The sequence below is a fragment of the Pontibacter liquoris genome (assembly GCF_022758235.1).
Classification (GTDB): Bacteria; Bacteroidota; Bacteroidia; order Cytophagales; family Hymenobacteraceae; genus Pontibacter; species Pontibacter liquoris.
Genome location: NZ_JALEBG010000001.1, coordinates 3,110,750 through 3,168,420 on the forward strand (window position 1 = coordinate 3,110,750; position 57,671 = coordinate 3,168,420).

Here is a 57,671-nt window from a genome sequence, read left to right on the forward strand (position 1 = left end):
CCTTCCTGCACTTCGATCTGCTTCACTTCCTGGTTGTAGAAAAACTGCACGCCTTTCTCCTCTGCCAGCTGCACCATTCCTTCCACGATCTTATACATGCCGCCCATCGGGTACCAGGTACCCATCTTGATATCGGCATAGTTCATCAGGCTGTAAAGCGCCGGCGTGTTCTGGGGCAACGCACCCAGAAACAGGATCGGAAACTCCATGAGCTTGATGATCTTCTCGTTCTTAAAAAAACGGCGAATGTGCTTGTGGAACGACTGAAAAACATCCAGCCGCAACACATCCAGCAGCAGGCGCGGGCTCATAAATTCGGTAACAGAGCGCCCGGGCTTGTATACCAGTTGGTTGATGCCCACTTCATACTTGTAGGCGGCCTGCGCCAGAAACTTGTCCAGCTGGCGGGCGCTGCCAGGCTCCATACTTTCAAAAAGAGCGCGCATTTCATCCAGCGATGCGGGCACCGGCATAAAGTCTTCTTCCCCAAAAGCAATGGTATAGGACGGATCCAGGCGCTGCAGGGTATAATAATCCGCGGTGGATTTTCCGAAACGCCGGAAGTAGGATTCAAACACATCGGGCATCCAGTACCAGCTCGGGCCCATATCAAACGTATAGCCAGCCTCGGTAAAGCTCCTGGCCCGTCCGCCCGGGGTGCTGTTCTTTTCCAGCACCGTTACTTCATAGCCGCGGTCGGCCAGGCACGTTGCCGCCGATAAGCCGGAGAAACCGGAGCCGATAACGATTACTTTTGGATGCGCCATAGCAGGTAATACGAGTTTGGGGCTAAAGGGCTAAGCTTCTTGCTGGTAAACCTTGAGCATTTGCTTTAGTTCCTTGCGCGCAATGTGGATGCGGTTCTTTACCGTGCCGATCGGGATCTGCAGCTTTTCGGCAATTTCCAGGTACTTATAACCCACATAATACATCATAAACGGCGTGCGGTGCTCTTCGTTCAGTTTGCTGATGGCCTGGTTAATGTCATTCATCACAAAGGTGGCCGAGCCTTTGTTCTGGGTGATATAGTTTTCGTCGGCGTTGAGGTACTGGAGGTATTCGGCACTATCGATGTTACTGCTGCGCTTGGTGATCTTGTTATAGTTATTGATAAAAGTGTTGCGCATGATCGTGTATAGCCACGCCTTCAGGTTGGTACCTGTCTTAAACTTATCGGGGTTGTTGAGCGCTTTGAGCAATGTTTCCTGTACCAGGTCTTTGGCATCATCGGCATCGCGGGTCAGGTTCATAGCTGCCGGCCGCAACGACTGGGCCACTCCCTGTACCATAGTTGAAAAATCGATTGCAGTCATTCTGTTTATAGTTTATCGTAAAACCATAAACAAATATACGAGGCTTGTATGTAAAAAAATATTTTTGTAGAATATTTTTAACAAATACATTCAACAAAATAGACCAACTACACGCGGTACCCTGTAAACGGTTGATTTAGCTGGGTGTATGGCAGAAAGGAAAAAGCCGGACAGTATCAACAGAAATGATACTGGCCGGCCAGCGGTGGAGTATTACAACTAAGTTTGGCAGTTCAACTGCTGCTATCGGAGCGACTTACTGCTTTCGGGTAAATTCTTTTTGCTTGAAAAGCGCCATAAAATCACGCATACAGTCTAAGCGCCGCACATTGGCCGGGAACGTTAGAAAGTCATACTGCACCTGAAAGCCATACACCATGATCTGGCAATCGGGGAAGCGCTCAGAGAGTTTGTTTAGGTAGCCCTGCACTTGGTCGCGCTCAGGTGCCGAGGTCATGACGGTGCAGATATAATCCGGCTTGCATTGTTCGTAAGTCAGCTCCAGGTCCTTAAAAGGCAGGTTCTGGCTCAAATAGATCACATGCAGGTTGTGCAGCCTGATGATATAATTCATGTAGAGCAGCGCCAGCTCGTGCAGCTCGCCCTCGGCCAGGTATAACAGGTAGGTCGGGGCTCCTTCCTGCCTGCGCACCACCTGTCCGTCTATGGCTACAATTAACTTCTGGCGAATCAGGTTGGAGACAAAATGCTCGTGTGCCGGGCTGATATTGCCCGTTTGCCACAGGATGCCGATCTTATTCAGAAAAGGATAGATCACCTCGTGCATCACTTCCTGAAAGCCCAGCTGCAGCGTTGCCGTCGAGAGCGCTTTGTCGAACTTATCCTCGTCCATGTCCACCATGGCTGCCACCAGCGAACTGATGTGGTGCGAACCCTGGCAAGGCGCTTCGCAGAGCTGCCGCACGGTTTGCAGGATCTGTTCCTGCTCCATCTTGGCGATGCGCGAGATCTTATACCCCCGCTCGTTGAGCAGCGAAATATTAAGCAGGCTTTTAAGATCCTCATCGCTGTAATAGCGGATGTTGGTATCGGTGCGTTGCGGGCAAAGGATATTATACCGCTGCTCCCACACCCGGATGGTATGCGCCTTGATACCCGAAAGATGCTCTAATTCTTTAATTGTGTATTGCGCCACGGTCTTGCTGTTTCTGAACTATTTTATGTGCTGTCCGGAAGTATGCGGGTGCTACCCACAGCATGCCAAACGAGGCAGCCCCATACTTGCCTGCTGTTTTATGATGTACTTTATGCGCCATGTTCAGGGCTTTGAGGTAAACGTTAGACGTTTTACCAAACACCTTTAAGCGCCTGTGAATAAAGACATCGTGTATGACAAAATAGGCAATACCATACAAGCTTATACCCGCGCCGATCCAGAACCTGTAGTCAATGGGGTCGCTGCCAAAAAGAAAGAACAGCATGGCCAGGGTGCCATAGTAGGCAAAAAACAGGTCATTTAACTCGAACGCATGGCGATGGCGTGTATGATGGGATTTATGCAGGAACCATAAAAAACCATGAAGCACGTATTTGTGCATGAACCAGGCTACCCCTTCCATGGCCACAAAAACCGTTAGCATAATCCCGATGCCTAGTAGCATACAGATCAAACAGCAAGTTTAACAAATAGTTTAGAAACTTAAACAAGATTACCAATTGAGGGGCTCTTTATTTAGAAAAGCAGCAATGCCGCGCTGGCAGTCATCGCTTCCGCGGGCCACCGCATTCATCTCTGCCGCATATTGCAGCCCTTCTTCCAGGCTCATGCCCTGTACACGCGCAATCATCTCCTTGGTTACCTCCATCGACTGGCGGGAGTTTTCGGTGCAGAGCTTCTGGGCAAAGTCAAAAACACGGGCTTCCAGTTCTGCAGCGGGCACTACAAAGTTTACCAGGCCATATCGTGCCGCCTCTTCTGCCGAGATCAGATCGCCGGTCAGAAGCAGTTGCTTGGCACGAGCCTCTCCTATTTTGCGCAGCAGAAACACGTTTACAATGGCAGGTATAAAGCCGATCTTCACTTCGGTATAGCCAAACTTTGCCTCCGGCACTGTAAAGCCAAAATCGCAGATGGTGGCCAGCCCGCAGCCGCCCGCAATGGCGTGACCGTGGATCTGAGCGATCACCACTTTTTTCAAAGTATAAATCAACCGGAACAGCTCCATCAGGTGGGTGGAATCTGCCAGGTTCTCGTGGTAATCGTTTTGCTGCAGTTGCTGCAGGTATTCCAGGTCGGCGCCGGCACAGAATACCTGGCCTTCGGCCCGCAACACGATCACTTTACAAACGTCATCGTCTTCGGCTTTGGCAAATGCCCGCTTCAGCTCCAGCACCACTTCGAAGTTCAGCGCATTCCGTTTTTCAGGTCGGGCCAAGGTAATATATCCCACGCGCTCCTGCACATGGTAGGTAACGTAGGCAGTTGCCTGCGTTTGGGTAGAGTTAGATGTAGTAGCCATGAGGTAGAGTTTAGTATAGTTACGCTACATTAGCAGCAGCCGGTTTTCAAATATACGATTCGCAGGCAGATTGCCCCGGTAAACCCGAGCAAATAACGCACCATCTTACCGAACGAGGATGGGCAGAATGGATTATACTTCAGGTACTTCGTGCCACAGGGGCTGGCGCATATCAGCACCAGCAACAGGCTGAAGAAAGTATATTTTTGAAATGAACGCAAGTATAAAGTATGGCTCACCAGGTGCGGCATCATCCTGTTAATTCCTTGATGCTGAAAATCCTGATGCAGCCCAACCCGCAACTCTTCTTTTCCGGCTGCCGTTACAATAACAAATTTGCTAACGAACGTTAGGTTGCTTATATTTGTTTGTATACTATGGGAGAAAGCGTCTTGAGCCGAAAACAGCAGATCGAAACTACTGCCACCAGCCTTTTTAAGTCAAAAGGCTTTTCGGCCACTTCTATGCGCGACCTGGCCAATGCCCTCGGCATTGAAGCAGCCAGTATTTACTCGCATATCAAATCGAAAGAAGAAATCCTGCAACGGGTATGCTTCCGGATGGCAACCGAGTTTTTTGAAGCACTTGATGCAGCCCAGACACCGGATGCCTCTGCGACTGAAAAGCTGCGCCGGGCCATTCAGGCGCACGTGCATGTGTTGACCCGAAACACCGCAGCGTCGGCCGTTTTTCTGCATGAGTGGCGCCACCTGAGCGACCCTTTTCATAGCACCTTCCTGGCGCTGCGCGACAAGTATGAAGCGCGTTTCCGGTTCATCATCCAAGCAGGTATGCAAAGTGGTGAGTTTACGGTTCCGGACGAAAAGTTTGCCGCGCTCACCATCCTTTCGAGCCTCAACTGGATCCATACCTGGTATAAGCCGGAAGGCAAAATGACACCCGATGAAATTGCCGATAACCTGGCAACCATGCTACTGAACGGATTGAAACAAACTTAATACACGCCAACCACAAACTAACTAATCGCCGGGCTGCCACCTAACCAGCCCGGCACTTTACCTGAACCTTAAAACTATAAATATCATGTACGGAGGAGGAAACGTTTTTGAAGCTACCAAATTCGACACTTTGCAGAGCGAAGACCCTGTAAAGCTGGCCGAGTTTGAAGCACGCATCGAGCGCGGCGAAAAGATCGAGCCTAACGACTGGATGCCCGAGCTATACCGCAAGCAACTGACCCGCATGATCGAGCAGCATGCGCACTCCGAGATCATCGGCTCCCTGCCGGAAGGCACCTGGATCACGCGTGCGCCGGGCTTTAGAAGAAAGCTGGCACAAATGGCGAAGGTACAGGACGAAGTAGGCCACGCGCAGCTGCTTTACTCTGCTGCCGAAACGCTGGGCAAACCACGCGAGCAAATGCTCACCGACCTGATCAACGGCAAAAGCAAATATTCCAACGTGTTCAACTACCCGGCCTTTACCTGGGCCGATTCCAACATCATTTCCTGGCTTATCGACGCGGGTGCTATTGTCAACCAGCTGGCCAACGCCAAAGGCAGCTACGGCCCTTACTGCCGTGCCCTGGACAGGATCTGCGCCGAAGAAGCCTTCCACCTCAAGTATGGCCACGATGCCGTGGTGCACATGGCTACCGGTTCTGTGAAGCAACGTGAAATGATTCAAGCCGCGCTCAACCGCTGGTGGGGCCCAATCATGCACTTTTTCGGACCTCCGGACAAGATGAGCACGCACACGGAGATTTTGATGAAGTGGAAAGTAAAAATGGCCACCAACGACGACATGCGCCAGCAGTTCCTGGACATGTACGTGCCCAAGATCTGGGAGCTGGGCCTTACCCTGCCGGACCCGAACCTGAAGAAGAACCCGGAAACCGGCAAGTGGGACTACACCGAGCCGGATTGGGAAGAGTTCAAGCGCGTGATCAACGGCGATGGCCCCTGCAACGCCGAGCGTTTGGCCGTACGCCGCACCGCCGAAGAGCGCGGTGCCTGGGTACGCCGGGCTCTGCTCAACCCAAAAGCAAAGTACGTGAAGCCATTGGCATAGCCAATGGCAGTTTAGAGTTATGAGTTAAGAGTTAAAAGTGCTCTTCCATTCATAACTCATAACTTTTAACTCATAACTTTTAACTATGTCTCTGACATCATTAGACCCAAGAGTAACCCGACTGAACCTGCCGGAAGGCGAGCAGCCGCCTGTGGAAGCGAAGCCCGCGCTGGATCAGTTTGAAACATACGAAGCATTTCATCAGAAAAAAGAAGGCACTGCTTATACGTACGTAGGCCCCGTGCACGCACCAAACGAAGAAGTAGCGTTCCTGTTTTCGAAAGAGCAGTACAGCCGCCGTGCTGCCTGCACCGGCATGTGGGTGGCCCGCACCTCACACATCATGGTAACGCCCTATGTAGGCGACAGTGAAAACGTGTACGAGGTGATGCGCGCAGAAGAGCCTACCGAGCGCAGCGAGCAGCTGGAGCCCTACGAGATCTTCCATCTGAAAAAACGCGGGAAAGCGCATACCCATGTCGGCCGTGTGATGGCCACTTCGTACCAGGAAGCGCTGCAGGAAGCCAGGCAGCAATTCGGCGACAAAGGCCCGATCGTGAACGTGTGGGTGGTAAAGTCCAGGCACGTGCTGCAGTCTGAGGAAGCAGACAAGGACATGTGGCTGACCACCCCGGAAAAGAAATACCGCGAAGCCACAGCCTATAAGGTCATGGACAAGATCACCAAGTATAAAGAGGAGAACAAAACGACACCTGTGCAATAATGAACGAGCTCGCAATAAAAGACCTGTTATACAAACTAGCCGACGACCAGCTCATACTTGGCCACCGCAATTCCGAGTGGACCGGTTTCGGCCCGATACTCGAAGAAGACATTGCCTTTTCGTCGATGGCGCAGGACAAAATCGGCCACAGCCTGGCCTTTTATACTTTGTTGAACGAGTTAGGCGAAGCAGAGCCGGACACGGTTGCGTTTACGCGTAACGCCGGGCAGTTCCATAACTCGCAGTTGGTCGAGCTGCCCAACGGCGAGTATGATTTTAGTTTGATCCGCCATTTCCTGTTTGACAATGCCGAGACCGTGCGCTTCGAGATGCTGAGCCGCTCGAGCTACGAGCCCATTGCCAAGGTAGCCACCAAGCTCAAGGGCGAAGTGAAATACCACGTGCTGCATGCCAACACCTGGATCAAGAACCTAGGCGCCTCTACCGAAGAAGCCATCCTGCGCCTCCAATCGTCACTTACCGAGGCGCTTCCTTACGCCCTGGCCTTGTTTGAGCCATCCAAGTATGAGCAGCAGCTGATCGAAGCCGGCGTGTACGAAGGCGAGGAAGCGGTGAAAGCCGAGTGGCTTAAGCGCATACAGGCCGTACTGGAGAAAACAGAACTCAAACTGCCGGAGCTGGAAAGTATAACCCCCAAGTATGGCGGCCGCTACGGGGAGCACACCGAGCACCTGCAACCGCTCCTCGACGAAATGGCCGAAGTCTTCAAGATTGACCCATCGGCCGAGTGGTAGTTTTTAAAACGTATCACGACACACGTATCACGTAGCACGACTCTTTATAGTGTGGTGCAATTCGCCTGACTATAGAACACTCTTACTAAAGTATGAAAATCGTGATATGTGCTACGTGATACTTGATACCTCAAAATGACACTAACCAAAGAACACATACTGACCCTGCTCGAAGAGGTGAAAGACCCCGAGATACCGGTGCTCTCGCTGGTGGATCTGGGCGTGATCACGGGTGTGGAGATTTCCGGGGAAGGCCACGTGACGGTGAACATGACGCCGACCTTTGCCGGCTGCCCGGCCATGGACTACATGAAAAAGGACGTGGAGCGCACCTTGGAAAAGCATGGCATCACGAGCCACACGGTCACGATGAGCTTTGATAACCCCTGGAACAGCAACAAGGTATCGGAGAAGGGACGGCAATATTTAAAGGAATTCGGCCTGGCCCCGCCGCCCAAGTATGACCTGATCCTGGACCTCGATATCCTGGAGTATGCCAAGTGCCCCTACTGCGATAGCGAGAACACCACTTTACGCACGCCTTTCGGCCCGACGCTTTGCCGGTCCATGCACTACTGCAACGACTGCCGCCAGATGTTTGAGCAGTTCAAACCGCTGTAGACTTAGACGTTAGATATTAGATTTTAGATGTTAGATGCTAGACTTTTAAAAAGCAGCAGCCTTCTCACTTGCGTGAGAAGGCTGCTGCTTTTTATACTTATACATTTTTATACTTATACTTCTTATAATTTCTCCATCTCGGCCTGCACAAAGTCGGCGAGGCTCTTGATGTAGTCGGTGCTGAAGTCGAATTTGATGCCGGCGGCCTGGTATACTTCGCCAATGGAAACGGTATAACCCAGGCTCAGCGCGCGTTTGTAGGCAGCCAGTCCTTCCGCCGGATTTTCTTTGTAGTTCTTCCACACGGCAATGGCCCCGAGCTGCGCCATGGCATATTCGATGTAATAGAACGGCACTTCGTAGATGTGCAGCTGCTTCTGCCATAAGAAAGGCTTATACTTCTCCAGCCCGTTCCAGCTTACTTCTTTCTGGTTAAAGGTCTCGAAAATCTCAACCCAGGCCTTCTGGCGGTCTTCCTGCGTTTGCTGCGGGTGCTCGTAGATCCAGTGTTGAAACTTATCCACCGTTGCTACCCACGGGAAGGTTTCCAGCACGCTTTCCAGGTGCGTTTTCTTGGCGCGGCGCAGCTCATCTTCATTTTCAAAAAAGGTGTCCCAGTAGTCCATCGAGATGAGCTCCATTGACATGGAAGCCAGTTCGGCTACTTCGGAGGGCGGATGCTTAAAGGCGTTCAGGCTCATCTCGCGCGTGAGGAACGAGTGCACGGCGTGGCCGCCTTCATGCAGCATCGTAATCACGTCGCGCAGGCTAGAGGTCGCATTCATAAAGATGAACGGCACACCAATCTCATCGAGTGGATAATTATACCCACCGGGCGCTTTGCCTTTTCGTGATTCCAGGTCCAGGTGCCCCATCTCGCGCATGGTGGCCAGGCAGTCGCCCAGGTAGGTATCGAGTTTGTAGAATACCTGCACCGTTTTTTCCAGCAGTTCCACCCCTGTTGTAAACGGCTCCAGGGGTGCTTTGCCCGATGTATCTACATCCAGGTCCCAGGGGCGCAGTTCGGCAACGCCCAACTGCTGTTTGCGCTCCTTGTCCAGGCTCATTAGCAGCGGCACAATGGTCTGCTGTATGGACTGATGAAAGTTAAAGGTATCTTCCGGAGTATAGTCAAAGCGGCCAAGGGCGGCAAACATGTAATCACGGAAGTTCTCAAAGCCGGCATTCTGCGCTACCTGGTTGCGGAGCTTGAGCAGTTCATCGAACAGATTATCCAGCTTTTCGCGGTCCTGGAAACGGCGCTCCTGGATAGCGCGCCAGGCTTGTTCGCGCACAGCGCGGTCGTTGCGCTTCAGGCGGTCGGCGGCGCGTTGCAGGGTCATCTCCTCGCCGTCCAGCGTTACCGTCATGGCGCCTGTGGTGGCGGCATACTGCTGCTGCTTGGTGCTGATCTCGGTGGTAAGCGGGATATTCTCTTCGCGGAAGATCTCCAACGCCCGGTCCACGCTCCGCAGGTATATTCTATACTTTTCCTGGCTGATGCCGCGCACGTACGTGGACTGCATCAGCTTCATGTTTAGCTCGTGGTCGAACGGAGCGATCTCGGGCTCTATTTCGGAAATAAAATACTGGAAAGCTTTGGTAACTTCCTCGTTCTGGGTGTCGCAGGTCATGCGGATGTAGCGCCAGCCCAGGTCTTCCGACAGCACACTTTCCAGCTCGCTGCGGTCGGCCATCCACTTTTCCAGCTCCTCTACCGAGTTAATCTCCCGGCTCTTTAATTCTTCAAAGTATGGCCGGATGGTTTCCCAGTTATCTACTTTAAAATCTTCTGACAAATACACCCGGGGCTTGCGTCTGGGTATCGTTATTTTAGGTGAGGCTGAAGTCATTAAGTTAATTATATCTAGAAAGTGCAATATAAGTGTTTCTTCTGAAAGTGCAAAAAAAACAAAGCGGAGCCATCTGATAAGCTGGCCCCGCTTTCTACTTACGTAAAAACAGGCTTATCCGATCTCGATTACCACATTATCCGTTAACGGGTGGCCTACACAATTCAGCACATACCCTTCATCCAGCTCGGCATCCGAGAGGCCCTCGCGCTCATCCAGGTGCACTTTTCCGCTCAGGCATTTGCCGCGGCAGGCGGTGCAAAGCCCTGCCTGGCAGGAGTAGGGCATATCCACATCCTGTTCCAGGGCTGCCTCCAGAATGGTTTGGTCAGGCGTGACCACCACACTGTATTCGGCACCTTCGTAGAGAATCGTAACGGTCTGGGTGGTTATTTCATCTTCGTCAGTAGCGCTGACGGCCCCATGGTGTTCCGGCTCCTGCTGCTCTACCAGTTTGGAGCTCACAAAGCTTTCCTTAAAAATACGCTCGGCCGGCACATGCAGCACATTCAGGGCCTTGCGCACTTCGTCCATCATACCTTCAGGGCCACACATATAATAGAGCACATTGGTGGCTTTGGCCAGCTGCAGGCGCTCCAGAATTTTAAGTATAATGCTCTGGTTCATGCGGCCCCGGTGCTCGCAGGCCTGCTTTGGCTGACTGTAAATATACTCTACCAGCAGGCGGCCGGGGTGCGCTTGCTGCAGCTGCTGCAACTGGTCTTTAAAGATCACGGTATCTTCGTCGCGGTTGCCATAGAGCAGCGTTACCTTGCTGTTCGGCTCTTCGCGCAGCACAGCTTTGAGGATAGACATAAGCGGCGTAATGCCGCTGCCAGCTCCGAACAGGATCACATTCCGCTCATTGGTGGGCGCGCAGGTCAGGCAGAAATTGCCGATCGGCTCCATCACCTTCAGCTCATCGCCCACCTTTACCTGGTCCAGTAGATAACCGGACACCAGGCCGCCCGCCACGCGCTTTATGGTTACGGCCAGCTGCGGCCCTTCGTGGGGCGTACTGCTGAGCGAATAGGAACGGCGAACTTCTTTGCCTTCTATGGGCAGGATGAGCGTCAGGAACTGGCCGGGTTTATAAGCAATCTGCTTTTTGTCGGGGTGCTCGAGGTGGAGCGTAACGGCATCCGAAGTTTCGTGGGTGATGGCGACAACCTTCAGATTAAAATAAGGGCTACTCATTATGATTTTTTGCTTTTAAACCGCTTTGTTTAGGTTTTTAACACGTTTCGGAAGTGAAAGTTACAACAATCTGCCTTGTGCTGAGAAAGTTTTACCTAAAAATTGGCTCATGCCTAATTTTTATACGTATTACCCTAAAAACATCATAATATTAGTTGTAATAGATATAGAAAAAAGTGCAACTTTACAGCAAGCTTCAATGGCAATCCCGTTACAATAAGTAAAAAGGACCCTGTTCTGAAGAGTCTGCCGATCTTATTGCAACATCATCACTGAAAACAACATGCTCTACAAACTCACGCTAAAAAACTGTGAAAAAACCGTAGTAGTGGATGACCACACCTACGAGTACATTCAGAAAAACGCATACCTGCAGCAGATCGAATTCCTGAAGCACCTGCGTATCCACTCCAACGGCTATGCCTTTTTTCAGAAAAACTGGCCATTGAAAAACGGTAAGTACCGCAACGAAACCATTTATCTGCATAAGATGATTGGCGAGCAGCTGCTGAAAAAACCGGAAAGCGACATCCGCCTGTACGTCCATTTCAAAAATGGCAACAAACTGGACTGCCGCCGCGAGAACCTGGAATGGGCGCCGCTCTGCAAGATTGTGCGCAACACGGCTAAGACCGAAAACAAGCTGGGCGTGCGCGGGGTGCACAAAGAGGCGCAGAAGTTTCGCGCCATCATTCACCACAACAAGCAGCGCATTAACTTGGGCACTTTCGAAACCCTGCAGGAAGCCGCCCTTGCCTACAGCAAAAAGTCTGAAGAGCTGTTCGGCAAAACCAAAAGCCTGCGTACGCTTTCCAGGTTTGTAGAGGAAGAGGTAAACTAATTCTTCTTATACTTGCAGTACGCGGCCACTATTCCGCGCTTTGCTTTTTATGGAGAACTCACAAAACCTTGGGGCAATACTAAGGCGGAACGCTGCTGCCTTTTCTCCCGTGTTTGCTACCGACCTGAATGCCGATACGGTTTGCCAGCTCGACTTTACAGAGGCCAACCCGCTGCTGCATACCACCGACCTGCGCGACACCAACGCCTTTAACAAGGCCGTACAGGTGCTGCTCCGGCAACAGGGTGCCACGATAGGCGTGGGTGGCTACCTCGAGCACCGCTTTATTTACAGCCGCAGTGCCCATTTTGATGTGCAGGCCAAAAGCCGGAACTTACACCTGGGCATCGATGTATGGGTGGAGGCCGGCACGCCTGTTTATACCCCGCTGGAGGCTACTGTGCACAGCTTTCAGGATAATGCGAATTTCGGCGACTACGGCCCTACCATTATCCTGGAGCACGAACTGGAAGGCGTGCCGTTTTATACGTTGTACGGCCACCTGACCCGCACCTCGCTGCAGGGGCTGCAGGTGGGCAAGTCCTTCGGTAAAGGCCAGAAGATAGCCGACGTGGGGCCTTTCCCAGAAAACGGCGACTGGCCGCCGCACCTGCACTTTCAGGTGATTCAAAGTATGGAGGGCAAGTATGGCGACTTTCCTGGAGTGGCCACGCTGGCTGAGAAAGATAGGTATAACCAGCTTTGCCCCGATCCAAACCTGATCCTGCAGTGCCGCCACCTGGTGGCATAATTGGCAAAAGTATACGTTTTAAGTAACTTGCGCTTTTGAGGCGCTGTTCTAGCAGAGCAGCGCCTTTTATTTTTCATCTCAACTTAACCCTATCCATGTTTAACCTGGACACGTACCGCGACACCCTTTTTAACTTTGCCGTGCTCTATGGCATGCGGCTGTTGGTAGCCGCTTTCATGCTCATCATCGGCATCTGGATCATCCGGCGGCTGAACAATTTTATCCAGCAGGTGATGTTCCGCAAACACGTCGATGAGTCGTTGCGTCCCTTTTTAGAAAGCATCCTGAGTGTTACCCTCTGGATCCTGCTCATTATACTGGTTATTGCCCAACTGGGAGTTGAGATGACCTCCTTTATTGCGGTGCTGGGATCTGCCGGCCTAGCCATTGGCCTGGCGCTACAGGGCAGCCTTTCCAACTTTGCCGGTGGCGTACTGATCCTCACCATCAAACCTTTCCGGGTAGGCGACTTTATCGAGGCACAGGGGCAGGCCGGCACGGTGCACCTGATCAACATCTTTAATACCGTGATCAAAACAGGCAACAACCAGGTGATCTATATGCCCAACGGCCCGCTGGCCTCCAGCGTGGTGGTGAATTATTCGGTGGAGCCCACCAGGCGCATGGAGCTTAACCTGGTCATCAGTCCGCAAAACAACCTGGCCGCAGTAAAACAGCTGCTTCAGAACCTGATCGATGCCGACCCACGCATCCTCCCGGACCCCGCCCCCGTTATTGCTGTAACGGCTTTCACCGAGTATACCCTGACCATCAGCATGCGCCTGTGGGCTAAAAGAGAAGAGTTCTGGCCCCTGAACTGGGAAATGAACGAGCGGGTGAATGAAGCTTTTGAGCAGCATGGCGTGAAAATGCCGGCCCCGGTGCAGAAGCGCGAAGTGGTGCAGGTACAGGAAAACGGGCAGGTGCAGGCCTGATCCTGACCGTTTTTATACTATAAAAGAAAGGCCTCACAACTACATGTGAGGCCTTTCTTTTATAGTATAAGTATGGCTGGCTAATCGAACTTGATCGCTTTTACCGGCTTGATGCGGGCTACAGTAGCGGCCGGGATGAGGATGGCCAGCATGGTGAGCAGCAGGGTGATCAGGTTCAGGACCACGATCATGCTGAAATTCCAGGAGATCGGCACGGTGTCCATATAATAGTTTTCGGGGTCCAGCGGGATCACTTTAAAATAGTACTGGATGGCGCAGAACGAAAGGCCGATGAGGTTGCCCCAGAACATGCCTTTGAGCGTCAGATTCAGGCCCCGGAAATAAAATACCTTCCGGATTTGCGCGTCCGTGGCGCCGACGGCTTTGAGCACCCCGATCATGTTGATGCGCTCGATGATCATGATAAACACGGTAGACACCATGTTGAACGTAGCCACAAAAATAATGAGCACCAGGAAGATGACCACGTTCTTCTGCAGCAGTTTCAGCCAGTCGAAGAGCTGCGCGTGGCGATCTGTAATTTTTTCGAGTTGCAGGTCGTAGTGCATCTGGTCAAACACCTGGTCAGCTACCTGGTCGATCTGGTTATAGTCTTTCAGCACGATCTCCACGCCGCCTACCAGCGTGTCGGGCCAGTTGTTGAGCTGCCGGATCAGCCGGATATCGCCGATCACAAACACTTCATCAAATTCTTCCAGGCCGGTTTTATAAATGCCTTCTATCTGCAGTTTGCGTGCGCGGGGCGGGTTCTGGATAAAGTAAAAGATGGCCTCATCGCCTACTTTGAGCTTCAGTTTATCGGCAATCGTCTGGCTTACCAGCACCTGCTGCGACACGGCCGAATCCTGGAAGTTAAGCAGCTTGCCGGCTACCAGGTTCTGCTTCATGGCTTGCAGGTCGTAATCCTTGTCCACGCCTTTCAGCACCACGCCTAGCACCTCGTCCTGTGTTTTGATGATGGCCGTTTTGCGGGCAAACCCCTGAATTTCTTTGATGCCGGCAATCGAATCAGTGATGCCAATATCTTTGCTGATGGGAGCGCCTTCGTAGGAGTTGTTGGTGTCATACTTGCTTACCTGCAGGTGTGCGCCAAAGCTAAAGATCTTCTCGCGGATCTCGCTTCGGAAGCCTTCCAGAATCGCAAAAGACACAATCATGATGGCAATGCCTGCAGCTATGCTGATAATTGCTATTTTTGTAACCGACGAGGTAAACGAGCCGGCCTGCACTTCGGAAATTTTTTCGGATATGTACTTGGAGATGTTCACGCACCTGGTTTCTAAACAGCCTTAAAGATAGGTATGAATTTTGATTTCTTCCGTATTATGATGACACAGCCCCTGCTTATACTTTACAGCGCCCTGCTTCTTGCCTTCGGCAGCTGCTCACCCAAACAGGCCGCGGCCTTACCAGCCGCCGTTTTGCAAACATCACCTGCGCTTCCTGCCGCGCAAGCACTGCTAACGGGCGCTGCGCAACTGGAACGGTACCTGCCCCTGCTGCAGGGCAAGCGTGTCGGGCTTATTGTCAATCAAACCTCTACCATCGGGCAAACGCACCTGGTGGATACCCTGCTGAGCCGGGGCGTGCAGGTAACCACCATTTTTGCACCGGAGCATGGCTTCCGGGGCGAGGCCGATGCCGGCGCGCATGTAAAGGATGCCCGCGACACCAAAACCGGGCTGCCCATTATCTCGCTCTATGGCGATAATAAAAAGCCTAAGCCTGAGCAAATGAAAGGCCTGGATGTGCTGGTATTTGATATCCAGGATGTGGGCACGCGCTTTTATACGTATATCAGCACGATGCATTACGCCATGGAAGCCTGCGCAGAGAACAACAAACCCCTGCTTATACTTGACCGGCCCAACCCCAACGGCAATTACGTGGATGGCCCAGTGCTGGAGCCGGCACTCAAATCGTTTGTCGGTATGCACCCCATTCCCATCGTACACGGCCTGACGGTAGGTGAGCTGGCCAAAATGATAAACGGCGAGAAGTGGCTGGAAGGCCAGCGCCAGGCTAACCTCACCATCATTCCGGTGGCCAATTATACCCACCAGACGGCTTATACTTTGCCCGTAAAACCATCGCCTAACCTGCCCAACCAGCAGTCCATTATCCTATACCCGTCGCTGTGCCTCTTCGAGGGGACGAACGTGAGCGTAGGTCGCGGCACTCCCACACCATTCCAGGTGATCGGGAGTCCTTTTTATACTTCCAAAGCGTTTTCGTTTACGCCACAGAGCACGCCGGGCGCCACCAACCCGCCATACAAAGGACAGACCTGCTATGGGTTTGACCTGACAAAACCGGCCGATGCACAGCCCTTCACGCTGGCTTTTCTGCTGGACATGTATCAAAACTCGACAAAAAAGGAGCAGTTCTTCAATCCATTTTTCGAAAAACTGGCCGGCACTACTGCCCTGCGGCAGCAAGTTATCGCCGGCAAAACCGAGGCCGAGATCAGGGCCAGCTGGGAACCGGCGCTATCTAAGTATAAACAACTACGCAAGCAGTATTTGCTTTACCCAGACAACCAGAAATAATGAGCAGAGAATTACGCATCGTGTTTATGGGAACGCCCGATTTTGCGGTGCCCACCCTGCAGACACTCGTGGAACATAACTACAAGGTAGTAGCCGTGATCACCGCGCCGGATAAGCCAGCCGGCCGCGGCCAGAAAATCCAGCAGTCGCCGGTAAAGGAATATGCCGTGGCGCAGGGCATCCCAGTGCTGCAGCCGACCAACCTCAAATCGGAAGAATTCCTGCAGGAGCTGCGCAGCTACCAGGCCAATTTGCAGATCATTGTGGCTTTCCGGATGCTGCCCGAGGTAGTATGGGCCATGCCCGAACTGGGCTCGTTTAATATACACGGCTCCTTGCTGCCTCAGTACCGCGGGGCGGCGCCTATTAACTGGGCCATCATCAATGGCGAGAAAGAAACAGGCGTGACCTCCTTTTTCCTCAAGCACGAGATCGATACCGGCGATATGCTTTTCCAGACGCGGGTGCCGATCCAGGAGGAAGATGACTTTGGCTCAATGTATGAGAAACTGAAGCAGGAAGGTGCCCGGCTTGCTTTGCGCACGGTGCAGGCCATCGAGCGCGACGCGGTGCAGCCGCAGCCCCAAAACACTACTGGCGAGATAAAACATGCGCCCAAGATCTACAAGGAAACCTGCCAGATCAACTGGAACCAACCTGCCCGGCAGGTGCGTAATTTTATCCGCGGCCTGAGCCCCTACCCTGCTGCCTGGACCCGCATCGGCGACAAGAACTTTAAAATATTCAGGACCGAGGTGCTGGAGAATACGGCGTACCCGCTCGCACCCGGCCAGATCAGCACCGATAATAAAACCTTCCTGCACGTGCAAACGGCTGCCGGCGCCCTGGCCATACTTGATTTGCAAATGGAAGGCAAAAAGCGCATGCCGCTCCAGGATCTGCTGCGGGGATATACCTTTAACACAGAACAAGTATGATCGCCATTGTTGTAGCGGTTGCCGAAAACAACGTCATCGGCAAGGATAACCAGTTGATCTGGCACCTGCCCGCCGACCTGAAGCATTTCAAGCAGATCACCATGGGCCACCCCATGCTGATGGGCCGCAAAACGTATGAGTCTATTGGCAAGCCGCTGCCCGGCCGCACCACCATCATCATCACCACCCAACCGGATTATACCGCTGCTGGATGCCTGGTAGCGCACTCCATCGAGGAGGCCCTGAAAACAGGCCGGGAGCTGGACCAACAGCTATACCTGATCGGCGGCGCCGAGATCTATAAACAGGCTTTGCCCCACGTAGACACCATTTACCTGACCCGGCTGCATCATACCTTTGAAGGCGACACGTATTTCCCGGAGCTGAAAGCGGAAGACTGGCAGGTGGTTTCGGAGGAAAACCACACGCCGGACGAGAAGAACAAGTATAGCTACAGCTTTGTGGAACTACGCCGCAAATAGCTACAAGTATAAAAAGGGAGGGGCGCTAAAGTATAGCGCCCCTCCCTTTTTATACTTGCTTATTATACTTACAAAAACGCTAGCGCAGGATGTACAACTTGCCGTAACCGTTTTTAAAAGCTTTATCGCCGAAGGTATTTCGGTGCTTCATCTCCTCACCGATCCGGCTCATCACCAGGCGGTACAAATATACGCCGTTGGCTAGTTGGTCGCCATACGTGTCGGTTCCGTCCCAGGCATAGGCCGTTCGGTTGTTGCCAATGCGCAGCGGGCCCATTTCCTCTTTCATGATTTCCTTCACTACTTTGCCTGTCACGGTCAGGATCTGGATCTTCATGTGCTCCGGGATGGTGCCACCGGTGAGGGTAAAGATGAACTGCGTTTTGCTGGAGAACGGATTCGGATACGGGTAGAAGTTGGTTACGCTGGCCTCGCTGATCACCTCGAAACCGATGCGGTACGGCGAAATGCCCGACGCTTTGCCGGCAGCATCGCGGGCCCGCACTTCCATGGTATACTTGCCGTCAGAGAGCTTGGCGGGCTTGTATTCCAGCTTGAAGTCATTTTTCTCATCGGCCGGGTAAAAACGCACTTCCTGCGGGTTGTTTGTCAGGGAGATTTCCTGCTCCTGCCCGTTGGGGTCGATGAGAATGACAGACATCGACGAAGGGTCTTCGAGAAACTGGCGCCGGTTTTCGTCCTTCACCACAATGCTGATCAACGGGCTTGGCGATACGATCTCGCCATCCAGGATATGCACGCCGTCAAAGGCCACATCAAGGATCGGGTGCAACTTGTTCCTGAGCTGGACAGGCACCTGATAAATGTTGTTGAAGAACTCCTGCTCCGGCTGCACCCGCGGGTTTACAAACATGCTCAGCCTGTAGCTGCCCGCCAGAGAGTAGGTGGGCAAGGTATAAGTAAAGTTTACCGTCTCGAAAGCGCCGGCAGGCTTGATCTTGAACCGGGAAACGATGGGCTGCTGGTTTTCACCTGTCAGCGTCACCTCTACTGTCAGCGAATCCGGAAAAGGAATATCGGTGATGTTCTGGAAAGCCATGGGCAGGGCGATGCGGCCCTGCAAGGCCTGCTCGTTCAGGATCTGCTCGCTTACTTTCACCAGATCCGGGCGAATAACGCCTTCTGGAGCCGGCTCATAGTAGGCAAACCACTCCTTTAATTGCGGCGCCGTACGCGCCACCGAGTCCGAAACAAAGGCGCGGAGTTTCAGATTAGGGTATATTTTGGCATCAATGGCGGCAAGGTCAAAAGCCTTGGTTGCGACCTTGTCTACCAGCACCTGCTCGTTTCCAGCAGCATCCAGCCCGATTATACTTAGTTTATACGTATCTTTGCCCTGGCCATTTCGTTCAATGTTATGATACAAGGTCCCCCAGTGCAGGGCCGGCCCCACCACGGTGGAGGTAAGAGTGCCCGCTGGTTGCTTTGACTTGAGAATCACTTTCAGCGCGATTGGCTGCGCTGTGGGCTTTGTCGGATCGTCTGTAGAAGCTGTGAGTTCCTGCACTGCCCCCGGGTCAGCGCCTTTCTGCCCGACAATACCGTAAGGATAGCCATTTTTTAACCCATCGATCAAAGTGGACCCTATACTTTTAAATTGCGTTTTCAGGCTGGCCGAAAAGTTCTGGAACGGGACGCTGTTAACCGTGGCCAGCACCACGTGGTAGCCGGTCGGAATGCTTTTCAAAAAGTTCTCCAGCTTCAGCTGGCTTGCAGCCTGCCCCATGTGGCCAAACTCATACAGGTAAGGGGCCGACGCACAGGCCACCCCGCTGCCCAGTTTTTCGACCATTGTCAGGCCTTTGTCCTCCACTACGATGGCAAAGATACGTGGCGTAGCGCTGCCCCCAGGGTCACTGCACGAGGCCGTATACAGCATTTTGCCATTGAAGAAAATACCATACGGCGGGTTGGTATACCGCAGATCGCCTCCTACCGTTTTGACATCAGTTTCTGCCGCAGCCGGCTCAAACTCCCATCTGATCTGCTGGGTACCTTTCTGCGTTATTTTACTCGTCTGGGTCGTTGAAAACTGCCCGTAATGGCTTTGCGACCATCCTTTGTGGCCGTTTTTTATCAACCTGAAGGAGCTGCTTGCCCATACTGTGTCCTCGCCAGCGGCATAATTATGAAACCGTACCCGCCAGTAATAAACGGTACTGTCTTTACCGGTGCCCGGTAGATTCACCTCCCAAACAGGCAACAGGGCGTGTTCGGAGGTATGCGTCATTTTCAGGTTGCTGTTGAAAGCCTGGGTGGTGTCTACTTCAAAATAATAGCCCTGCTGGTTTTGCTGCGCCTGCGTAGCCTGCGCCACCAGCTTTACCTGGGCAGCAGTTACAATACCAAAGTTTGACGGGCTTAGTGTTACCAAGCCGCTGGAGGCAAAATAATGCTGGAAGTGGCCGATGTTGTTGTCTTCGTTAAACTCATCCACGGCGTTGGGGCTGTCCAGGTACACATCGAACGTGTTCATGCCCAGCGCCGCTACTCCTTTATTGCTTAACGGAACTTTGATCACGCCTTTGTTCAGGATGGGGCCTACCTTTATAGAATCCACTTCCAGGACCGTGTTATCCGAAAGCGTTCTCCTGACTTTTACATAAACAGAATCCGTGATCGCTTTCCCAAGGTTGTTGACGCCCAGCACCAGGTTAAACTTTTCGGTGGCTGCCGTAACAGTAGTGTTATCATCGCTTGTTACCTCAAATGCATTTCCGCTGAACAGGTAATCGGGCTTGGCAGGGGTATAAAGTGTCAGGGCTGGGTCACCCTGCAGCACCATCTCCATTATCATGGCAATGTTGATGGGATTACCTGTAGATTCCAGCACCCGTTTGGCAGTTTCCTGCTGCACCACGCCCCATGGTTTCCCATAAAAATCCGGATCCTGAAAAGCTGTTGTATAAAAGTTACTGGAATAAACGTTTAGTTGGAAAGGATAACCGGCATCGACATGGGCAATTAACCCGATGGCGCCTTTTTCTGCTGTTTGCAGCCAATCTTCCCCAAACGAAGTATTGTTCGGTACAAAGGCATCTCCGGCATTGCACCCGTTCATGAGCATGAACGGGTATTTCCCCTTGTTCTTATAGCCATTTATGGCAACGGAAGCAAAGCCAATATCCAGGTCTGTAGTGCCCGGAGCACTGTGCCCGAAAAAGGTGATCAGGGAAACGCCGTTATTCACTTCCTCTGCCACATTTACGGTTTCAACTACTTCACTTACATTCTGCCGGTATTTTTCGATCACATTGGCACCTAACAAGGGCCCCTCGGCAATTTGTTTATAGCTACGCAGAAAGCTGGCGATTGTATTGATCTCCAGGTTAGTGTTTCCGCCTCCTAACTGCAAGATATTTTTCCGCCAGGGCTCCACCGGCGAAAGCGCTTCGTGTTCTTTCACCTTGTTCAGATACTGGATCACTTGCTCTGGGGTAGTTGCAGCAAGGCGCCCTGTAGGCACCTGCGGCACATAGGAGGAGTTCTGAAAATCTGCCGTAAAGAATACATCCGAAGCAGGGTAAATGCCGGTCGGCACCAGGTCTATCTCATGTACTTTGGGGTTGCGGGCCCCCACATGATAGTAGCTGTATTTACCGATAGAAGCCAAATAACTGGCAGAAGCATAATTCACCCCTTTGCCGATAATGAAAAGCTGTTTTTCGCGGGGTGACTGCGCCATAAATTTCATCATATGCCGGATAGCATTGGAAGAGAATTCACCATAATGAAATTCATTTACGACCTGGTCCATTGTCACCAGCAGGGTATCATATCCTCCGCCTGCAGCCGATGCTCTGTAGGCAGCATAGGCAACCGGCGCCGGCACGGCAGCTCCCCCGGCAGGTTTCATCAGCCGCTGATTGGTAATGATGATGTAATTATGCTTGGCCGGATCCAGTTGCCTGAATGTTGTCCGGAGCCCTCGTTTGGCAGGTTTAAAGGCCTTAGCAGCATCAGCTAGTAAAACTTTACGGGTGCTGCTGCCCGTGTTAATGACAAAGCCCTTCCCCGCACCAATCGCCTGGCCGGATATACGTATGGGGGCATCAGCATTGGTCACATCATAGGCCACCACTCCGCCTGAGGCTGCCGGGAATTCAAAATACTGTGTAGCGGCCCGCGTGGAATCGGTAAAGAATAAGAGGTTATTTCCTGTAAAAGTATTTTTCTGAGGGTAGGTAACGATTCCGTAGGCAAAGCTGATGGCATTGCCCTTTGTAGGAGTAGACACCGGTACGATCTGCAGGGTAACTTTACCCTGAACACTGATCTCGGAAAAGTCAAGGGGCTGGGTATCTTTTGCGGAGCCAAAGAAATCATAATTATAGGTAGCCAGCTTTCTGTAGCCGCCGCTGGAAGCGACATTCACATCAAAAGTATGCTGCTCCTGGTATGCTCCCACGGTGCCGTATTCTACTCGTGGTTTGGGCCCGGTTTGCTCCACGTCAACAATCCCTGAAATATCGTAGGTGCGCGGACTGATGGAATAGTTAGACATATACCCTTCACCCTGATCCATCCAGGGCATGTAGGTTTTGCGATTGTCCAGGTCATAGAGCTTGCCAAAATTAAACCGGTCCGCATTTGCATAAACCGCCTTCTGCAGATGGTAGGGTTCCGGCGAAAGGCCGCTGGCTGACGGGTTCACTTCCCGCATCCGTTTGCCGCCGGCCGGGTTTATCGTTAAGAAGTAAGCGGCTGTATCGGTATATAAACTAAATAGCTGGTGCACCTGGTGGGCAGGGTTCTGATACAGCTCGCGATCCAGGGCGCCGTCGTTGCGCTCGCCGTAAAACTCGACAAAGTCCTGCTGGTCCAGCTTCCCGTCGGTTTCGCCGGCTACATAAATCGCTACTTCTTTACCTCTTCTGAAAAGCTGCAACTGCGTGGGGTTTACGCTGGCCAGCCCCAGGCTGTCGAGATAGCCGTAGCTCAGGCGATGCAGCCCAGTGTTCACCACTTTTATTTTATAGTAGGTCTGGGCGTAGTTTATCCATTCGTTGCCATACTTTCCCTGGGCGCTGGCATTCCCGAAGTAGCCCCCCATCAGGAGCAGCAGCACTGCTAAGACAAACCGTGGAAGTAGTGTAAAGATGCGCATGGCTGTATACGAAACAGGTATGATTTTAATTGAAGGCATAACCCAGCGAGACGATCACAGAAGATGTATTGTTAGCCGCGATGGCATTGCTTTCCCTGTCGTTTACCCGCGAAAGCGCCAAATCCAGGTTCAGGCCGTTTGTCCGAAAGCCGATGCCAAAGTTTGGCTGCATACGGGTGGCCATGCTGCCGTCGAAGTTTTTTGTTTGCTGGTAATTGTTGATGCCGCCGCGCACAAAAACCGTTTGGGCATAGGCCAGTTCCAGCCCTACATGCGGGTCCACGGATACCAGGTCTGATTTTAGCAGCACATTGCGCCGGCCATCAAAGGTAAAGTCGATGTCGGCCGCGAGTAAGCCCGTGAATTTATCTGTAAAATGAAAGGAGCGCCCTACGCCTAATACCACCCGCGGCAGGGTAAGCTCGGCTGTATTTTCGGGCAGCTCGTTGCCGGTTTGCAGGTAAGCTTCTTCCAGCGCTTCCACGTTGTGGGTCCAGGCAGTAAAGGTGGTGGTGATATCTTTGGCCATGAGGCCAAACTGCCAGTTGCCACGCTCCAGCTGCGCGCCGGCATCGATCCCGAAACCATAGGCATTGGCAAACTCACCTACGTTGCGGTAAATGATCTTCGCGCTGGCGCCCAGGCGAAGGCCCTGGACCAGGTTGCTGCGGCGGGCGTACGAAAGCAGCACGGCATAATCCGCCACCGAAAAGAACTTAATGCTATCGTACTGAATGTAGCCATACTCATTTTGCAGGCGGCGCGTGTCGGCAATATCATCTACCCCGAGCCGGATAACCGAAACAGCCAGGGCACTGCTGGAGTCGAGGGGCATGGCAAAACTGGCAAAATCGTTTTTGGCGATGCCGGCAAAGAGCTCCGAGTGCATCAGGCCTACGTTATACTTGTGGTCGAGGCGCAGTAAGCCGGCGGGGTTCCAGTAGCCCGCCGTGGCGTCGCTGGCTACGGCAGCCTGCACATTGCCCATCCCGAGCGCCCGTGCGCCAACGCCAATGTTCAAAAACTCATTGCTATACTTGGGGGTGGTTACCTGGGCCAGGGCAGCCCGCCCGCCCAAAAACAAAAGTAGCACTGCCACGAAGCGGAGGGTATATGTTTGCATAGTAGAAGGCAGGGTTTCAATCGCTTAAAAATATTTTTTCATACTTCCTCCTCCACCCTCATCAGAAGGCAATGCACCTGCTTATGTGGCTCCAGGCGCATTTTAAGCGGTTTTGCAGCTCCAGGAAGAGTATAATTTTATCCAAAAATAAGAAATAATAATGATAATTATTTGGCCGAAAGAACCTATCCGGAAATCTTTCGTAATTATTTTTATACAGTACCTTGCGTTACATAGTACCTTATATTATATTTGCCTCAACATCTAACGGAATCATCATGAAAGTAGAAAACACACAAGTGCAGATGCGGAAGGGAATTCTGGAATTCTGCATCCTGGAGATTATCTCTCGTGGTGAAGTATATGCGTCCGATATGTTGGAAGAGCTAACAGCAGCCAAAATGATTGTTGTGGAGGGTACGCTCTACCCCCTGCTCACCCGCCTCAAGAACGCGTCGCTTCTCGAATACAACTGGGTAGAGTCTTCCTCCGGTCCACCACGCAAGTATTATAAACTCACTGATACGGGCAGCGAATTTCTGGAACAGCTCCGGGAAACCTGGCGGGAACTAGTTGACTCCACTGAATTTATCCTAAACAAGAAAGCTAAGTAATCATGAAAAAGAACATAAGCATTAACTTACAAGGCATCATCTTCCACATCGAAGAGGATGGATATGAGCAGCTTAGCCGGTACCTGACCTCTATCAGAACATACTTTTCGAATTATGAAGGGCACGAGGAAATTGTAGCGGATATCGAGTCGCGCATTGCCGAGATCTTTGCAGCCCGCCTGGCCCCCGGCAAGCAGGTTATCTCTATGGAGGACGTGCAGTACCTGATTGCCCGCATGGGTGATGTGACCGACTTTGAGATACTGGAGCCCATGGAAGAGGAAATGCCTTACATGAGTGCTGCTACACAGGCGCCCGGCGCCGGTCCTGAAGCCGAAGCGTATACTTCTGCTCCTTACGCAGGCCCTAAAAAACTTTACCGCGACATTAACCACAAAGTACTGGGCGGCGTTTGCTCCGGCATTGCCAACTACCTGAACGTGGACATGGTCTGGATCAGGCTGGCGTTTGCCCTGCTGGTGCTCGGCATCCCCTTTACCCACGGCGCCTCCGGCTTTGGCTTTGTCCTCTACATTATCCTTTGGATTGCCATGCCAGCCAGCGCTGCGCTGCCAGATACTACTGTTAAAAAGCTCTTCCGCGACCCTGAAGACAAGAAACTTGCCGGTGTGGCCAGTGGTATTGCCAAGTATTTCGGTGTAGATGTGGCCGTGATCCGCATTCTGTTCCTGGCCCTGATTTTTGCCGGCGGCTTTGGCCTGCTAGCCTACATTGTGCTCTGGATAGCAGTGCCCCAGGCCGTAACGCTTACCGAGCGCATGCAGATGCAGGGCGACCCGGTAACACTGGCCGGCATTGAAAAAACGCTGAAAGACAACCTGGACATGAAAGACCATAACGGCGAGGAAACTACCCTGGCCCGCGTGATTCTGCTGCCGGTGCGCCTGGTTTCGCAGATCATTCACTGGCTGGGCAACGCTTTTGGCCCTATACTTGGCTTCCTGATCACGCTGATCCGCATTGGTGCCGGTGTGTTTTTGCTGGTGCTCTCTATTGGCCTGACCATTGCCCTGCTGATGACCCTGTTTTATACCTTAGGGTGGATTGCTGAACCTCAGAGTATTTCTTTCGGCGATTATCCGGCCTCCGTGTTTCTGGAGGGCTTTCCCCGGCTCGGACTGGTGGCAGGTTTCTTTGTAGGTATTATTCCGCTGATCTTCCTTGTTTTCCTGGCTATAGGTTTGCTGGCGAAACGATTCTTTGTGCGTCCTTTTGTAGGCTGGTCGATGTTTGGGCTGTGGCTGGTAGGTGTGTTCGTCCTGATCGCAACCAGTGTAACGTATGCTGCAAACTTTAAACGCTCAGGCGAGGTGACCACGACCAAAACCGTGCCCGTGGGCAACTACCAGACCCTTACCCTGGATGCCTACGACCTGGACACCGAATACGACCGCGTGTATGTGGATGTGCGGGAAGCAGAAGGTGATAATGTTGAGATCATCCAAACCGTAGAGGCCAAAGGCAGAACCGAGCACGAAGCCCAGGCAAACGCCCGTATGGTTAGCTACCGGGTGGTGCAGAAAGACTCTGTGCTGCGGTTCGATAACAGCTACGAGTTTAAGCCTGGCGCCGCTTTCCGCGACCAGAACCTGGAAATTAAACTCATGCTGCCCAAAAACAAGAAGCTGCGCCTTACCAACGAGTTTATCTACATGCTACCCAGCGCTACCTTTGACCGTGAGTACAGCAACGAGAAGATAGCCCGCAACCTCTGGCAGGTGAAAGGCGACATGCTCGAATGCCTCACCTGCGCCACCGACACGCTGGATACCGAAGCCGATAGCAACATTGGTGACATAGATGTGGCTGCTTTTGGCGAAGGCGAAAGCGTGCTGCGGGACTTGAATGAGTATAACAGCAACTCCCAGCGCTACAACTTCAGTAACTTTAACCACATTTCGGTGGCAGGTCCTTACCACGTGCAGCTAACCCAGGGCAACAACTACAGTGTGCAGGTGCGTGCCGGCCAGAAAGAGCTCAAGCGCGTAGAAATGGAGCAGAATGGCGATGAGTTGGTGATCAACTACCAGGACAGAACCATCAACCTGCTGAGCGACACTGAGCCGATCCTGATCCAGATCACCGCTCCGGACATAACCAAAATTGACCTGAGTGGCGCAATAAAAGCTGATGTAAACGGTATTACCAGCAGCAACCTGGAGGTAAGCCTGACCGGCGCTACGAAGGCCGCCTTTAACGTGCGCACCCGCACCTTAAAAGCAGACATTGCCGGTGCCTCTGCCAGTAAGTTTATGGGCACCACCGACTCTTTTGATGTAAACGCGGCCGGCGCCTGCAGCATAGAGGCAGACCAGCTGCGTGCCCGCCAGGTAGATATTGATGCTGATGGGATGACTGTTGCCAAAGTGTACGCTTCGGCCACACTTCGGGCCGAAGCTTCAGGGGCCAGCCAGATCAAGTATAAAGGCAACCCCACTGACACCCGCATCAACGCCAATGGCGCCAGCAAAGTAGAGCGCCTGTAGTTACCCCATTTTTATACTTCGGTTCTATCAATGTATAATACCGGAGCGGGCTGAAATATCGTGTTATACTTCAGCCCGCTTCCAACAACCGCCTCCATTAGTACAAAATAAAACGATCGTTACCTCCTGCGATTCTGACGCAGTTATTTCCCTGAATAGTTTGTTGTTTGTTTCATACCGGCAGGGTCAGGCTCCTTCTTAGCATTGCTAAAAGAGGTGCAAGCCCTGCCGGTATTTTATTGGCTATTTTAAACCTGACCTTTAGCATTTTACCTGGCTCACGCACCTGCTGTCATCTGGTTCATATGCTCCTAAAAGAAATAAAACAATGCTAAAAAACATGCTAATGACTGTTCTAACGAGTGCGAGTGCCCTGCTAGCCTATTGTGCTCCAACCCAGGCACAGGATCAAGACCCTGCCCTCTGCGAAGAAAAGCTAATCTCTTACCTGCACTGGAAGGAAACTCCGACGACAGCCTGGTCGCTACACATCACAGCTAAAAGCGGCGGAAACCTGCAGTACATTGGCGTTACTCATTCAGATGATGCCACAGATTGCCAGTTTCAGCATATAAAGCAGGCCTGGGAAACACAGAAACCAACGATCGCATTTTTTGAAGGACCTGACCGGGGGATTGCAGCATCAGAAACCGAAACAATTGAAAAGTTCGGTGAATCAGGTTTTGTGCGGTACCTGGCCAAAGCTAGTGGCATTAAAACGCGCACACTAGAACCAGGGCCTCAGGAGGAAGCAGAATACCTGTTGTCGCTTGGGAAATTCACACTAGAGCAAATCAAGCTGTTTTATATACTTAGGGAAGCCAGCAGGCTGCGGGACAGGAAAGGCATGGACAAAGAACAAATAAAAGAGGCAGTCTCTCAGCTACTGCCAAAAGTTAATCAGTTAATTCCCGCTTTAGCAGGCGTGCTGCCTGACACAGCTTTCCTGCAACCTGCTTTTAAGAAATATTGGGCAGCGCCAAGCGAGTGGTGGCAGGCTCCTGCAGCATGGTTCGATCCGCTCAAAAACAGCGCGGAAACAGGCGGCAAATTCACGAACGAAATAAACAGCCGCAGCAGCGAGTTTCGGAACTTACACATGTACCGGCTCCTGACAAATGCCGTGTTACGAGGCGAAAAGGTACTGGCGGTTGTGGGCCGTAACCACGTGCCGATGCAGGCGCAGGCTATCCGGTGTGCGCTGCAATAACAACCATAACGTGGAAAAGGCAGGGAGCTATTCTCCTTTTTCAGTGGGCGACAGGTGCTTCACGCTTGTTAATCCCAACTCCTGCCCTTTCTGCAGCAGAAAAGCATAGGCTTCGGCAAACTCGTTTTTTACGGTGCCCTCCAGGATGGCTTCCGTCAGGATCTCCTTCAGTTCACCCACGGTTTTAGAAGGCTTCAGCCCGAAGGTATCCATAATCACCTCGCCCGTGATCACGGGCTGGAAGTTGCGCAGCTTGTCGCTTTCCTCCACCTCTACCAGGCGCTTCTGCACCTTGTCGAAGTTCTGCAGGTAGCGCTTTACTTTGCTATCGTTTTTAGATGTGATATCGGCGCGGCAAAGGGCCATCAGCGCTTCCACATCATCGCCTGCCTCAAATAAAAGCCTGCGGATAGCCGAGTCGGTTACCGTATCTTTTACCAGCGCAATGGGCCGCAGGTGCAGGCGCACCAGTTTCTGCACAAACTTCATGTGCTCGTTTAGCGGTAGTTTGAGGCCGGCAAACAGCTTGGGCACCATGCGGGCGCCGCGGTCTTCGTGGCCATGAAACGTCCAGCCCACTTTGGGAGAATAGCGCTTGGTATCGGGCTTGGCAATATCGTGCAGGATAGCCGACCAGCGCAACCACAGGTCATCCGACACTTCGGCTACATTATCGAGCACCTGCAGCGTATGATAAAAATTATCTTTGTGCGAGTTGCCATTGATCGTTTCCACCCCCTGCAGCTCGACCATTTTGGGGAAGATGAGGTGCAACAGCCCGGACACGAACAGCAGCTTGAAGCCATAGCTGGGAGTAGGCGAAAGTATGATTTTATTCAGTTCGTCCGTCACCCGCTCCTGCGACACAATTTTAATGCGCTCTTTGTTGTCCGTAATGGCATCGAACGTATCCGGATCGATATCAAAGCCCAGCTGGGAGGCAAACCGGATCGCACGCATCATGCGCAGGGGATCGTCTGAAAAGGTGATATTGGGCTCCAGCGGCGTGCGGATGATCTTACGCTTCATGTCCCGGAGGCCGTCAAATTCATCGATCAGCGCGCCATAGTTGCGTTCATTCAGGCTGATCGCCAGTGCATTGATGGTGAAATCGCGGCGTTTCAGGTCATCGTCCAGCGTGCCTTGCGCCACGTCGGGTTTACGCGTATGCTCGCGGTACGATTCTTTACGGGCCCCCACAAACTCCACTTCCCACGCGCCGGCCCGCAGCATGGCTGTTCCGAAATTCTTAAAAACTGTTACCTTGGGCTTGTTGGGCAGTTTGGCGGCTACCATACTTGCCAGCGCAATGCCATCGCCCACACAAACCACATCAATATCTTTGGAAGGTCGCCTGAGCACCAGGTCGCGGACGAACCCGCCGATCACATAAGCGTCTACTCCCAGTTCGGCAGCAGCTTCAGCTACAATAGCAAAGATCGGGTGCTCGGGTAATTGTACTTTCTCCATCTTTAAAATCAAACCTAAGGCTACTTTAGCGCCGCCTGAGGTGCAAAAATAAGGCATTATTTCAAGACAAAGGAATTATTGACAAAAGACAAGGGACAACAGGCTATTACGCAACACCTATCCCCCAAGATCAGGCAAGATATTTAAGCAAACGTCTTTTGTCAAAATTCAATCCCGCAGTACTGTCTGTTTGCCGTCAGGCCCTATTTTAATGATACGGGAAGGCTTTGCTTCTATTTTTTCCTCCTGCCGCCAGCCTACCACAAAATCTACCTGCTGCTTTATATTATCAGAAACATCCGAAAACGAAGCTGCGGTGGGTTTACCGCTTTCGTTGGCAGAGGTCGAGATGATCGGCCGGCCGATCTGGCGGATCAGCCGGTGGCAGAATTCATCAGTGGTCACCCGGATCGCTACGGTACCGTCTTCGGCAATTACCTCCCGTGGCAGGTTCTGCGCGCCTGAAAACACATAGGTGGTGGGCCGCTCCTGCTGGGAGAGCAAGGTTTCAAAATTGGCAGGCACCTCCTCCACATAACGCTGCAGCATGTCAGTATCGGCCACCAGCACAATCATGGTTTTGGACTCGGGCCGTTGCTTGATCTCATATATCTTCCGGACCGCAGCGGCATTTTCCGCATCGCAGCCCAGCCCCCATACCGTATCGGTGGGGTAAAGGATCACGTTGCCTAAAATCAACTCTTCTTCAGCAGCCTGTATCTCTTTTAAAAACTGGCTCATTTTCTTTAATTGTTAGATTGCTAATTGTTGGTTGTTTATAGTTGATTATTTCGAACAACAATCAACTATAAACAACCAACAATTTATCTTATCTCCTGCGTCAGCTCTATTAGCACGCCGTTCGCGCTTTTAGGGTGCACAAAGCACACCAGCTTGTTGTCGGCTCCTTTTTTGGGTGTTTCGTTCAGCAGCGTAAAGCCTTCCTGCTTCAGGCGGTCCATCTCCGCTATAATATCTTCTACTTCAAAAGCGATGTGATGGATGCCTTCGCCCCGTTTGGCTATAAACTTAGAGATAGCGCTATCGGGGGTGGTGCCTTCCAGCAATTCTATTTTAGTGGTGCCCACTTTAAAGAACGAGGTGTTTACATTCTCCGAGGCGACGTGTTCTGTTTTATAAGGCTCCACGCCCAGCAGCTGGAAGTATAAGCCATTTGCCTGGCTAAAATCTTTCACCGCTATTCCGATATGTTCTATATGTAGCATTTTTAATTTGTAATTAGTCTAAGTAACCTTTTTTTTGTAATTTTGCAGCGATTCAAAACTAATCATTTATACAGACTGTTACTAAAACAGGACTTAAAGCGATAAAGAATAGCGCTATGCTAACACTACCTATATACCTGGATAATAACGCCACTACGCCACTGGACCCACGCGTATTGGATGCGATGCTTCCGTACATGACCAAAATGTTTGGAAATGCTGCCTCTCGTAACCATGCCTTCGGCTGGCAGGCAGAAGAAGCCGTTGATTATGCCCGCGACCAGATCGCTGCACTGATCAATTGTTCTCCAAAAGAAATCATTTTTACCTCGGGTGCTACCGAATCAGACAACCTGGCTATTAAAGGTGTGTTTGAAATGTATGCCTCTAAAGGTAACCATATTATTACGGCTACTACCGAGCACAAGGCGGTGCTGGATACCTGCAAGCACATCGAAAAGCTGGGTGGCAAGGTAACCTACCTGCCTGTTGACGCCAAAGGCCTGATTGACCTCAAGCAACTGGAAGAAGCCATCACCGACAAAACCATCCTTATCTCGCTGATGTATGCCAACAACGAAGTAGGCGTTATACAGCCTGTTCGCGAGATCTCGGCTATTGCTAAAAAGCACGGGGTGCTGTTCTTTACAGACGGCACACAGGCCGTAGGCAAAATTCCGGTGGATGTGGAAGCAGACGGCATTGACCTGATGGCTTTCTCGGCGCACAAAATGTATGGCCCTAAAGGCGTAGGTGCTTTATACGTGCGTCGTAAAAACCCGCGTGTAAAAGTAACGGCCCAGATGGACGGCGGCGGTCACGAACGTGGTATGCGTTCCGGCACCCTGAACGTGCCCGGTATTGTAGGCTTAGGCAAAGCAGCCGAACTGGCAAAGCAGGACATGGCTTCTGATACAGCCCGTATCGCTGCCATGCGCGACCGCCTGGAGCGTGAGTTGCTGACCATCGAGGAATCGTATGTGAATGGTTCTGTAGAGCACCGTTTGCCGCATGTGTCTAACATTTCTTTTAAGTATGTGGAAGGCGAAGGCCTGATGATGGGCGTGAAAGACCTGGCCGTATCTTCCGGTTCGGCCTGTACATCTGCTTCGTTGGAGCCTTCTTATGTGCTGAAGGCCCTGGGCCTGAGCGATGACCTGGCGCACTCTTCGCTGCGTTTCGGACTGAGCCGCTTCACCACAGATGAGGAGATCGACTACGCCATCGGTCACGTGAAAGAGGCGGTAGCCAAACTGCGTGAGATGTCGCCGCTTTGGGAAATGTTTAAAGAAGGCATTGACCTGAACTCTATTGAGTGGGCAGAACATTAATAATGATGAATTAAGAATTACGAATTAATAATTATTCGTGGTTCTGATTCATTTCATATTTAGTTATTAGTAATTCGTAATTAAACAAAGCTATGGCTTATTCAGATAAAGTAATTGACCATTATAACAACCCGCGTAACGTGGGAACGCTTGACAAGGCAAAAAACAACGTAGGTACCGGCCTGGTGGGAGCACCGGAGTGTGGTGACGTGATGCGCCTGCAGATCGAAGTAGATGAAAACCAGATTATCACCGATGCCAAGTTCAAAACCTTTGGTTGTGGTTCTGCTATTGCTTCTTCTTCGCTAGCGACTGAGTGGCTCAAAGGCAAATCGGTTGATGAGGCCCTGACTATCGACAACATGGACATCGTGGAAGAGTTGGCCTTGCCGCCGGTAAAAATTCACTGCTCTGTGCTGGCCGAAGATGCAATCAAGTCTGCTATTAACGACTACAGAGTGAAGAACGGCCTTCCGGAACTGGAGCTGCCGAAGTCTCACCACTAAGCGCCCGGCTCGATGGAGTCAACTACGGAGTTGCACGTAGAGCGTGCACGCCTTCAGAAGCAGATTGAACACCACTTAGGTATAAGCGGGGGCAGTCTGCTTTTTGAGTTCAGAGAAATAGAAAAAAAGGTACGCCTTGACCTGATCACGGTAAATCCGCGCCATCACCAGTCGTTCCTGTTCCATTCCGAAACAGGGTATGACCGGGTAGATGCCCTCCGCAAAATGCTGGAGTATGTGCAGAACTACCGCGACAAGGAGAGCTCGTATACCGTGCAATGGATCTCGCGCGACGACAAGGAGCTGAACACTTCCTATTTCCGGGCACGTAATATGTATGAGGCACTTGATAAATTATACTTTGGCCGCGACATGAACACTATCACCGTTTTTAGTGTTGTATTGAATCCGGTCTCCTAACTTATACCATTATGATTACTGTATCAGATAAAGCAAAAGAGAAAGTTGTAAAGCTGAAGCACGATGCGCAGCTCGACGATACGTTTCGTTTGCGCGCTTCGGTGGCTGGCGGCGGATGCTCCGGCCTGAGCTATAAGCTGGACTTTGATGACGAAGTGAAGCCCATGGACCAGGAGTTTGAAGACAAAGGTGTGAAAGTGGTGGTAGATATGAAAAGCTTTTTATACCTGGCCGGCACTGAACTTGACTTCTCCGATGGCCTGAACGGCAAAGGCTTTTACTTTAACAACCCCAACGCTTCCCGTACCTGCGGTTGCGGCGATAGCTTTTCAGTGTAACGATAACAGCAGCTTATACAGAGCAGAAGGGCCAGCTACAAGTAGCTGGCCCTTCTTGCTTTTTTATTCCTGCCTTACTTACTTTTTTAGAAAACGGCTGGTGCTCCGTTGCCCGGTTCCATCGAGCAGCACCAGCACGTAGGTGCCGCTGCGCAGGCTGCTCACATCTAGTTCCTGCAGCCCATCAGCGCCAGAAATCTTTTGCTGCCATACTTGCTTCCCCCGCATGTCCAGGATCAGCGCCTGCTGCAAAGGCTGTTGCCCACTCCACTCTACAGAAAGGAACTGCGAGGTAATGGTGGGATAAACACTGGCTATACTTGTGGCGGCTGCGCTGCTAACCGAGACGATGCCGGAATAGGTAGCGCTGCCATCTTCATCCACTTGCTTTAACCGGTAAAAAGAGGTGCCGGATAGCGGTTGCTCATCGGTAAAGGTATAGTGGCTGACCTGCGAGGTGGTTCCGTGGCCATATACCTTTCCTACTTCTGAAAATGTTTTCCCATCTGCGCTACGCTGCACTGTAAAATGATCATTTGCTTCTTCCGAGGCTGTTTGCCAGGCTACCTCTACCCTGTTGCCGCGGGCATGGGCAGTAAAACGGACCAGTTCCACGGGTAGCACCGTAATCGGCTGGTCCTCGCTTATCGTCCATCGTAGCGTAAAATCGTCGATGGCCAGGCCGTGATCTGCCTCCAGTTCGTCGGCGTCTTTCCAGCGCAGCATCACGTAAGCCCCTGCCGGGATAGTAACCGGAATGCTGGCCGCCATCAGCCGCCGGTTTGCAGGCGCATTGCCGTTCAAAGCACCACCGGCCATATAAAATTTAGGGCCTTTAAAATCAAGCTCCGGGTAAGGTGTCCATTTCTTATCGGCTCCGGGCGCTAAGTTAAAGGAAGTATAATCGTTGCTGACCGCATAAAAGAAAGCGATCTGATGCTGCCCCGCTGTTTTGTTGGAGATACGCCACTGCTCGCCATAAAAGCTCACGTCCAGGGAGCGGATGGTATCGCCGGTATTATTCTGCAGCAGCAGCCCCCAGGCAAATTCGCCCAGTTTCAGGGAGCTGATAGAGCCTAACGCTCTGTCGGCTCCGTTGGTAGCTCCATAACTATACAGGCCGCCCGAGTTACTAGTACCGGGGTTGGCAATAAGGGCAGTTCCAGCTATGCTGCGCTGCACGTACCAGCCCGGCAGGTAAGCAGTACCGCTTGCCCAGATGGCCGTATCGGTACGTGGCAGCTCATCAAAATTCTGGTGGTATTCCAGCAAATCACGCCCCATACTTACCTGGGCAGCAGCCTTGCCGGGCAAAACCAGTACAATTAAAACAATAAAGAACAGAAGGCAGGAGAAAACCAGCCTGGCACGCTTACAATGTGTTTTCATAAATGTGGAGGACCTAACTAGCAGCCTATCAAATAGAACCTATACTATTTATATTTGCAGTTATACCTGATGCAACTCCACATCTAAGGCTTAAGTTCAAATCATACTTAAATTATTCAATAATATAGTACAATTATTTCATACAACTTCCCTATACGAGATTACCCTCGCATTATACTTTACTTCAGCTTTATACGCTCTTTCAAGCCCTTGCTTATACTTCTATACTTACCGAGAAACCATAAATAAAAAGCGCCTGCCCATGAAGTATGGGCAGGCGCTTATGGTACTTGAAGGAAGTATAACTTAGTAGGCTCTTCCTACCTTATTTTCGATGAAGTTCATAAAGGCACGGTTCACAACGCCGGTTCCGCCCGGTGTCGGGTAATTGCCTGTAAAGTACCAGTCGCCTTTGTGGTTAGGGCAAGCCTGGTGAAGGTCTTCTATGGTCTGGTAAATTACCTGCACGTCGGCAGCTACTTCGGGCGCTTTCACGATCTCTGCCACTTTATCGGCTAGCTCGTAATGCGTGAACAGATCGTATAGTTCCTGCACAAAGTTGGTTTGCTGGAAAGCCGGCGTTCCTGCTGCCGCCAGGCACTTGTCATACACGTCGTCTACTTTATTAGACAATCCACGGTCGCTCAGCAAGCCAAGCAGCGCTCTGAAGGCCACAAACTCTTTCATGCGCGACATGTCGATACCATAGCAGTCGGGGTAGCGAATCTGCGGCGCGCAGGAAACGATGATAATCTTTTTAGGCTCCAGCTTATCGAGCATCTTGATAATGCTTTTCTCCAGCGTCGTGCCGCGCACGATCGAGTCATCCAGCACCACCAGCGTATCAATACCTTTCTTCACTACCTCGTAAGTGGTATCGTATACGTGCGTCACCAGGTCATCGCGGCTGTCGTTATCGGTGATAAAGGTGCGCAGCTTTACGTCTTTGATCACCAGTTTTTCGGCACGTGGCTTGAACTGCAGAATGTCATCGAGCTGCTCTTCGGTCAGGTCCTGGTTCAGGATAGCCTGCTTCCGATATCCGCGCAGGTAATCTTCAATGCCCTTCATCATGCCCAGCCACGACGATTCGGCCGTGTTCGGGATATAAGAGAACACCGTATTTTTGAGATCGTAATCAATGGCTTCCAGTATCTGCGGGCAAAGTAGGCGGCCCATGTTCTTGCGCTCCTCATATATCTCGGGGTCATTGCCACGGGAGAAATAGATGCGCTCAAAGCTACAGGAGAGTTTCTGGCGCGGGGCGATCACTTCCACCAGCGCTGGTGTGCCGGCTTTGTCCACGATCAGAGCATGCCCCGGGGTGATTTCCTTGATAGCGCTGTACTCCACATCAAAAGCCGTTTTGATAGCCGGCTTCTCAGAGGCAATCACCACCACTTCGTCATCCACATAGTAATAAGCCGGGCGGATGCCGTTCGGATCACGCACCACAAACGAGGCACCGTAGCCGGTAAGGCCTGCCATGGCATAACCACCATCAAAATCTTTACAGGCACGCTTCAGCACACGCTGCAGATCCAGGTTCTCTTCTATCAGGCTGGTGATCTCCTTGTTCGTAAAATCTTCTTTGTAAGAATCGAAGAGGTTCTGGTTTTCTTCATCAAGGAAGTGGCCGATCTTCTCGAGCACCGTGGTGGTATCGGTTTTATGCTTGGGGTGCTGCCCCAGTTCGATCAGTTTCTGAAACTGCTCGTCCACGTTGGTCATGTTAAAGTTACCGGCCACGGCCAGGCTGCGGCTGCGCCAGTTGTTTTCACGCACCATCGGGTGGCAGTTGTCCACGGTGTTTACGCCGTGGGTGCCGTAGCGCAGGTGGCCCAGGTATACATCGCCCAGAAACGGCATGTTTTGCCAGATCCAGGTCGTGTCCTGTGCATATTCGGGGTTGCGCTCACGGAGCTTTTTGAACTCCTCCCCGATCTTGCCAAAGATGCTGTCGATGGCGCGGGTTTTTACCGAACGGAAGCGGCTGATATAATCGATGCCGGGCAGGGCATCGATCTTTATGCTGGCAACACCCGCACCGTCCTGGCCCCGGTTATGCTGCTTCTGCATGAGCAGGTACAGCTTGTTGATGCCGTACATGGGCGTGCCATATTTCTCTGTGTAATAGCTGATCGGTTTCCGGAGCCTGATTAAGGCAATCCCACATTCGTGCTTAATTGAGTCGCTCATGGATGCTGTTATAATGTCTGGGCCAGCAATTGTTCAATCCAGGTCAGCAGCAGGTCGGGCTTAAAAAACAAAACCAGCAGCGGCAGGGCAAACAATACCAGCAGCAATATACTAGACAGTGAAATAACTAAATTTTCTTCAGTTTGATTCCTTTTAAAGAAAAGGTAGAACGGTATCTTGATATAGTAAAATAAGGCTACGCCCGTAAGCAGCACGCCCGCTACCAGCAACACCAGCAGCAGGGTATTGCCGCTTACGGTATACGCCTCCCATACATGACTGAAAATAAGCAGCTTGCCTACAAACCCTGCCAGCGGCGGCAGCCCCGTAAGCGAGAGCACAAACACCAGCGCCAGCACACCCAGCAGCGGATAAGCGCGGCCAAGCCCGGCAAAATCTGCCAGTTTATTTACACCGAATTCATCCTCCGAGAGCTGCAGGAAAAGGAAGATGCCGAAGTTCATGAACAGCAACACCGTCAGGTAAAAAAGCACGCTTGCGGTATAGGGCGTGCCCAGCGCCAGCAGCCCCATCAGCAGAAAACCTGCATGGGACACCGAGGAATAAGCCAGCAGGCGCCGGGGCGTTTGCTGCCACAAGGCCGTCAGGTTGCCCACCAGCAACGTGACCATGGCCGCAATACCCAGGAAAAGCTGCACATCGGCAAAGGCCAGCGGATCGGCAAAGGCCTGCAAAAACCGCAGGATCACCAGGATGCCGGCCATCTTAGGGCCTGTAGAAAACAAGGCCACCACCGGCATAGGCGCCCCCTGGTATACATCAGGCGCCCAGAAATGAAACGGCGCAGCCGATATCTTAAAGAAAAAGCCGGCAAACACAAGTATAGCCGCTACGGTTACCAGCAGCGTGTCGGCCTGCAATAGCGCCAGCCCAAAGCTTTCGGATGTATACTGCAGGTTGCCCGTCAGCCCGTAAAAGAACGACATGCCGTACAGCATCACACCAGCCGACAGCGTTCCGTACAGCACATACTTCAGACCGGCCTCTACAGCCCGTTTTTCTTCTTTTAAAGTAAGCGTCAAGATGTAGGAGGCGATAGAAACGATCTCGATGGCCAGGAACACCATCAGCAGGTTCACGGATTTGGCCATCAGGTGTAGGCCCATCACCAGCAGCAGGATGAGGGCATAATATTCGCCGCGCCCCTGTTGGAGCTGCTCCAGCGCCCGGTTCTGCAGCGAGAGCAACACCGTAAAAATACCGGCTGCACAAAAAAGCACGCCGCCATACTGTGCCAGCCCATCGGCGCGCAGCAGGTTCAGAAAAGTACTGTTACCTGCCGTATACCCGCCGTATAACTGCACCAGCAACGCTGCAAACAGGCCCGAAAGGGCAAGCCAGGGCAGCATGGGCCGCAGCACAGGCGAGCGGAACAGGCCGAGGATAACCAGCAGCAGGAAGAAAAAAGTCAGCAGCAACTCGGGCAGCAGCGTGCCGGCCCCCGCGCTGATGGCATCAATGGTCTGGGATAAAGTAGCTGCCTGTTCGTTCACGTATTCGTTTATGCAAGTATAAATTTCAGCTTTCAGGAGCAATTACTACTCCCTTGTGCTGCTCCGGATTTATAATCCGTTACTATGGTAAAGGCGGAATTGCTGTCCGCTTGACATGCATTAGCTACTGCTGTTGCAAGACGGATTACAAATCCGCGCCAGCGATACTTTCGGATTGCAAATCCGAAAGAGCCTTTTTGAAGTGCTCTTTGGTTATTTAACCAAAGTTGACAGCACCATATGCAGCTGCTCCTGCCCGTTTTGCAGCACCAGTTCTGTTATCCCGTTCACGGCCACACTGATCTTATTGAGGAGCAGATTTGGGAAAATGCCAAAGAGCAGGGCCAGCAAGGCAAGCGGCACCAGCATCAGGTATTCCCTGAAACTGAGGTCCGTAATCTTTGCTTTCTGCCGAAGCTCCGGAAAGATCCAAAACTTGCCAAAGAACATGCGCTGCAAGGCCCACAGGTAGTAGGCCGCTGCCAGCAGCAGGCCTAACACGGCTACAACCGTAAGCCAGCGCGGCAACAGGCCGTTAGCTTCCGGCGCACTAAAGCCGCCCATCAGCACCAGTAATTCGGAAATGAAACCCGAAAAACCCGGCAACCCCAGCGACGCAAAAAAGGCGATCACCACAAAGGTAGTATAAGCCGGCATCACCCGGGCAAGGCCCCGAAAGTTCTGGATAGCCCGGTTATGAGCTCGGTCATAGATCACCCCTACCAGCAGGAACAGCATGGCCGAAATAATGCCGTGGCTGAACATCATGTAAACAGCCCCGTTCACGCCCTCGGTGGTAAGCGAGGCAAGCCCCAGCAACACAAAACCCATGTGCGACACCGACGAGTAGGCGATCAGCTTTTTGAGGTCGTTCATGGCCAGCGCATTCAGGGCACCATAGATGATGGACAACACCCCCAGGCCCCCGACAAGTATGGCGAAGTAAGCGCCCGCATCCGGAAAAACCGGGTACACGATCCGGATCAGGCCATAGCCGCCCACTTTCAAAAGTATGGCTGCCAGCAACACCGAAATGGGCGTTGGCGCCTCCACGTGCGCATCGGGCAGCCAGGTATGCACCGGCACCGACGGCACTTTGATGGCAAAGCCGGCAAACAGCAGCAGGAACGCGATAAACCGGATCGGCAGGTGCCAAAGCTGTACGCCCGACAATACATGCAGCAAACTATCCGGTATAAAGTTGGCCGGCTCCATCATGGCCGGAATGCTGAAGGTGCGCACCAGGTCGGCGCTGCTGATCGCATTTTGCTGCAGGAGCTGCTGCACCTGCCTGATGGCATCTGCAGAAGCAACGCCTTTCTGCAACAGCCCTAGTTGCGTAGCGGTAGCTACCGGATCGATCACCGAAGTATAAAGCCCGATCATCACGATCAGGATGAGCAGCGAGCCCACCAGGGTATAAATGAAGAACTTGATGGCTGCATATTCACGCTTTGGCCCGCCCCAGATGCCGATCAGGAAATACATGGGCAGCAGCATGAACTCAAAGAAGAGATAGAACAAAAAGAAATCGAGCGCCAGAAAGCAGCCCATCACGCTGGTAAGCAGCAGCAGGTAAAGCAGAAAATATCCTTTGATGTTCTTTTTGATGTTCCAGGACGAGATAACGCCGATCACGCCAACAATACCTGTGAGCAGCACCATGCTGATGCTGATGCCATCCACGCCCACAAAATAATCGATCTGAAACCGCCCCAGCGTACCAAGCGAAAACCCGATCCAGTGGAGCTTCTCCGCAAACTGGTAACCCTGCTGCCCGTTTGCTAAGGCCGCGCCATCAAAGCGGAAGTATAAAAATACAGCCAGCACCAGCTGCGCCAGCGCACCCAGCAGCGCCGCCGCTTTTATGGGCAGTTGCAGGCGCATGGGCAACACCAGCACCACAAGTGCGGCCAGCAAAGGCGTAAAAATAAGGCTGCTAAGTATAAAATCAGTCAAGAGTTCTGAATTCTGAGTTACGAGTTAGAAGTTTCTATTTTGTGCTTCCTGCGAAATTAACATCAAAACAGGACGATGTATAGTATAATCAAAATAAATCCGAAAAGAGAATAAGCATAGTAGCTCTGCACTTTGCCATTTTGCAGGTTGCGGCCCAGCCCGCCTACCAACCGCGAGAGCGCTGCCACCAGCCACACCAAGCCATCCACTACCAGGCGGTCGAACCAGGCCATTATTTTAGCAAAAACCACCAGCCATTTGCTGCCATAGTTCAGGGTATAATCGATCACGCGCTTATCTACCCGGTACAGGCCCCGGGCCAGCAACAACGCCGGCCGTACAAAAGCCCGCTGGTATACCTGGTTAAAGTATAGCTGCTGGTAGGATAAATTGCCAAGCGCGCCGTGTGGGCGGCTGTGCTGCAGCATGCCGGCCGGCTTGTTTTTATACCTGCTGACGGCAATGCCGATACCTGCCAGGGCCAACAACGCCGACAGAACGCCGAATACAATATGCAGGGTATGATTTGCCTCGTCGCGGGCGCTCACCGCCTGCACCAGGTTTTCAGCCAGTAAGGTGCTGTGCGTGGTCAGGGCCTCCAGGCTTATGCCCTGCAGCAGCCAGCTGCTGCTGAAGCTAAGCGGGTTAAGGGAAAAGAAGATCCCCAGCGATAAGGCGCCGAGCAAAAGGACAGGCAGGGCCATTACCCGTTCTACCTCCTGCCCCACTGAAAGCCGGAGCGCCTGCACCGCAAAAGGCGCCCGGAAGCTGCCAAAGAAAATGAACCATAGGTGCCGGGCCATGTAAAAAGCTGTGAGCAGCACCACCGTAAACCCGATGATCGGCACTATAAAGTATAAACCGCCGCCCATGGTTTGTGCCCACGCCCAGCTGCCCGCCAGGATGGCATCTTTAGAAAGGAAGCCCGAAAACAGCGGAAGCCCGGCCAGCGCCGCCGCCGCCAGCAGATACGTATAAAATGTGAGCGGCATTACCTTGCGCAGGCCACCCATGTTGCGGATGTCCTGCGGGTCCAGGTTTTCTGTAAGTGACAGGTGGTGCATGCCCCGGTGCATAGCATGGATAATGATACCGGCATTGAGAAAGAGCGCTGCTTTAAAAAAAGCATGGGTGGTAAGATGAAAAAGCGCTGCATCGTGCCCGCCTGTGCCCATACCCATTACCATATACCCAAGCTGCGAAATAGTCGAAAAGGCCAGTACGGCTTTGATGTCGTATTGCGTGAGCGCGGCGATAGCACCGATCAGGGCTGTGGTAGCGCCCACAACCGCTATAACGGTTAGGGCAACCGGGGTAAAAAAAGCGTAGCAGCGTGCCAGCAGGTATACGCCTGCCGCTACCATGGTTGCCGCATGGATGAGCGAGGAAACCGGTGTAGGGCCCTGCATGGCATCGGGCAGCCACACCTGCAACGGAAACTGTGCCGACTTGCCCACGCAGCCCATAAAAAGTCCCAGGCCGGCCAGCGTCAGGAACAGCGGACTGGCTTCCACCAGCCAGGCATGGCCGTGTAAAGTATAGGAAACAGTAAACTCGCCCTGTAGCCAGCTGCCGCTGCTCACCAGGGTACGCAGCGCTTCCAGGTCGAAGGTGCGGAAGAAAGTATAAAAAGCAAACAGCCCCAGCAGCAGCCCCATATCTCCTACCCTGTTCACCAGAAAAGCTTTTTTATTCGCCGCTACCGCTGCCGGCCTCTCGAACCAGAAGCCGATAAGCAGGTACGAGGAGAAGCCTACCAGTTCCCAGAACATGAAAAGCAGCAGCAGGTTATCGACCAGCACAATGCCCAGCATGCTGAACGTAAAAAGGCCCAGGTAAGCAAAGTAGCGGCTGTAGCCTTTGCCGCCGTGCATGTAGCCCACCGAAAAGAGCTGCACCAGCGTGGAAATGAAAGTAACCAGCACCAGCATCAGCACGGTGAGGTTGTCGAGCAGGATGCCTGCAGTGAAGGGGGCCATCGTTCCACCGGGAAGGCTGAACCAGGTGGTGCGGGTATGAAAAGTAGCGGTATGCCAGGTTTGCGTAAACAACCAGACTGACAACGCAAGCGTTATTGCTGATAGGCCAATGGCCAGCCAGTCGCCCTGGCGCGGGAGGCGCTTACCGAAGAAGAACAGCAGCATAAAAGCCAACAGCGGCAGCAATAGCACCACCAACGCAAGATCCGTCTGAGAGGTAGCGGCCAGAGGCTTTAAAAGTGAGGTCAGCTCCAAAGTATCGCGTCGGTTTCAGGTGATTGCCTTTTCGGCGCCCCAAAGGTACGTATATTGGCTAAATTTAATACCTATAGTTTTGGCTTTGATTGCGCTGGTGTGGGTCCACCCTGCTCCTCCTCGGATAAGGCGGGACAGGAGTGGTTTGATCTGCTACTTGCTACTTATCCACAGTGGCAATCTCGCTCAGGTTGGCGGTTTTAAAATACTGGTACACGCGCAGCACAATGGCCAGCGCCACGGCAGCTTCGGCGGCGGCCACCACAATCACGAACAAGGCAAACAGTTGCCCCTGCATCAGCGACGGGTCGTAACGGCTAAACGCTACCAGGTTGAGGTTAGCGGCATTAAAGATCAGCTCAATACCCATCAGCACTACCACGGCATGGCGTTTGGTGATCACGGCCAGGATGCCGAGGCTGAAAATCACAGCGCTCAGTAAAAGAATATGTTCCAGCGGAATCTGTTCCATACTTATACTTTGGGTTTATCGGTGGCAATGTACGCGGCCCCCATCAGTGCGATCAGCAGCAGCAGGGAAGCCAGTTCAAAAGGCAGCACTACATCGGTCATCAGCTTGATGCCTATAGTTTGAACGGTACTTTTCTGGTTGCCCAGCACATCCATCTCGGTTGTTTGCAGCCACGGTAGCGAACTGATGTTTGCCCTCCGGATCGCATAACTCAAGCCCACAAGTATAAGTCCGGACACCAGCCCTCCCCAAACAATATTGCCGTTCTCAGAGCGCACCGACTTATCCCGCACCCGGCTGCTGAGCATGATGCCGAAAAGGATAAGCACCAGCACCCCGCCCACATACACCATCAGTTGGGTAACGGCAATAAAATCGGCGAACAGCAGCACGTAAATGCCGGCTATACTTAGCAGCGTGATCAGCAGCGAAAAACCGGCATACAGCAGGTTACGCGTCAGCACCATGTAGGCTCCTGAAACGACGGCTAGTATGGCAAAGAGGTAGAAAAGCACGGTTGTGTTGTTAGTTATTAATTGTTCGTCTTCTGGCGATAGCGTCTGCCTGAGCCCTTATAGCAATTATCAATAATTACTGCTGCAGCGTTATCAGTATATCAGTAATCAAAAGAGCCACTAATCAAATATCTTTAAATAGGCTACTTTCCTCACTAATAGGCAATTCACCCGCTATCTTTGATAATTCTTCTACAATTGAGTAGCATTCTTTGTATAGAAAATCAAGCTGCCTTATTGTTACTTTAAGACTATCCTTATTCTTCTGGTCAGTGATTGGTATTCGACCTGAAAATTTGACTCCAAATAGCTCATCATCGGTTGATCTCATCCAGCAAAAATGTGCAAATTGATTTCTTTTTCCCCTGGCACCTTTAACTCTGCTATTTATAGACTTAATTCTATCTACTACCTCCTTTGATATAAGCTTATACTTGTATCTTCTGGCATGAAGATCTAATGCATTTGAAATTGCATCTTGTAGTTTATTTGCTGTAAAGCTTTCTGTAAATGTTAAGCTTAGGAATGGTGGTGTCAGTAACAATCTCCCTAAAATCTCTCCTAGTAAATACTCTATATTAGAAAATTCAACTACAATTTTACCTATTAGACAAAATTGTGCATCTGTTAGCTCTGAGAATTTTGATGTATGATTTAGAGGCATAATTTTAAGAATCTATCACCCCTGTTTTCTTGCTGCCAGTGCCACAGCTTTGGCAGCCGCCATTTCTTCCTGCTGCCTGGCCAGCAGCTGCTTCTTTTCTTCGGCCTGTTCCGGCGTGAGGTCGGTAAAGTGGTAAACCATGTTTTTGATGTCTACTTCCGCAAAATCATACACCGGCGTCATAGTCAGGCAGTCAGTAGGGCACACGGTGGTGCACAAGCCACAGTAGCAGCATTGCGCCAGGTCGATATCGAATACAGGCGCATACAGGCGCTTTTTAGTCCCGTCGGACGTGGTGCCAATCTCTTCCGTCGCTTTCACAGACTCGATGGTAATGCAGTTTACCGGACAGATCTTGGCGCAGAGGTCGCATACAATGCAATCGTCTATCTCGTTGTGCAGGCGGTAGCGGCCGTTATCCGGAACAGGCAGAGCCTCGTACGGGTAGGTTAGTGTCACTAGTCCATCGGGCTGCTTAAAGTAGTTATCGTCCGTCACATACTCGGGAGTGCGTCGGTTACGGGCTTTCCGGAAATGGCGCCACGTCAGAGCAAGCCCGCTCAGCAGCGACTTGATTGCAAACCAGAATCCGGATGTATGTTTTATGGCTTTTTGCTCCATACTTAGTTTGACACAAGACACAGGACATAAGACTTTCTTATAACCCTATCTCCCCTCCGATGTGAGGAATACTATTATCGTATGTCTTGCGTCTTATGTCTAATGTCTTACGTCTAAAATCAAACCATTAACAGCCGCCAGATGCCGGCACCTAACACGACAGCCAGCGCCAGGGGCGTGAGCACTTTCCAGCACAGGTGCATGAGCTGGTCCACGCGCAGGCGCGGATACGTCCAGCGGATCTGCAGCTGCAGAAACAGCAGCACAAAGGTTTTGCTCAGCAGCCAGAAGCCGCCCCAAAGTATACTTGACCATTCCCCTACCGTGCCCGAGGTCCAGTAAGCCAGGCTCACAGGGCCAATGTTCGGCAGCGGCGTATTCCAGCTACCCAGGAAAAGCACAACGGCTACCAGGCTTACCAGCACCATCATACTATACTCAGCCAGAAACAGCACGGCAAACCGGAAGCCCGAGTATTCTACGTGAAATCCTGCTACCAACTCCGATTCTGCCTCCGGAATATCGAAAGGCGCGCGGTTGCTCTCGGCCAGCGAGGCAATAAAGTAGATCACAAACGAAACCAGCAGCAAGGGTGCCCGGAAAATGTTCCAGGTCGTGATGCCGCCAACCAAGGTGGTGTTTATACCCAGGGCTTTGATGCCAAAGAGCCAGTTCATTTCATATTCCTGCCCCGGAAATTGGTTTATGAGCGCCCCCTGCTGGTAACTGATCTCCTGGAAATCCAGCGACTGGCAGATCATCACCGCCGAAAGTATGGCCAGCCCCGCCGGTACCTCATACGACACGATCTGGGCCACCGAGCGCATCGCGCCCAGCATGGCATACTTGTTATTAGAACCCCAGCCCGCCATTAGCAAGCCCACCACATCGAGCGAGATTATGGCAAGCAAATAAAATACGCCAATGCCAATACCGGCCGGCACCAGCGAAGGCGTGAACGGGATGACGGCAAAGCCCGCGAAAACAGCGGCGAAGATAAGTACAGGGGCAAGTTTGAAAAGATTTTTATCGGCAGCGGCGGGCACAATGTCTTCTTTCTGGAGCAGCTTGAGCACGTCCAGCACCGCTTGCAGCGAACCATACGGGCCGGCCTCGGTTGGCCCCAGGCGGTCCTGCATAAAAGCTGCCACTTTCCGCTCCGCATACGCCAGCACGATCACGATCCCGAGCAAGAGTACAAGTGTCAGCACAAAAGCAAGCATAAGCGGGTGGGTTGGTTTAAGGCAAAGGTAGGGGTTTCATTTGAAAATGTGGAGATGAGGAGATTTGAAGATGCTCGTGTTCCTATAGGTCAAATAATTTCATCCCGTCAACGACTTCATTCCCTATGAAATTGACAAGAGATTTTGCCCAACTATTTTCCATACATGATCTTCCTTCTTCAGAAAATAAGCTTTTTCGGTTCCCCAATCCGGACCTATAAAGTAGCTAATTACAATAATGGCAAAGTTGGCAGCCTTATCAAATGAGACCTTTTTCATACTCACTACAGCTAAAGGTTTCTTCCTATTATAAGAACCGGTTGGCTTTTTAATGAACAGAGGTTTGTATTTGTATACAGACTTAACCCAGTTCGAACCTTTATACTTTTGCCATTTTACTGCACTATCAGCAATAATCAATTTAAATTGCTCCAGGTCAAACCCCTTATACTTTTTCAAAAGCTTATCACCATTGCCATAGTATCTTTCTTCAGATAGAAGTTGCTTACCAAAAGTATCTGTTCCGCCTTCATGATTAAAAATCACTTCAACAACTATACTATCGTTCACCATCAATGGCTCCGCACCTAACCAATTCTCAGAAGGCCCCAGCAAAGAGTCGAAAGCTAAACTATAGATTTGAGTAAGATCATCCTGCGTAAACGGAATTTCAACCAGCTTTTCTTCTTGCTGTACCTGGCTACAAGAGAATGCGAACAGACATAAAAGTAACGTATAGCTGTATTTCATAGCTTCCCATCAAACTCTCTAACTTTCTAACTCATACTACTCCCACAAGGGGTAATGCTCCAGGTGCACCTGGCGTTTAAAGAAGATGCGGGTACTTTCCTCGAAGGAACGGGTAAAGTCCGAAACGTAAAATTTGTGATCGCCCACCAGTTTGTCCGATGCCAAATGATGTTCTTCCAGAAAGGCCTTTACATTTTGGGCTACAATCTGGCTGGCGTCCAGCACATCCACATTCCCCTTGTAGTATTTTTCGATCTGCTTTTTAATAAGTGGGTAATGGGTGCAGCCAAGTATAAGCGCCTGTATGTGCTGAAGCTCAGGGTTGGAGAGGTAAGCATGGATGACGCTCTCTGAAATAGAGTCGTTATAAAAGCCTTCTTCGATCATGTCAGCCAGAAGCGGTGTCGCCAGCGACTTCAGGGTAATCTCTTTGTCCAGCTCGTCTACCTTCTTTTTGTATACATTGGAGTTGATCGTCTGCTTGGTGCCGATAAGCCCGATCGTTTTCCCCGGATAAGTTTGGCTGATGTAACTTACCGTGGGGTCGATCACGTTGAGCACCTTTGCCTTGCTGCCCACATACTCCTTCACCAGTTCATAAGCTGCCGCCGAGGCCGAGTTACAGGCAATCAGGATCACCTTACACTGCTGCCGGATCAACAGGTCGCATATTTTAACTGCGTATGCCTGTATAGCCGCTGTCGACTTATCGCCATACGGCAGGTGGGCTGTGTCGCCAAAGTAAATGATGCGCTCATGTGGCAGCACATGCATGATCGCTTTGGCTACGGTAAGCCCCCCGATCCCGCTATCAAAAATGCCTATCGGCCGGTATGTTAAATCTTGTACCATCAGCAGCGAAGTTATGTAAAAGGGAATAACCTTCATTCACTTAATTTAAATATCCTTTTACCCGGCTTTGGCCAGGCAGTTGAATTTTAATCAGCCTTATAAAGTTTAATTCTGAAATAACTTTTTCATACTTGTTTTACCCTTAATATTATTTTAGTTAAATAATTTGTTGTTTTTAATCTATTACTTATATTTAATGACCTAAAGGGCAAAGCATTAGCACCTCTGACGGATCCGCCAGGTCAGTCCACGGTCGTAACAAATTTCCTATTAAAGTCTGCTTCCATCTGTTTCAACCTTAACTGAATCCCTTATGCACACGGCTTCCACTATTCTGACTCCCACCACCTTAAAGCGTACCTCGCTTTACGGCAGCCTGGCAAACCGTTTCGTCGCCAGTTTGGTTGATACCACCCTGCTGGTTTTCTGGTATACGATCGTGCTCTATTCTACTATCCGGACGCCCGACCACACATATACCTGGAAAGATCTGTTGCTGGAAAACGATTTTAGCCTACTCAAATTGCTGCTGGTGGGCAAAATGCTGTTTCTCAACAGCTACTTCCCTGTGCTGCACTGGCTCTACTATACCTTGCTGGAATCTTCTCCAAAGCAGGCCACTGTGGGCAAATTTACGCTTGGGCTAAAAGTAACCGATGTGCGGGGCAAACGCATCACGTTTGCACAGGCAAACCTGCGCTATTTCTCTAAAATAATTTCGGCCCTGCCGGCCGGCATGGGGTTCCTGCTGATCCTGTCGACGCGCCGTAACCAGATGCTGCACGACTACATAGCACGCACCGTCGTAGTCTCTGAATAGAACACAGGAAGTATAACTTACCCTTTTACTCTTTTCCAGGCAGCTCGTATAAAACAGCTGTAACCATCAAGAAAGGAGGAAAGATATGCGATTTATCCCAACCCGTTTTCATGGCATAGTAGACTATGTCGTTGGCCTTGTGTTTGTGCTGGCGCCATGGCTATTTAACTTTTCAGATAATACTACGGCCACCTGGACGATTGTGATAGCAGGCGTTATAACACTGGCGCAATCTGTGTTTACTAATTACGAGCTGGGTCTGATCAAAAAGATCCCGATGCAGTCGCACCTGATGATTGATTTTGGCCTTGGCGTAGTCCTGGCGCTCACCCCGTGGATGTTTAACTTTGCAGATGACGTCTATATACCGCACCTGGTAGGAGGTGTTTTCTCGATACTTGCTTCGCTTACAACACACCGCGTACCAAGTACTTCGTACACCAAAGCCCATCCCGAACACCGCAACATGCCGTAAGCACTACCTGCATACAAACAAGGATAAACAGCAGCAGGCTGGCCATCTGGCCGGCCTGCTTTTATTTTACGCTGCTTAAGCGCAGAATTAGCTAAATTTGCGTTATGAATTATCTATCAGCAGAAAATATATCCAAAAGCTTCGGCGATCGCTGGCTCTTTAAGAACCTGAATTTTGGCATCAGCCAGGGACAACGCATTGTGCTGGTTGGCGTGAACGGCTCGGGCAAAACCACCTTACTCAATGTACTGGCAGGCAAACTCCCCCCCGACGAAGGCAGTGTCAGTACCCGCAAAGAAGTATCGATCGGCTTTTTGGGCCAGAACCCCGAGTTTAACGAGGAGCTCACCGTACAGCAAACCATTTTCTCGACCCAGAACGAAGTGGTGGAACTGATCCGCACGTATGAGGCGGCCCTCGAAAACCCCAATACCAGCGCTGAAAAAATGCAGCAGCTCATGGAGCGGATCGATGAGCTGCAAGCCTGGGACTTTGAAGTAAAGGTCAAGCAGATCCTCTCCAAACTGGGCATCCACAACCTCGACACTCAGATAAAACACCTTTCGGGCGGGCAGCGCAAACGTGTGGCCATGGCCCGCGTGCTGATAGAGGAACCCAATATGCTTATTCTGGATGAGCCGACCAACCACCTGGACCTGGACACCATTGAGTGGCTGGAAAACCTGCTCTCTACCCAGAACACCACGCTTTTGATGGTAACGCACGACCGCTATTTCCTGGATAAGGTTGCCAATGAGATCGTGGAACTGGACAACGGCGAGCTCTACTCCTACAAAGGCAACTACAGCTATTTTATAGAAAAGAAGGCCGAGCGCGAAGAAATGTCGGCTGCGGAAACAGAAAAGGCCCGCAACCTAATGCGCAAAGAGCTGGACTGGATCAGGCGGCAGCCCAAAGCCCGCGGCACCAAAGCCAAGTATAGGGTAGATGCCTTTGAGGAGCTGAAGGAAAAAGCAGCCAAAAAAGTATCCGGCCCGGCGCTGGAGCTGTCGGTAAAAACAACGCGCCAGGGTGGCAAGATCATCGAGGTCGATAATATCTCCAAGTCGTTTGGCGACAAGAAGATCGTGGACAACTTCACCTACGTGTTCAAGAAAAAAGACCGCATTGGTGTGGTAGGCCCGAATGGCGCCGGCAAATCCACGTTCCTCAACATGCTGACGGGCAAGCTGCTGCCGGATGCCGGCATCATCGATGCGGGCCAGACCACGGTGTTCGGCTACTACACCCAGGACGAGCTCACCTTCCGCGACGACCAGCGCGTGATCGATATTGTGAAGGAGATTGCCGAGGTGGTGGAAATGGCCAACGGCGAGGTGATCACGGCCAGCCAGTTTCTGCAGCACTTCCAGTTTGCCCCTCCGCAGCAGTATACGTTCGTGAGCAAACTGAGTGGGGGCGAAAAGCGCCGCCTGCAGCTTTTGCGCGTGCTCATCAAGAACCCCAACTTCCTGATCCTTGATGAGCCCACCAACGACCTGGACATCATCACGCTCAACATCCTGGAAGATTTCCTGCTAAACTTTGGCGGCTGCCTGCTCATCGTGAGCCACGACCGTTATTTTATGGACCGGCTGGTGGAGCATTTGTTTGTGTTCGAAGGCGAGGGAAAGATCCGCAACTTTGCCGGCAACTACACCGATTACCGCGAATGGCTGAAAGAGCAGGACAAACAGGAGCAGGAAGACAGCAGGCAGGCCGCCCTGGCGGCTCCCGTCGTAGCCTCAAAAGCAGAACAGCCCGGCAGCAAACGCAAGGCAAATTATGCGGAGAAAAAAGAGTATGAGCAGCTCGAAAAAGAGATAGCGCAGCTCGAGAGCCGCAAAACCGCACTCACCGCTACCATGAGTGCCGGCACCACCACCGACCATGCCCAGCTAACCGCCTGGGCCACTGAACTGGAACGTATAAACGAGGCGCTAGAAGAAAAGGAATTCCGCTGGCTGGAACTAGCGGAGCTGATGTAGCCATCTGGTAACTACTTAATTAAAGTATAAAGGTAGCCCGCGGGCTGCCTTTATACTTTAACCTGGCCGTACTCCTTTCGCCAAGGTATACTTCTCCCTAGCTACTATTCTTTTTCTAATCCTGTCACTACCACATACTTTTCCTGGTTCCGCTGACCTACTTTCACAATGCTGTTGCGGAAAGCTTTCGGGTTATTGATCGTTTTGTAAAAATCATCCAGGTAAGCCACCGTTTGCTTCCGGTACTTTTTATCCAGCAGATCACAGCCGGTATATACTTTATAAATGTCGGCGCGATGAATGTTAAAAAAGTTAATGACCTCCCGGTACGTTTTATCTGAAAAGCTGTACCCCCGGTACAGCCGCTGCCGGGCAGACTTGATGCCCAACTCAGGAGGCGGCAACGCATAAGGCGCACCTACTATGCCGGCATAATCAAAATCATAGGGCACCGGAAAAGGAGCCACAATCGTGTCCGGGCTAATAAGCTTGATGTTATGCCGGAAAGGCACCGACCAGTCGGTGTTGCCGATCATGTACTGAAACAAGGCTAACTTGGCCATGGTATAGGCATCGGTGCGGTCCATCCGGACCACGCGCGCTTTAGGGATCAGCTTTCCCTGGTTCCGTTTAGCCATCTCTTTATCATCCTCGATCAGGAAGCCATAGCGCGTTTCAGGATTTCGCCGGCCCTTCATGTCCGTATAGGCTATCTGGCAAAGCCTGACCCGGAAGCTCCTTTCATCTACAATGTTGTATAGTTTGTACACCAGGTATTCCCGGATTATCAGGTCTTCGCCAATGCAGTGTGTCACCAGCTTTAGCTTATTCACTTTCTCAAATACAGTGTGCGGGGTGGATTTACGGGAAAAGTTAAGCATGAGCGGCGGAAACCGGCACACGGCCGGATTACGGCGGCGGTTTCCGCGGGCCATCACCTTCAGATTAACCTGTATGGGGGCGCCAGATTTGTCGGGGTAAGTGAGGGTGGCTTTGTGATAGCCCCGCTTCTCCCCCCTGTCATTCATTAACTCTTTGTAATTGAAGGCGAGCTTAAACTCAAACACATCGTCGCTTGCAAAAAGCGGGTTCTCCTCGGGCTGGGCGGGTAAGGATTGGGTATACGGGATGGGAGCCTGGGCCTGAAGTGGCGGGCAACCAATGAAAAGTAAATTGAAATGGCAGACTACAACACCTAGCATCATGCCTGCCAGGCTTTTTTTCGACATCTTTAAAGTATAAGGCTGCGTTGGGTCCGCTCCGATGTTCAAAACAAACCCACCGGAACACGACAGGTCCATCCTTAAGAAGTATAGCGCCGCAAAAAGGCTGCAAGCCTTACATAGGCCGGAGCGTCAGGGTGTGGGGCGGCTTTCTTTTATTAACCCAGGCCCTTTTATGCTTGCTATGCAACAAGAGAGCGAGGCCCCGTATACTTACAGGTTCAGTTGCTTTAGCTTTTTCTTCGGGAACAGATCCGTGATCACATGCCCCTGTGCCTGCTCAAAGTTAAACCGCAGCAGTTTGGCCACAGTAGGCGCAACATCTACCAAAGTATAGCGGGTAGCTACTATAGGTCCTTTTTTAAAATCAGGACCTAAGGCCAATAAACTAATATGCTGGCAGCCTTCGCAGCTATCGCCATGTTCGGTCCAGCCCCCGTCAATACCGTCCAGGTGCCGGCCATGATCGTTTAAGACCAGCAGCGTGGTGTTTTTTTTATAGTGCTTATCTTTTTGCAGATAATCCCACAGTTGTTTCACATACCTGTCATCCCGGGTAATGCCCCGGATATAGAAGTTCCAGTTGCCCGCATGGGCATAGCCATCAGGCTCCATGAGATTGATGAGCATCAGGTTCGGCTTGTCCCGGGCCAGCGTCTGCTTTACTACCATCAGCGTGAGCGAATCAGCGCGGTAGCCGGTACCGGGGCCGTTCACGCCACAGTTCAGGGAGGGTAAGTACTGATTTTGCCATTGGGGCTGCAGGGTGTTACCCAGTATGTTCAGCTTGTCCTTGCTGGTAATGATCCAGGCGGCCGTGGCCGGTTTTCCGCTGCTTTTTAACCACAGCTGGAAAATAGATGGATTTGCCGGGAGCTCATGCCCATAGTTATCGATGGGTTGGTTTATACCCGTAGTAATGGCTGTGTGGCCCGAATTGGTATAGGTATATGCATCATTGAGAAAATTATTAAAGAAAACACCTCTTCGCCGCATCTTAGCCATATCAGGAATATGGCCTGGCACGGTGCCCCACGTTTCAGAATACCGGGGGCCGTCTATCACCACGATGATCACGTTTTTAGTGCGTAAGCCTTTCGGTTTGGCTTCGGAAACAGAAAAATGGACCGATGCCAATAACAGTATGGCGGAAAGGGCCAGCGAATAGGGCCGCGGATTAAAATACCTTAAAAGGATTTTTTGTGCCAGAAAAGAATCAGCGATACGCATACCTGTTGCCTTACCTGAAAACTTCCGTTTTGCTACTAGTATACGAGAACCATCCTACTATGCCGCATCAAAACACCTTGATAATGAAATAATTATAAATAAATTTACTTCCGGATGCGAAAAAGCCAGAAGCACCTGTTGGTTTGCAGGGCTACTTTGCTGCGGCAGTAATTCGGCAACTTTCCGGCCACCGGTAATTTGTGGGCAGCCAGCTATACGTTGCGCTAAAAACAGGAAAACCCCGCTCCCGTTCTTGCGTTTAACTCAAAACTTTGTAACATTGCACCACATAGTAACCCATGCAACACGCAGCGCCCATAGCAAACCCACTTTCTCTGCCAGCCCAATCTGGTTTGGGAATGCTTGCTGCTGCCTATTCTTATTGCCTGCGCCTTTATAGCTATTATCGCTATTATTATGGCTATTACCGCTCCTGCTAAGGCAATCACCTCCAGAATTTAAAGTATAACGGCTAGCGCCACAACGCTGCCCCTACAGGTGAACCTGCCAACGCAGCGGCTCAGGCCCTGCTTTTTTTATTTCTACCGATTTATCATTTTAACTTATACCCCATGAACCTGACACAGAACTACGACAGCTATACAGAAGAAAACCACCAGGTATGGAAGATCCTCTACAAGCGCCAGTTCGAGAACCTGCCTTCCAAAGCTATTCCTGAATTCTTCGAGGGCCTTCAGAAAGTTAATTTCAAGCCGGACCAGATCCCGGATTTTAACGAAGTAAATGCCCGCCTGAAGCCTCTGACAGGTTTTGAAGTAGTTGCCGCACCCGGCATTGTAGACGATGCCTTGTTTTTCGGCCTGATTGCCAACAAGAAATTTCCGGCTACGGTATGGATCCGCAGAATGGAGCAGCTCGATTACCTCGAGGAGCCCGATATGTTTCATGATGTGTTCGGGCATGTGCCGCTGCTCACTATTCCGGTATACTGCCAGTTTCTGGCCGAGCTGTCGCAGCTAGCGCTGGAGCACGTAGACCGCCCCGAAATTGTGGACCGGCTGACGCGCATTTACTGGTATACCATCGAGTTTGGCCTGTTTAAGCGCCCTGAGGGTGATGTGCGCATTTACGGCGCGGGCATTCTGTCGTCAGTCGGGGAAAGTAATTTGTCGGTATCGCCGGAAAGCGTGAAACATGGCTTTGATGTGCAGCATATCCTCGAAACCTCCTACATCAAAGAAACCTACCAGAGCCAGTATTTCTATATCAACAGCTTTGACGAACTGCTGCACAGCCTGCCGCAGCTGAAAACAGCCATAGAAAAGCTCCGAGAAGAGCTGGTGCCGGCCTCCTAAGCTCCTCCATAATAAAAAGCCCTGGCTGTGTGTAACAGCCAGGGCTTTTTATTAGCGCCGGTTTATACCTGCTGCTAATTGGTGAGTTCGTGGGCGATCTGGAAACCGAGCTTGCGCGGTTTGGTAAGGTGCGTGTTCTCAAGTTTTTGCTTCAGGGTGATGCGCTCAATGTCGGTAACATCCTGGCCCATTAGGTCGTTGTTTACCGCCGCGATCATGGCACTCTCCACAATAATCCGCAGCCGCTTGTCGCTGATCACGTTATTGGCAATATCAGCGATCTGCTCGGTTGGCAGGTCGAGCTGCTTTACGCCTTCAATGCAAAAGTGATTTTCGATGTTGATGAGCATACGCCCCACCAGATAGCCCGGGTCATCGAGGCGGTTATACTTGATGGTATCGGCCATAAAATTATACGCCATGATGTGACCAAAGAAGCGGCGCCGGAAATCTTCCTCCACGTAATCGCTGCGCATGATCTCGTAGTCGTCCGGAAAGGTGATGATATTGGAGTGCATGACAAACACCAGCAGGTCGCCGGAAAACTTGATCTGAAATTCGTGCTCGCTCACATTGCGGTATTCGATCACCACCTCCGCATCCTGCTTGGTTATGCGTTCGGTCAGCTCGCTTACCAGTTCCTGCGAGATCGTTTTCATGCGGTCGAATGTTTGCAGGGTATTGCGGTAAATGGCCTGCTTGGTCTTCGACTTCTGGTGAAGTCCGTTGATTATATCATCTAATTTATCTTCCATAGTAGTGCTTGGGTGTCAAATAGGTACTCAGCTATATTTACCCTTTAACGTTATACTTTGTTTCTGCGTGCCCCGATAATGTCCTTTAGCGCGCTCTGGCATACTATTTTGCTTTTGCTGCATACTATTCCGGCGCTGTATAAACCGGGGGCGGACTCAAGGAAGAAAGGTTCTGCTCGGCTAATTTAAAAGCTACCTGCCGGATGCCGGGCTTTGCCCCTGCCGCGTGCAGCAGCATGTGCTGCGCCTGTGGCAGCGCAAAAACCTCTGCCACCGCATTTACTGCTCCGGCGGGCACATGTTGCCGGTGCAAGGCCTGCAGCAACGTTTCCCGTTCCTGTTGTGCGATCAGCCTACAAAGCTGCGCGTTTACCTCCTGTCGGTGCTGCACCCGGTAATAGTTGGTGCTATACTTTGGATCTTCGGCAAAATCCGGGGCGCCCAACACCTGGCAAAGCCGCCGGAACTGCCGATCGTCGCCAACGGCCAACACCAGCTGTTTCTGATCTTTGGAAGTATAAACGCTGCCATAAGGCACAATAGTAGGGTGCTCGGAACCCATGCGCTGCGGATTTTGGCCTGCTACTAGGTAGGCGGTTCCCTGGTTGCTAAGCGCCGACACAGCAGATTCCAGCAGCGAGACCTGCACCAATTGCCCCTGGCCGGTGCGCGCACGTTGCAGCAGCGCCACCAGCAGCCCTTCTTTTAACTGATGAGCTGTCAGCACATCCACCAGCGCTACGGGCATTTTGGTGGGCGGGCCATCCGCTTGCCCGTTCAGGTACATAAACCCACTCTCGGCCTGTACCACAGCATCATAGCCGGCGCGTGCATCTGCCGGCCCATACCCTGTAATATGGCCGTATATGATGCGGGGATTTATTTTCTGCAGACTCGCAAAGTCTACTTTCAGTTTTTCGGCATCGCCGGGCTTGTAGCTGGCAATTACAACGTCGGCCTGGGCGGCTAACGTATAAAGCTGCTGCAGATCGCCGGCCTTTGTCAAATCCAGCGGCAATGACGTTTTGCCCCAGTTTACCGCCGAAAAGTAGGCGGGCACATTGGTTTCCGGATCTTCGGTCTTCAACTTCCAGCTGCGCGTTACATCGCCCTGGGTTGCGGCATTCTCTATTTTTATTACCCGGGCACCCAGCTCGGCAAAGAACTGGCCCACGCTTGGGCCGGCCAGCACGCTTGCCAGCTCCAGCACCAGCATATCTTTAAATACAGCTTCAGGCATACCTTCCGGTAGCTGCATGGTAGCAGCCACTTCAGCACTAAGATAGTGCACAATAGAAGGATAGGCAAGCAGCCGGGAAACCAGGAACGGCTACCCGGCAAGTATAAACCTGGAGGCCATTAAAATTTACAGTTCTATTTCGAGCTGTATTTCTTCGCACAAAAAAAAAGCCGGAAGCGTTGCGGCTTCCGGCCCTCTTTTTATACTTTCCAGCATAATGTAGGGCTTAATTTTCCAGGGCGGCCAGCACCTGCTCATTCAGCTCCAGGTTGTGGTATACCTGCTGCACATCATCGTCGTCTTCCAGGGCATCTATCAGTTTGAGCAGCTTGCGTACCGCTTCGGGGTCCTCTACAGCGACACTGGTTTTAGGGATGCGCTGCAGTTCAGCGCTTTCGAGTTCCAGATCCAGCGCTTCCACTTTCCGCTGCATGGCGCCAAAATCCTCCAGGGCGCAGGTAACCGTTACCACCTCCTCCTCAAAGCTGACCTCCTCTGCCCCGCCGTCAATCATTTCCAGCAGAAAGGCGTCCTCCTCAAAGCTAAAGCGCTCGTTTCTGCGGATCACGAAAATTCCTTTCCGATCGAAGATGAACTCCAGCGAGCCCTTGGTGCCCAGGCTGCCGCCGTTCTTGTTAAAAATGGTCCTAACGTTCTGGAAAGTCCGGTTCACGTTATCGGTCATGGCGTCCACAAACACCGCTACGCCATTGCTGCCATAGCCTTCGTACGTCACTTCGGTATAGTTGCCATCGGTGCCTTCGCCTTTTTTAATGGCGCGCTCCATGTTGTCTTTGGGCATGTTAGCCGCTTTGCTGGCCTGTATGGCCAGGCGCAGGCGGGGGTTGCCGGCCGGGTCAGCGCCGCC

At 51.6% G+C, this 57,671-nt stretch carries 52 protein-coding genes (2 of these 52 running past the window's edge); 22 read left to right on the top strand and 30 right to left on the bottom strand.

All coding sequences use genetic code 11. The features are described from left to right. From crtID to LWL52_RS12925, 5 genes are all read right to left on the bottom strand, one after another. A protein-coding gene (crtID, locus tag LWL52_RS12905; protein WP_242920440.1) for a bifunctional phytoene desaturase/3,4-desaturase crosses the window boundary here: on the bottom strand, positions 1-767 show its 5' portion. Its footprint begins 745 nt before the window's first position; the window shows 767 of its 1,512 coding nt (coding positions 1-767); its start codon is at positions 765-767; its stop codon lies beyond the left edge, outside the window. A 30-nt stretch (positions 768-797) separates the two neighbouring features. Continuing rightward, on the bottom strand, positions 798-1,313 hold the full coding sequence (locus LWL52_RS12910; protein WP_242920442.1) for an RNA polymerase sigma factor: 516 nt from the start codon (positions 1,311-1,313) through the stop codon (positions 798-800). Between the two features lie 256 nt (positions 1,314-1,569). Next, entirely contained in the window at positions 1,570-2,469 is a 900-nt protein-coding gene (locus tag LWL52_RS12915) for a MerR family transcriptional regulator (RefSeq protein WP_242920444.1), read from the bottom strand. Further along, positions 2,450-2,935, bottom strand: a complete 486-nt coding sequence (locus tag LWL52_RS12920) for a sterol desaturase family protein (protein WP_242920696.1) — start codon at positions 2,933-2,935, stop codon at positions 2,450-2,452. Before LWL52_RS12920 ends, LWL52_RS12915 begins: the two co-directional genes overlap by 20 nt. A 48-nt stretch (positions 2,936-2,983) precedes the next feature. Continuing rightward, on the bottom strand, positions 2,984-3,793 hold the full coding sequence (locus LWL52_RS12925; RefSeq protein WP_242920446.1) for an enoyl-CoA hydratase/isomerase family protein: 810 nt from the start codon (positions 3,791-3,793) through the stop codon (positions 2,984-2,986). Between the two features lie 392 nt (positions 3,794-4,185). On the opposite strand from LWL52_RS12925, the gene LWL52_RS12930 reads away from it, so the two are divergent. The 5 genes from LWL52_RS12930 to paaD all read left to right on the top strand — a co-directional run bounded on the left by LWL52_RS12930 (position 4,186) and on the right by paaD (position 7,924). Then, on the top strand, positions 4,186-4,752 hold the full coding sequence (locus LWL52_RS12930) for a TetR/AcrR family transcriptional regulator (RefSeq protein WP_242920448.1): 567 nt from the start codon (positions 4,186-4,188) through the stop codon (positions 4,750-4,752). A gap of 85 nt (positions 4,753-4,837) precedes the next feature. After that, positions 4,838-5,824 carry a 1,2-phenylacetyl-CoA epoxidase subunit PaaA gene (paaA, locus tag LWL52_RS12935; protein WP_242920450.1) on the top strand — a complete coding sequence of 329 codons (987 nt, stop codon included), beginning with the start codon at positions 4,838-4,840 and terminating at the stop codon, positions 5,822-5,824. An 85-nt stretch (positions 5,825-5,909) separates the two neighbouring features. Further along, positions 5,910-6,548 carry a phenylacetic acid degradation b gene (locus LWL52_RS12940; RefSeq protein WP_242920452.1) on the top strand — a complete coding sequence of 213 codons (639 nt, stop codon included), beginning with the start codon at positions 5,910-5,912 and terminating at the stop codon, positions 6,546-6,548. Further along, a complete protein-coding gene (paaC, locus tag LWL52_RS12945; protein WP_242920454.1) occupies positions 6,548-7,303 on the top strand; it encodes a 1,2-phenylacetyl-CoA epoxidase subunit PaaC in 756 nt (251 codons plus the stop codon). Before LWL52_RS12940 ends, paaC begins: the two co-directional genes overlap by 1 nt. 135 nt (positions 7,304-7,438) lie before the next feature. Next, positions 7,439-7,924, top strand: a complete 486-nt coding sequence (paaD, locus tag LWL52_RS12950) for a 1,2-phenylacetyl-CoA epoxidase subunit PaaD (RefSeq protein ID WP_242920456.1) — start codon at positions 7,439-7,441, stop codon at positions 7,922-7,924. A gap of 122 nt (positions 7,925-8,046) precedes the next feature. Here paaD and LWL52_RS12955 read toward each other — a convergent pair whose 3' ends face one another. Next, positions 8,047-9,777: a M3 family oligoendopeptidase gene (locus LWL52_RS12955; RefSeq protein ID WP_242920458.1), complete on the bottom strand. Its 1,731-nt coding sequence runs from the start codon at positions 9,775-9,777 to the stop codon at positions 8,047-8,049. Positions 9,778-9,891: 114 nt separating this feature from the next. Next, positions 9,892-10,974, bottom strand: a complete 1,083-nt coding sequence (locus LWL52_RS12960; protein WP_242920460.1) for a ferredoxin--NADP reductase — start codon at positions 10,972-10,974, stop codon at positions 9,892-9,894. Between the two features lie 283 nt (positions 10,975-11,257). Here LWL52_RS12960 and LWL52_RS12965 point away from each other — a divergent pair, with 283 nt between their 5' ends. The 3 genes from LWL52_RS12965 to LWL52_RS12975 all read left to right on the top strand — a co-directional run bounded on the left by LWL52_RS12965 (position 11,258) and on the right by LWL52_RS12975 (position 13,501). Next, complete coding sequence (locus LWL52_RS12965; protein WP_242920462.1) at positions 11,258-11,815, top strand: HNH endonuclease; 558 nt, start codon at positions 11,258-11,260, stop codon at positions 11,813-11,815. A 49-nt stretch (positions 11,816-11,864) separates the two neighbouring features. Continuing rightward, complete coding sequence (locus LWL52_RS12970; RefSeq protein WP_242920464.1) at positions 11,865-12,566, top strand: peptidoglycan DD-metalloendopeptidase family protein; 702 nt, start codon at positions 11,865-11,867, stop codon at positions 12,564-12,566. Between the two features lie 95 nt (positions 12,567-12,661). Then, positions 12,662-13,501: a mechanosensitive ion channel family protein gene (locus LWL52_RS12975; RefSeq protein WP_242920466.1), complete on the top strand. Its 840-nt coding sequence runs from the start codon at positions 12,662-12,664 to the stop codon at positions 13,499-13,501. A gap of 80 nt (positions 13,502-13,581) precedes the next feature. On the opposite strand, the gene LWL52_RS20665 is transcribed toward LWL52_RS12975, so the two are convergent. Then, a complete protein-coding gene (locus tag LWL52_RS20665; protein ID WP_242920468.1) occupies positions 13,582-14,790 on the bottom strand; it encodes an ABC transporter permease in 1,209 nt (402 codons plus the stop codon). Between the two features lie 33 nt (positions 14,791-14,823). Between LWL52_RS20665 and LWL52_RS12985 the strand changes: the two genes are divergently transcribed. From LWL52_RS12985 to LWL52_RS12995, 3 genes are read left to right on the top strand one after another with little or no spacing between them, the layout of a single operon-like run. Next, on the top strand, positions 14,824-16,071 hold the full coding sequence (locus tag LWL52_RS12985) for an exo-beta-N-acetylmuramidase NamZ family protein (protein ID WP_242920470.1): 1,248 nt from the start codon (positions 14,824-14,826) through the stop codon (positions 16,069-16,071). Beyond that, entirely contained in the window at positions 16,071-17,009 is a 939-nt protein-coding gene (gene fmt, locus LWL52_RS12990; RefSeq protein WP_242920472.1) for a methionyl-tRNA formyltransferase, read from the top strand. Before LWL52_RS12985 ends, fmt begins: the two co-directional genes overlap by 1 nt. Further along, a complete protein-coding gene (locus LWL52_RS12995; RefSeq protein ID WP_242920474.1) occupies positions 17,006-17,491 on the top strand; it encodes a dihydrofolate reductase in 486 nt (161 codons plus the stop codon). Before fmt ends, LWL52_RS12995 begins: the two co-directional genes overlap by 4 nt. A 79-nt stretch (positions 17,492-17,570) precedes the next feature. Here the strand turns inward: LWL52_RS12995 and porU2 are convergent, their stop codons facing one another. Together porU2 and LWL52_RS13005 are read right to left on the bottom strand one after the other, a co-directional pair. Continuing rightward, on the bottom strand, positions 17,571-22,658 hold the full coding sequence (porU2, locus tag LWL52_RS13000) for a putative type IX secretion system sortase PorU2 (RefSeq protein ID WP_242920476.1): 5,088 nt from the start codon (positions 22,656-22,658) through the stop codon (positions 17,571-17,573). Further along, the gene (locus LWL52_RS13005; RefSeq protein ID WP_242920478.1) at positions 22,645-23,742 is read right to left on the bottom strand and encodes a putative type IX sorting system protein PorV2; all 1,098 of its coding nucleotides are present in this window, start codon (positions 23,740-23,742) and stop codon (positions 22,645-22,647) included. The genes porU2 and LWL52_RS13005 overlap by 14 nt, the downstream gene beginning before the upstream one ends. Positions 23,743-24,020: 278 nt before the next feature. Between LWL52_RS13005 and LWL52_RS13010 the strand changes: the two genes are divergently transcribed. The 3 genes from LWL52_RS13010 (at position 24,021) to LWL52_RS13020 (ending at position 28,073) form a co-directional block, all read left to right on the top strand. Continuing rightward, positions 24,021-24,356: a PadR family transcriptional regulator gene (locus LWL52_RS13010; protein ID WP_242920480.1), complete on the top strand. Its 336-nt coding sequence runs from the start codon at positions 24,021-24,023 to the stop codon at positions 24,354-24,356. A 2-nt stretch (positions 24,357-24,358) separates the two neighbouring features. After that, on the top strand, positions 24,359-26,863 hold the full coding sequence (locus LWL52_RS13015; protein WP_242920482.1) for a PspC domain-containing protein: 2,505 nt from the start codon (positions 24,359-24,361) through the stop codon (positions 26,861-26,863). A gap of 340 nt (positions 26,864-27,203) precedes the next feature. Then, positions 27,204-28,073 carry a hypothetical protein gene (locus tag LWL52_RS13020; protein ID WP_242920484.1) on the top strand — a complete coding sequence of 290 codons (870 nt, stop codon included), beginning with the start codon at positions 27,204-27,206 and terminating at the stop codon, positions 28,071-28,073. 27 nt (positions 28,074-28,100) lie between these two features. Here LWL52_RS13020 and LWL52_RS13025 read toward each other — a convergent pair whose 3' ends face one another. The 3 genes from LWL52_RS13025 to mce form a co-directional block, all read right to left on the bottom strand. Continuing rightward, positions 28,101-29,543 carry a CCA tRNA nucleotidyltransferase gene (locus LWL52_RS13025; RefSeq protein ID WP_242920486.1) on the bottom strand — a complete coding sequence of 481 codons (1,443 nt, stop codon included), beginning with the start codon at positions 29,541-29,543 and terminating at the stop codon, positions 28,101-28,103. A 168-nt stretch (positions 29,544-29,711) separates the two neighbouring features. Continuing rightward, positions 29,712-30,284: an L-threonylcarbamoyladenylate synthase gene (locus LWL52_RS13030; RefSeq protein ID WP_242920488.1), complete on the bottom strand. Its 573-nt coding sequence runs from the start codon at positions 30,282-30,284 to the stop codon at positions 29,712-29,714. A gap of 83 nt (positions 30,285-30,367) precedes the next feature. Then, entirely contained in the window at positions 30,368-30,769 is a 402-nt protein-coding gene (gene mce, locus LWL52_RS13035; protein WP_242920490.1) for a methylmalonyl-CoA epimerase, read from the bottom strand. Positions 30,770-30,885: 116 nt separating this feature from the next. Between mce and LWL52_RS13040 the strand changes: the two genes are divergently transcribed. From LWL52_RS13040 to LWL52_RS13055, 4 genes are all read left to right on the top strand, one after another. Beyond that, on the top strand, positions 30,886-32,100 hold the full coding sequence (locus LWL52_RS13040; protein WP_242920492.1) for an IscS subfamily cysteine desulfurase: 1,215 nt from the start codon (positions 30,886-30,888) through the stop codon (positions 32,098-32,100). A 92-nt stretch (positions 32,101-32,192) separates the two neighbouring features. Continuing rightward, positions 32,193-32,606 carry a Fe-S cluster assembly scaffold IscU gene (gene iscU / locus LWL52_RS13045; RefSeq protein ID WP_242920494.1) on the top strand — a complete coding sequence of 138 codons (414 nt, stop codon included), beginning with the start codon at positions 32,193-32,195 and terminating at the stop codon, positions 32,604-32,606. Between the two features lie 12 nt (positions 32,607-32,618). Further along, entirely contained in the window at positions 32,619-33,026 is a 408-nt protein-coding gene (locus LWL52_RS13050; RefSeq protein WP_242920496.1) for a hypothetical protein, read from the top strand. An 11-nt stretch (positions 33,027-33,037) separates the two neighbouring features. Then, entirely contained in the window at positions 33,038-33,364 is a 327-nt protein-coding gene (locus LWL52_RS13055; protein WP_242920498.1) for a HesB/IscA family protein, read from the top strand. 78 nt (positions 33,365-33,442) lie between these two features. Here the strand turns inward: LWL52_RS13055 and LWL52_RS13060 are convergent, their stop codons facing one another. The 12 genes from LWL52_RS13060 to murI all read right to left on the bottom strand — a co-directional run bounded on the left by LWL52_RS13060 (position 33,443) and on the right by murI (position 47,756). Continuing rightward, complete coding sequence (locus LWL52_RS13060) at positions 33,443-34,753, bottom strand: T9SS type A sorting domain-containing protein (RefSeq protein WP_242920500.1); 1,311 nt, start codon at positions 34,751-34,753, stop codon at positions 33,443-33,445. A 306-nt stretch (positions 34,754-35,059) separates the two neighbouring features. Further along, positions 35,060-36,952, bottom strand: coding sequence for an amidophosphoribosyltransferase (locus LWL52_RS13065; protein WP_242920502.1), 1,893 nt, complete (start codon positions 36,950-36,952; stop codon positions 35,060-35,062). 8 nt (positions 36,953-36,960) lie between these two features. Continuing rightward, complete coding sequence (locus tag LWL52_RS13070) at positions 36,961-38,466, bottom strand: NADH-quinone oxidoreductase subunit N (protein ID WP_242920504.1); 1,506 nt, start codon at positions 38,464-38,466, stop codon at positions 36,961-36,963. A 213-nt stretch (positions 38,467-38,679) separates the two neighbouring features. Then, a complete protein-coding gene (locus tag LWL52_RS13075; RefSeq protein ID WP_437179347.1) occupies positions 38,680-40,425 on the bottom strand; it encodes a complex I subunit 4 family protein in 1,746 nt (581 codons plus the stop codon). Positions 40,426-40,487: 62 nt separating this feature from the next. Next, positions 40,488-42,659, bottom strand: coding sequence for an NADH-quinone oxidoreductase subunit L (nuoL, locus tag LWL52_RS13080; protein WP_242920506.1), 2,172 nt, complete (start codon positions 42,657-42,659; stop codon positions 40,488-40,490). Between the two features lie 160 nt (positions 42,660-42,819). Next, positions 42,820-43,131 carry an NADH-quinone oxidoreductase subunit NuoK gene (gene nuoK / locus LWL52_RS13085; protein ID WP_255749322.1) on the bottom strand — a complete coding sequence of 104 codons (312 nt, stop codon included), beginning with the start codon at positions 43,129-43,131 and terminating at the stop codon, positions 42,820-42,822. A 2-nt stretch (positions 43,132-43,133) separates the two neighbouring features. Then, the gene (locus LWL52_RS13090) at positions 43,134-43,646 is read right to left on the bottom strand and encodes an NADH-quinone oxidoreductase subunit J family protein (protein WP_242920508.1); all 513 of its coding nucleotides are present in this window, start codon (positions 43,644-43,646) and stop codon (positions 43,134-43,136) included. Positions 43,647-43,770: 124 nt separating this feature from the next. After that, the gene (locus LWL52_RS13095; RefSeq protein ID WP_242920510.1) at positions 43,771-44,310 is read right to left on the bottom strand and encodes a hypothetical protein; all 540 of its coding nucleotides are present in this window, start codon (positions 44,308-44,310) and stop codon (positions 43,771-43,773) included. 15 nt (positions 44,311-44,325) lie between these two features. Continuing rightward, complete coding sequence (locus tag LWL52_RS13100; protein WP_242920512.1) at positions 44,326-44,931, bottom strand: NuoI/complex I 23 kDa subunit family protein; 606 nt, start codon at positions 44,929-44,931, stop codon at positions 44,326-44,328. A 119-nt stretch (positions 44,932-45,050) separates the two neighbouring features. Further along, positions 45,051-46,154 (bottom strand): complex I subunit 1/NuoH family protein, encoded by a 1,104-nt coding sequence (locus LWL52_RS13105; RefSeq protein ID WP_242920514.1) that lies wholly within the window; start codon positions 46,152-46,154, stop codon positions 45,051-45,053. 123 nt (positions 46,155-46,277) lie between these two features. Further along, on the bottom strand, positions 46,278-46,904 hold the full coding sequence (locus LWL52_RS13110) for a hypothetical protein (protein WP_242920516.1): 627 nt from the start codon (positions 46,902-46,904) through the stop codon (positions 46,278-46,280). Between the two features lie 36 nt (positions 46,905-46,940). Continuing rightward, positions 46,941-47,756, bottom strand: coding sequence for a glutamate racemase (gene murI, locus LWL52_RS13115; protein ID WP_242920518.1), 816 nt, complete (start codon positions 47,754-47,756; stop codon positions 46,941-46,943). A 313-nt stretch (positions 47,757-48,069) separates the two neighbouring features. Between murI and LWL52_RS13120 the strand changes: the two genes are divergently transcribed. The 3 genes from LWL52_RS13120 to LWL52_RS13130 all read left to right on the top strand — a co-directional run bounded on the left by LWL52_RS13120 (position 48,070) and on the right by LWL52_RS13130 (position 51,039). After that, positions 48,070-48,576: an RDD family protein gene (locus LWL52_RS13120; protein ID WP_242920520.1), complete on the top strand. Its 507-nt coding sequence runs from the start codon at positions 48,070-48,072 to the stop codon at positions 48,574-48,576. 85 nt (positions 48,577-48,661) lie between these two features. Beyond that, positions 48,662-49,051 carry an SPW repeat protein gene (locus LWL52_RS13125; RefSeq protein ID WP_242920521.1) on the top strand — a complete coding sequence of 130 codons (390 nt, stop codon included), beginning with the start codon at positions 48,662-48,664 and terminating at the stop codon, positions 49,049-49,051. A 104-nt stretch (positions 49,052-49,155) separates the two neighbouring features. Next, positions 49,156-51,039, top strand: coding sequence for an ABC-F family ATP-binding cassette domain-containing protein (locus LWL52_RS13130; protein WP_242920523.1), 1,884 nt, complete (start codon positions 49,156-49,158; stop codon positions 51,037-51,039). A 104-nt stretch (positions 51,040-51,143) separates the two neighbouring features. On the opposite strand, the gene LWL52_RS13135 is transcribed toward LWL52_RS13130, so the two are convergent. Both LWL52_RS13135 and LWL52_RS13140 read right to left on the bottom strand, forming a co-directional pair. Beyond that, positions 51,144-52,268: a hypothetical protein gene (locus tag LWL52_RS13135; protein ID WP_242920525.1), complete on the bottom strand. Its 1,125-nt coding sequence runs from the start codon at positions 52,266-52,268 to the stop codon at positions 51,144-51,146. Between the two features lie 207 nt (positions 52,269-52,475). Continuing rightward, positions 52,476-53,492, bottom strand: coding sequence for a sulfatase-like hydrolase/transferase (locus tag LWL52_RS13140; protein WP_242920527.1), 1,017 nt, complete (start codon positions 53,490-53,492; stop codon positions 52,476-52,478). Between the two features lie 572 nt (positions 53,493-54,064). On the opposite strand from LWL52_RS13140, the gene LWL52_RS13145 reads away from it, so the two are divergent. Beyond that, positions 54,065-54,808, top strand: a complete 744-nt coding sequence (locus LWL52_RS13145) for a phenylalanine 4-monooxygenase (RefSeq protein ID WP_242920529.1) — start codon at positions 54,065-54,067, stop codon at positions 54,806-54,808. A 74-nt stretch (positions 54,809-54,882) separates the two neighbouring features. On the opposite strand, the gene LWL52_RS13150 is transcribed toward LWL52_RS13145, so the two are convergent. From LWL52_RS13150 to LWL52_RS13160, 3 genes are all read right to left on the bottom strand, one after another. Further along, positions 54,883-55,563 (bottom strand): hypothetical protein, encoded by a 681-nt coding sequence (locus LWL52_RS13150; RefSeq protein WP_242920531.1) that lies wholly within the window; start codon positions 55,561-55,563, stop codon positions 54,883-54,885. A gap of 124 nt (positions 55,564-55,687) precedes the next feature. Further along, positions 55,688-56,803 carry a CaiB/BaiF CoA transferase family protein gene (locus tag LWL52_RS13155; protein WP_242920533.1) on the bottom strand — a complete coding sequence of 372 codons (1,116 nt, stop codon included), beginning with the start codon at positions 56,801-56,803 and terminating at the stop codon, positions 55,688-55,690. Positions 56,804-57,029: 226 nt separating this feature from the next. After that, on the bottom strand, positions 57,030-57,671 hold the 3' portion of the coding sequence (locus tag LWL52_RS13160; protein WP_242920535.1) for a YebC/PmpR family DNA-binding transcriptional regulator. It continues 117 nt past the right edge of the window; only the last 642 of its 759 coding nucleotides appear in the window; its start codon lies beyond the right edge, outside the window — the gene reads right to left on this strand; the stop codon is at positions 57,030-57,032.

Coding starts and splice junctions, on each gene's coding strand:
- LWL52_RS12910 (WP_242920442.1), bottom strand. CDS start 1,313: ATGACTGCAATCGATTTTTCAACTATGGTACAGGGAGTGGCCCAGTCG.
- LWL52_RS12920 (WP_242920696.1), bottom strand. CDS start 2,935: ATGCTACTAGGCATCGGGATTATGCTAACGGTTTTTGTGGCCATGGAA.
- LWL52_RS12925 (WP_242920446.1), bottom strand. CDS start 3,793: ATGGCTACTACATCTAACTCTACCCAAACGCAGGCAACTGCCTACGTT.
- paaA (WP_242920450.1), top strand. CDS start 4,838: ATGTACGGAGGAGGAAACGTTTTTGAAGCTACCAAATTCGACACTTTG.
- LWL52_RS12940 (WP_242920452.1), top strand. CDS start 5,910: ATGTCTCTGACATCATTAGACCCAAGAGTAACCCGACTGAACCTGCCG.
- paaC (WP_242920454.1), top strand. CDS start 6,548: ATGAACGAGCTCGCAATAAAAGACCTGTTATACAAACTAGCCGACGAC.
- paaD (WP_242920456.1), top strand. CDS start 7,439: ATGACACTAACCAAAGAACACATACTGACCCTGCTCGAAGAGGTGAAA.
- LWL52_RS12955 (WP_242920458.1), bottom strand. CDS start 9,777: ATGACTTCAGCCTCACCTAAAATAACGATACCCAGACGCAAGCCCCGG.
- LWL52_RS12960 (WP_242920460.1), bottom strand. CDS start 10,974: ATGAGTAGCCCTTATTTTAATCTGAAGGTTGTCGCCATCACCCACGAA.
- LWL52_RS12965 (WP_242920462.1), top strand. CDS start 11,258: ATGCTCTACAAACTCACGCTAAAAAACTGTGAAAAAACCGTAGTAGTG.
- LWL52_RS12970 (WP_242920464.1), top strand. CDS start 11,865: ATGGAGAACTCACAAAACCTTGGGGCAATACTAAGGCGGAACGCTGCT.
- LWL52_RS12975 (WP_242920466.1), top strand. CDS start 12,662: ATGTTTAACCTGGACACGTACCGCGACACCCTTTTTAACTTTGCCGTG.
- LWL52_RS12985 (WP_242920470.1), top strand. CDS start 14,824: ATGAATTTTGATTTCTTCCGTATTATGATGACACAGCCCCTGCTTATA.
- fmt (WP_242920472.1), top strand. CDS start 16,071: ATGAGCAGAGAATTACGCATCGTGTTTATGGGAACGCCCGATTTTGCG.
- LWL52_RS12995 (WP_242920474.1), top strand. CDS start 17,006: ATGATCGCCATTGTTGTAGCGGTTGCCGAAAACAACGTCATCGGCAAG.
- porU2 (WP_242920476.1), bottom strand. CDS start 22,658: ATGCCTTCAATTAAAATCATACCTGTTTCGTATACAGCCATGCGCATC.
- LWL52_RS13005 (WP_242920478.1), bottom strand. CDS start 23,742: ATGCAAACATATACCCTCCGCTTCGTGGCAGTGCTACTTTTGTTTTTG.
- LWL52_RS13010 (WP_242920480.1), top strand. CDS start 24,021: ATGAAAGTAGAAAACACACAAGTGCAGATGCGGAAGGGAATTCTGGAA.
- LWL52_RS13015 (WP_242920482.1), top strand. CDS start 24,359: ATGAAAAAGAACATAAGCATTAACTTACAAGGCATCATCTTCCACATC.
- LWL52_RS13020 (WP_242920484.1), top strand. CDS start 27,204: ATGCTAATGACTGTTCTAACGAGTGCGAGTGCCCTGCTAGCCTATTGT.
- LWL52_RS13025 (WP_242920486.1), bottom strand. CDS start 29,543: ATGGAGAAAGTACAATTACCCGAGCACCCGATCTTTGCTATTGTAGCT.
- LWL52_RS13030 (WP_242920488.1), bottom strand. CDS start 30,284: ATGAGCCAGTTTTTAAAAGAGATACAGGCTGCTGAAGAAGAGTTGATT.
- mce (WP_242920490.1), bottom strand. CDS start 30,769: ATGCTACATATAGAACATATCGGAATAGCGGTGAAAGATTTTAGCCAG.
- LWL52_RS13040 (WP_242920492.1), top strand. CDS start 30,886: ATGCTAACACTACCTATATACCTGGATAATAACGCCACTACGCCACTG.
- iscU (WP_242920494.1), top strand. CDS start 32,193: ATGGCTTATTCAGATAAAGTAATTGACCATTATAACAACCCGCGTAAC.
- LWL52_RS13050 (WP_242920496.1), top strand. CDS start 32,619: ATGGAGTCAACTACGGAGTTGCACGTAGAGCGTGCACGCCTTCAGAAG.
- LWL52_RS13055 (WP_242920498.1), top strand. CDS start 33,038: ATGATTACTGTATCAGATAAAGCAAAAGAGAAAGTTGTAAAGCTGAAG.
- LWL52_RS13060 (WP_242920500.1), bottom strand. CDS start 34,753: ATGAAAACACATTGTAAGCGTGCCAGGCTGGTTTTCTCCTGCCTTCTG.
- LWL52_RS13065 (WP_242920502.1), bottom strand. CDS start 36,952: ATGAGCGACTCAATTAAGCACGAATGTGGGATTGCCTTAATCAGGCTC.
- nuoK (WP_255749322.1), bottom strand. CDS start 43,131: ATGGAACAGATTCCGCTGGAACATATTCTTTTACTGAGCGCTGTGATT.
- LWL52_RS13095 (WP_242920510.1), bottom strand. CDS start 44,310: ATGCCTCTAAATCATACATCAAAATTCTCAGAGCTAACAGATGCACAA.
- LWL52_RS13100 (WP_242920512.1), bottom strand. CDS start 44,931: ATGGAGCAAAAAGCCATAAAACATACATCCGGATTCTGGTTTGCAATC.
- LWL52_RS13105 (WP_242920514.1), bottom strand. CDS start 46,154: ATGCTTGCTTTTGTGCTGACACTTGTACTCTTGCTCGGGATCGTGATC.
- LWL52_RS13110 (WP_242920516.1), bottom strand. CDS start 46,904: ATGAAATACAGCTATACGTTACTTTTATGTCTGTTCGCATTCTCTTGT.
- murI (WP_242920518.1), bottom strand. CDS start 47,756: ATGGTACAAGATTTAACATACCGGCCGATAGGCATTTTTGATAGCGGG.
- LWL52_RS13120 (WP_242920520.1), top strand. CDS start 48,070: ATGCACACGGCTTCCACTATTCTGACTCCCACCACCTTAAAGCGTACC.
- LWL52_RS13125 (WP_242920521.1), top strand. CDS start 48,662: ATGCGATTTATCCCAACCCGTTTTCATGGCATAGTAGACTATGTCGTT.
- LWL52_RS13130 (WP_242920523.1), top strand. CDS start 49,156: ATGAATTATCTATCAGCAGAAAATATATCCAAAAGCTTCGGCGATCGC.
- LWL52_RS13135 (WP_242920525.1), bottom strand. CDS start 52,268: ATGTCGAAAAAAAGCCTGGCAGGCATGATGCTAGGTGTTGTAGTCTGC.
- LWL52_RS13140 (WP_242920527.1), bottom strand. CDS start 53,492: ATGCGTATCGCTGATTCTTTTCTGGCACAAAAAATCCTTTTAAGGTAT.
- LWL52_RS13145 (WP_242920529.1), top strand. CDS start 54,065: ATGAACCTGACACAGAACTACGACAGCTATACAGAAGAAAACCACCAG.
- LWL52_RS13150 (WP_242920531.1), bottom strand. CDS start 55,563: ATGGAAGATAAATTAGATGATATAATCAACGGACTTCACCAGAAGTCG.
- LWL52_RS13155 (WP_242920533.1), bottom strand. CDS start 56,803: ATGCCTGAAGCTGTATTTAAAGATATGCTGGTGCTGGAGCTGGCAAGC.